This is a genomic window from Pseudomonas sp. R3-41, from assembly GCF_054161485.1.
Window position 1 is genome coordinate 4940373 of the sequence record NZ_CP096421.1, and the last position, 57671, is coordinate 4998043.

The 57671-nt window shown below is 61.3% G+C and carries 53 protein-coding genes (1 of these 53 only partly in view); 24 read left to right on the forward strand and 29 right to left on the reverse strand.

The features are described 5' to 3' along the window. Positions 1-167: 167 nt before the first annotated feature. The 4 genes from M1D99_RS21165 (at position 168) to M1D99_RS21180 (ending at position 9275) form a co-directional block, all read left to right on the forward strand. Positions 168-1496: a deoxyguanosinetriphosphate triphosphohydrolase gene (locus M1D99_RS21165; RefSeq protein WP_186705338.1), complete on the forward strand. Its 1329-nt coding sequence runs from the start codon at positions 168-170 to the stop codon at positions 1494-1496. Positions 1497-1954: 458 nt separating this feature from the next. After that, positions 1955-2581 (forward strand): response regulator transcription factor, encoded by a 627-nt coding sequence (locus M1D99_RS21170; protein WP_186705339.1) that lies wholly within the window; start codon positions 1955-1957, stop codon positions 2579-2581. A gap of 8 nt (positions 2582-2589) precedes the next feature. Further along, positions 2590-6210: a transporter substrate-binding domain-containing protein gene (locus M1D99_RS21175; RefSeq protein ID WP_458130731.1), complete on the forward strand. Its 3621-nt coding sequence runs from the start codon at positions 2590-2592 to the stop codon at positions 6208-6210. Between the two features lie 116 nt (positions 6211-6326). Then, on the forward strand, positions 6327-9275 hold the full coding sequence (locus tag M1D99_RS21180; protein WP_458130732.1) for an HD domain-containing phosphohydrolase: 2949 nt from the start codon (positions 6327-6329) through the stop codon (positions 9273-9275). Here the strand turns inward: M1D99_RS21180 and M1D99_RS21185 are convergent, their stop codons facing one another. Continuing rightward, a complete protein-coding gene (locus tag M1D99_RS21185) occupies positions 9276-9758 on the reverse strand; it encodes a GAF domain-containing protein (RefSeq protein WP_186728133.1) in 483 nt (160 codons plus the stop codon). Continuing rightward, on the reverse strand, positions 9755-10645 hold the full coding sequence (locus M1D99_RS21190) for an ATP-binding protein (RefSeq protein WP_434571528.1): 891 nt from the start codon (positions 10643-10645) through the stop codon (positions 9755-9757). Before M1D99_RS21190 ends, M1D99_RS21185 begins: the two co-directional genes overlap by 4 nt. 163 nt (positions 10646-10808) lie before the next feature. On the opposite strand from M1D99_RS21190, the gene M1D99_RS21195 reads away from it, so the two are divergent. Then, on the forward strand, positions 10809-13130 hold the full coding sequence (locus M1D99_RS21195) for a response regulator (RefSeq protein ID WP_458130733.1): 2322 nt from the start codon (positions 10809-10811) through the stop codon (positions 13128-13130). Here the strand turns inward: M1D99_RS21195 and M1D99_RS21200 are convergent. The 3 genes from M1D99_RS21200 to msrB form a co-directional block, all read right to left on the reverse strand. Continuing rightward, positions 13114-13575, reverse strand: coding sequence for a MarR family winged helix-turn-helix transcriptional regulator (locus tag M1D99_RS21200; protein ID WP_072408019.1), 462 nt, complete (start codon positions 13573-13575; stop codon positions 13114-13116). The genes M1D99_RS21195 and M1D99_RS21200 overlap by 17 nt on opposite strands. Then, positions 13572-14057 (reverse strand): glutathione peroxidase, encoded by a 486-nt coding sequence (locus M1D99_RS21205; RefSeq protein WP_072408021.1) that lies wholly within the window; start codon positions 14055-14057, stop codon positions 13572-13574. The genes M1D99_RS21200 and M1D99_RS21205 overlap by 4 nt, the downstream gene beginning before the upstream one ends. A 253-nt stretch (positions 14058-14310) precedes the next feature. Further along, complete coding sequence (gene msrB, locus M1D99_RS21210; protein ID WP_434571533.1) at positions 14311-14703, reverse strand: peptide-methionine (R)-S-oxide reductase MsrB; 393 nt, start codon at positions 14701-14703, stop codon at positions 14311-14313. A 220-nt stretch (positions 14704-14923) separates the two neighbouring features. Here msrB and M1D99_RS21215 point away from each other — a divergent pair, with 220 nt between their 5' ends. Then, positions 14924-16135 carry a pyridoxal phosphate-dependent aminotransferase gene (locus M1D99_RS21215; RefSeq protein ID WP_018603142.1) on the forward strand — a complete coding sequence of 404 codons (1212 nt, stop codon included), beginning with the start codon at positions 14924-14926 and terminating at the stop codon, positions 16133-16135. 303 nt (positions 16136-16438) lie between these two features. Next, positions 16439-17326 (forward strand): protease HtpX, encoded by an 888-nt coding sequence (gene htpX / locus M1D99_RS21220; protein WP_186705346.1) that lies wholly within the window; start codon positions 16439-16441, stop codon positions 17324-17326. Positions 17327-17418: 92 nt separating this feature from the next. Here htpX and M1D99_RS21225 read toward each other — a convergent pair whose 3' ends face one another. After that, complete coding sequence (locus M1D99_RS21225) at positions 17419-18072, reverse strand: thiopurine S-methyltransferase (protein WP_458130734.1); 654 nt, start codon at positions 18070-18072, stop codon at positions 17419-17421. A 102-nt stretch (positions 18073-18174) separates the two neighbouring features. Between M1D99_RS21225 and M1D99_RS21230 the strand changes: the two genes are divergently transcribed. Continuing rightward, entirely contained in the window at positions 18175-18942 is a 768-nt protein-coding gene (locus tag M1D99_RS21230) for a DODA-type extradiol aromatic ring-opening family dioxygenase (protein ID WP_434571536.1), read from the forward strand. A gap of 195 nt (positions 18943-19137) precedes the next feature. Here M1D99_RS21230 and M1D99_RS21235 read toward each other — a convergent pair whose 3' ends face one another. Beyond that, the gene (locus tag M1D99_RS21235) at positions 19138-20811 is read right to left on the reverse strand and encodes a DEAD/DEAH box helicase (protein WP_014337279.1); all 1674 of its coding nucleotides are present in this window, start codon (positions 20809-20811) and stop codon (positions 19138-19140) included. A 489-nt stretch (positions 20812-21300) separates the two neighbouring features. Continuing rightward, positions 21301-22056 (reverse strand): spermidine synthase, encoded by a 756-nt coding sequence (locus tag M1D99_RS21240; RefSeq protein WP_434571539.1) that lies wholly within the window; start codon positions 22054-22056, stop codon positions 21301-21303. 143 nt (positions 22057-22199) lie between these two features. Between M1D99_RS21240 and M1D99_RS21245 the strand changes: the two genes are divergently transcribed. Next, positions 22200-23546 carry a class II 3-deoxy-7-phosphoheptulonate synthase gene (locus M1D99_RS21245; protein ID WP_053183144.1) on the forward strand — a complete coding sequence of 449 codons (1347 nt, stop codon included), beginning with the start codon at positions 22200-22202 and terminating at the stop codon, positions 23544-23546. 134 nt (positions 23547-23680) lie between these two features. Here M1D99_RS21245 and M1D99_RS21250 read toward each other — a convergent pair whose 3' ends face one another. Beyond that, positions 23681-24910, reverse strand: a complete 1230-nt coding sequence (locus M1D99_RS21250) for a winged helix-turn-helix domain-containing protein (RefSeq protein WP_434571541.1) — start codon at positions 24908-24910, stop codon at positions 23681-23683. Positions 24911-24974: 64 nt separating this feature from the next. After that, complete coding sequence (locus tag M1D99_RS21255; RefSeq protein ID WP_039588913.1) at positions 24975-25193, reverse strand: DUF1127 domain-containing protein; 219 nt, start codon at positions 25191-25193, stop codon at positions 24975-24977. Between the two features lie 97 nt (positions 25194-25290). On the opposite strand from M1D99_RS21255, the gene M1D99_RS21260 reads away from it, so the two are divergent. Further along, positions 25291-26145 carry a LysR substrate-binding domain-containing protein gene (locus tag M1D99_RS21260; RefSeq protein ID WP_027912697.1) on the forward strand — a complete coding sequence of 285 codons (855 nt, stop codon included), beginning with the start codon at positions 25291-25293 and terminating at the stop codon, positions 26143-26145. Here the strand turns inward: M1D99_RS21260 and M1D99_RS21265 are convergent. Beyond that, the gene (locus M1D99_RS21265) at positions 26135-26884 is read right to left on the reverse strand and encodes a sulfite exporter TauE/SafE family protein (protein WP_186705351.1); all 750 of its coding nucleotides are present in this window, start codon (positions 26882-26884) and stop codon (positions 26135-26137) included. The genes M1D99_RS21260 and M1D99_RS21265 overlap by 11 nt on opposite strands. Before the next feature lie 146 nt (positions 26885-27030). Between M1D99_RS21265 and M1D99_RS21270 the strand changes: the two genes are divergently transcribed. The 3 genes from M1D99_RS21270 (at position 27031) to M1D99_RS21280 (ending at position 29338) form a co-directional block, all read left to right on the forward strand. Beyond that, complete coding sequence (locus M1D99_RS21270; RefSeq protein ID WP_186728125.1) at positions 27031-27492, forward strand: MarR family winged helix-turn-helix transcriptional regulator; 462 nt, start codon at positions 27031-27033, stop codon at positions 27490-27492. A 377-nt stretch (positions 27493-27869) separates the two neighbouring features. Then, on the forward strand, positions 27870-28289 hold the full coding sequence (locus M1D99_RS21275) for an organic hydroperoxide resistance protein (RefSeq protein WP_186728124.1): 420 nt from the start codon (positions 27870-27872) through the stop codon (positions 28287-28289). A gap of 35 nt (positions 28290-28324) precedes the next feature. After that, entirely contained in the window at positions 28325-29338 is a 1014-nt protein-coding gene (locus tag M1D99_RS21280) for an alpha/beta hydrolase (protein ID WP_458130735.1), read from the forward strand. A gap of 236 nt (positions 29339-29574) precedes the next feature. On the opposite strand, the gene M1D99_RS21285 is transcribed toward M1D99_RS21280, so the two are convergent. Then, complete coding sequence (locus M1D99_RS21285) at positions 29575-30144, reverse strand: elongation factor P (protein WP_003199385.1); 570 nt, start codon at positions 30142-30144, stop codon at positions 29575-29577. Positions 30145-30192: 48 nt separating this feature from the next. Beyond that, entirely contained in the window at positions 30193-31326 is a 1134-nt protein-coding gene (gene earP, locus M1D99_RS21290; protein ID WP_458130736.1) for an elongation factor P maturation arginine rhamnosyltransferase EarP, read from the reverse strand. A 121-nt stretch (positions 31327-31447) separates the two neighbouring features. Between earP and M1D99_RS21295 the strand changes: the two genes are divergently transcribed. Both M1D99_RS21295 and M1D99_RS21300 read left to right on the forward strand, forming a co-directional pair. Then, positions 31448-31834 (forward strand): hypothetical protein, encoded by a 387-nt coding sequence (locus M1D99_RS21295; RefSeq protein ID WP_434571549.1) that lies wholly within the window; start codon positions 31448-31450, stop codon positions 31832-31834. A 1-nt stretch (position 31835) separates the two neighbouring features. Beyond that, the gene (locus tag M1D99_RS21300; protein ID WP_186705357.1) at positions 31836-32318 is read left to right on the forward strand and encodes a GreA/GreB family elongation factor; all 483 of its coding nucleotides are present in this window, start codon (positions 31836-31838) and stop codon (positions 32316-32318) included. 7 nt (positions 32319-32325) lie between these two features. On the opposite strand, the gene cysB is transcribed toward M1D99_RS21300, so the two are convergent. The 4 genes from cysB to M1D99_RS21320 all read right to left on the reverse strand — a co-directional run bounded on the left by cysB (position 32326) and on the right by M1D99_RS21320 (position 35890). Continuing rightward, complete coding sequence (cysB, locus tag M1D99_RS21305; protein WP_003199376.1) at positions 32326-33300, reverse strand: HTH-type transcriptional regulator CysB; 975 nt, start codon at positions 33298-33300, stop codon at positions 32326-32328. 110 nt (positions 33301-33410) lie between these two features. Next, a complete protein-coding gene (locus tag M1D99_RS21310; protein WP_186705358.1) occupies positions 33411-33911 on the reverse strand; it encodes a universal stress protein in 501 nt (166 codons plus the stop codon). A 96-nt stretch (positions 33912-34007) separates the two neighbouring features. After that, entirely contained in the window at positions 34008-34913 is a 906-nt protein-coding gene (locus M1D99_RS21315; protein WP_186705359.1) for a 5'-nucleotidase, read from the reverse strand. Between the two features lie 23 nt (positions 34914-34936). After that, positions 34937-35890 (reverse strand): putative 2-dehydropantoate 2-reductase, encoded by a 954-nt coding sequence (locus tag M1D99_RS21320; RefSeq protein ID WP_458130737.1) that lies wholly within the window; start codon positions 35888-35890, stop codon positions 34937-34939. A 267-nt stretch (positions 35891-36157) separates the two neighbouring features. Between M1D99_RS21320 and M1D99_RS21325 the strand changes: the two genes are divergently transcribed. Further along, positions 36158-37234: a 3-deoxy-7-phosphoheptulonate synthase gene (locus M1D99_RS21325; RefSeq protein ID WP_003199364.1), complete on the forward strand. Its 1077-nt coding sequence runs from the start codon at positions 36158-36160 to the stop codon at positions 37232-37234. Positions 37235-37318: 84 nt separating this feature from the next. On the opposite strand, the gene M1D99_RS21330 is transcribed toward M1D99_RS21325, so the two are convergent. Further along, positions 37319-37600 (reverse strand): GNAT family N-acetyltransferase, encoded by a 282-nt coding sequence (locus tag M1D99_RS21330; protein ID WP_186705362.1) that lies wholly within the window; start codon positions 37598-37600, stop codon positions 37319-37321. A 634-nt stretch (positions 37601-38234) separates the two neighbouring features. Between M1D99_RS21330 and oprI the strand changes: the two genes are divergently transcribed. Continuing rightward, positions 38235-38486 carry an outer membrane lipoprotei OprI gene (oprI, locus tag M1D99_RS21335; RefSeq protein WP_003183784.1) on the forward strand — a complete coding sequence of 84 codons (252 nt, stop codon included), beginning with the start codon at positions 38235-38237 and terminating at the stop codon, positions 38484-38486. Between the two features lie 139 nt (positions 38487-38625). Here the strand turns inward: oprI and M1D99_RS21340 are convergent, their stop codons facing one another. From M1D99_RS21340 to M1D99_RS21350, 3 genes are all read right to left on the reverse strand, one after another. Beyond that, complete coding sequence (locus tag M1D99_RS21340) at positions 38626-39597, reverse strand: L,D-transpeptidase family protein (RefSeq protein ID WP_186705363.1); 972 nt, start codon at positions 39595-39597, stop codon at positions 38626-38628. A 238-nt stretch (positions 39598-39835) separates the two neighbouring features. Then, positions 39836-40129 (reverse strand): hypothetical protein, encoded by a 294-nt coding sequence (locus tag M1D99_RS21345; protein WP_003199347.1) that lies wholly within the window; start codon positions 40127-40129, stop codon positions 39836-39838. 56 nt (positions 40130-40185) lie between these two features. Continuing rightward, positions 40186-40791 carry an arylesterase gene (locus M1D99_RS21350; RefSeq protein ID WP_186705364.1) on the reverse strand — a complete coding sequence of 202 codons (606 nt, stop codon included), beginning with the start codon at positions 40789-40791 and terminating at the stop codon, positions 40186-40188. Between the two features lie 10 nt (positions 40792-40801). Between M1D99_RS21350 and M1D99_RS21355 the strand changes: the two genes are divergently transcribed. The 3 genes from M1D99_RS21355 to greB are packed head-to-tail and all read left to right on the forward strand — an operon-like array spanning position 40802 to position 44521. Further along, a complete protein-coding gene (locus tag M1D99_RS21355) occupies positions 40802-41485 on the forward strand; it encodes an ABC transporter ATP-binding protein (protein WP_060738553.1) in 684 nt (227 codons plus the stop codon). After that, positions 41485-43989: an ABC transporter permease gene (locus M1D99_RS21360; RefSeq protein ID WP_186730962.1), complete on the forward strand. Its 2505-nt coding sequence runs from the start codon at positions 41485-41487 to the stop codon at positions 43987-43989. The genes M1D99_RS21355 and M1D99_RS21360 overlap by 1 nt, the downstream gene beginning before the upstream one ends. A gap of 34 nt (positions 43990-44023) precedes the next feature. Next, positions 44024-44521, forward strand: coding sequence for a transcription elongation factor GreB (gene greB, locus M1D99_RS21365; protein WP_003199337.1), 498 nt, complete (start codon positions 44024-44026; stop codon positions 44519-44521). Positions 44522-44538: 17 nt separating this feature from the next. Here greB and M1D99_RS21370 read toward each other — a convergent pair whose 3' ends face one another. The 3 genes from M1D99_RS21370 to M1D99_RS21380 all read right to left on the reverse strand — a co-directional run bounded on the left by M1D99_RS21370 (position 44539) and on the right by M1D99_RS21380 (position 47692). Continuing rightward, positions 44539-44847 (reverse strand): class I SAM-dependent methyltransferase, encoded by a 309-nt coding sequence (locus M1D99_RS21370; protein WP_458130738.1) that lies wholly within the window; start codon positions 44845-44847, stop codon positions 44539-44541. 890 nt (positions 44848-45737) lie between these two features. Then, a complete protein-coding gene (locus tag M1D99_RS21375; protein ID WP_186710836.1) occupies positions 45738-46172 on the reverse strand; it encodes a DoxX family protein in 435 nt (144 codons plus the stop codon). A 98-nt stretch (positions 46173-46270) separates the two neighbouring features. Then, complete coding sequence (locus M1D99_RS21380; RefSeq protein WP_458130739.1) at positions 46271-47692, reverse strand: transglycosylase SLT domain-containing protein; 1422 nt, start codon at positions 47690-47692, stop codon at positions 46271-46273. A gap of 236 nt (positions 47693-47928) precedes the next feature. On the opposite strand from M1D99_RS21380, the gene M1D99_RS21385 reads away from it, so the two are divergent. From M1D99_RS21385 to M1D99_RS21395, 3 genes are all read left to right on the forward strand, one after another. Next, a complete protein-coding gene (locus M1D99_RS21385) occupies positions 47929-48738 on the forward strand; it encodes a TatD family hydrolase (RefSeq protein WP_186710820.1) in 810 nt (269 codons plus the stop codon). A gap of 245 nt (positions 48739-48983) precedes the next feature. Further along, positions 48984-50465 carry a methyl-accepting chemotaxis protein gene (locus tag M1D99_RS21390; RefSeq protein ID WP_434571562.1) on the forward strand — a complete coding sequence of 494 codons (1482 nt, stop codon included), beginning with the start codon at positions 48984-48986 and terminating at the stop codon, positions 50463-50465. Positions 50466-50735: 270 nt separating this feature from the next. Beyond that, a complete protein-coding gene (locus tag M1D99_RS21395) occupies positions 50736-51110 on the forward strand; it encodes a terminase (protein WP_434571564.1) in 375 nt (124 codons plus the stop codon). A gap of 12 nt (positions 51111-51122) precedes the next feature. Here M1D99_RS21395 and M1D99_RS21400 read toward each other — a convergent pair whose 3' ends face one another. The 3 genes from M1D99_RS21400 to M1D99_RS21410 all read right to left on the reverse strand — a co-directional run bounded on the left by M1D99_RS21400 (position 51123) and on the right by M1D99_RS21410 (position 53312). Further along, a complete protein-coding gene (locus tag M1D99_RS21400) occupies positions 51123-51920 on the reverse strand; it encodes an acyl-CoA thioesterase (protein WP_434571566.1) in 798 nt (265 codons plus the stop codon). Between the two features lie 237 nt (positions 51921-52157). Beyond that, entirely contained in the window at positions 52158-52913 is a 756-nt protein-coding gene (locus tag M1D99_RS21405) for a CHAD domain-containing protein (protein ID WP_458130740.1), read from the reverse strand. A gap of 108 nt (positions 52914-53021) precedes the next feature. Next, entirely contained in the window at positions 53022-53312 is a 291-nt protein-coding gene (locus M1D99_RS21410) for a hypothetical protein (RefSeq protein WP_014337256.1), read from the reverse strand. A 208-nt stretch (positions 53313-53520) separates the two neighbouring features. Between M1D99_RS21410 and M1D99_RS21415 the strand changes: the two genes are divergently transcribed. Then, a complete protein-coding gene (locus tag M1D99_RS21415) occupies positions 53521-54567 on the forward strand; it encodes a patatin-like phospholipase family protein (protein WP_458130741.1) in 1047 nt (348 codons plus the stop codon). 52 nt (positions 54568-54619) lie between these two features. Here M1D99_RS21415 and M1D99_RS21420 read toward each other — a convergent pair whose 3' ends face one another. Next, complete coding sequence (locus tag M1D99_RS21420) at positions 54620-55318, reverse strand: response regulator (protein ID WP_458130742.1); 699 nt, start codon at positions 55316-55318, stop codon at positions 54620-54622. Positions 55319-55396: 78 nt separating this feature from the next. After that, on the reverse strand, positions 55397-57671 hold the 3' portion of the coding sequence (locus M1D99_RS21425; protein ID WP_458130743.1) for a DUF4118 domain-containing protein. It continues 377 nt past the right edge of the window; the window shows 2275 of its 2652 coding nt (coding positions 378-2652); its start codon lies off the right edge, out of view; its stop codon occupies positions 55397-55399.

Consider the following 57671-nt stretch of genomic DNA (forward strand, 5'->3'; position numbering starts at 1 on the left):
TTGAGTGCGAAGCACTCACAAAATTTGGCCTGCTTCGCAGTCCAGCGGGAGCAAGCTCCCTCGTCACAAAGGGTATGTATCCAGCCTGCGCAGGCCTATAGGCCTTGCACGCCACCCCACGAACCGGGAAGCTAGGGCATCGACCTCATCGAACGGAGCAACCGGCCTTGGATTGGCATACCCTGCTGACTCGCGAACGTCTCGGAAAACCGCTGCACAGCCCACAAGAGCTGGGCCGTAGTCCCTTCCACAAGGACCACGACCGCATCATCTTTTCCGGTGCCTTCCGCCGCCTCGGACGCAAGACGCAAGTGCATCCGGTATCCAGCAACGACCACATCCATACGCGCCTGACCCATTCCCTGGAAGTCAGTTGCGTCGGGCGCTCCCTGGGCATGCGTGTGGGCGAAACCATCCGCAACGCCCTGCCCGACTGGTGCGAGCCCAGCGACCTGGGCATGGTGGTGCAATCGGCTTGCCTGGCCCACGACATTGGCAACCCGCCGTTCGGTCATTCCGGCGAGGACGCCATTCGCTATTGGTTCCAGCAGGCCGCCGGGCGTGGCTGGCTCGATGCCATGAGCGAAGCCGAGCGCAACGACTTTCTCAACTTCGAAGGCAACGCCCAGGGCTTCCGCGTCCTTACCCAGCTTGAATACCATCAGTTCGACGGCGGAACCCGGCTGACCTATGCCACCCTCGGCACCTACCTGAAATACCCCTGGACCGCCCGTCACGCCGACTCCCTGGGCTACAAGAAGCATAAGTTCGGTTGCTACCAGAGCGAACTGCCACTGTTGGAACAGATTGCCCACAAGCTCGGTTTGCCACAGATCGAGGATCAACGCTGGGCACGGCATCCCTTGGTGTATCTGATGGAGGCCGCCGATGACATCTGCTACGCGCTGATCGACCTGGAAGACGGCGTGGAGATGGATCTTCTGGAATACCCCCAGGTGGAATCGCTGCTCCTGGACCTGGTAGGCGACGATCTTCCGGACACCTACCGGCAGCTCGGGCCGCAGGACTCTCGGCGGCGCAAGCTGGCGATCCTGCGGGGCAAGGCCATCGAACACTTGACCAACGCCGCCGCCCGGGCGTTTGTCGAGCAGCAGGAAGCGTTGCTGGCCGGCACGCTGCCAGGGGACCTGGTGGAACATATGCACGGCCCGGCAAAACGTTGCGTGTTGAATGCCAAGGACATGGCACGGCGGAAAATTTTCCAGGACAAGCGCAAGACCCTGCATGAAATCGGTGCCTACACCACGTTGGAAATCCTGCTCAACGGCTTTTGCGGCGCCGCCCTCGAACAGCACGGCGGGCGCACGCCTTCGTTCAAGAATCGCCGCATCCTCGACCTGCTGGGGAACAATGCGCCGGATCCCAACGGCCCTTTGCATGGTGCGTTCTTGCGCATGATCGATTTCATCGCCGGCATGACTGACAGCTACGCCAGCGAGATGGCCCAGGAGATGACGGGCCGTACGCGTCAATAAAAGGCGGGGAGTCGACGGTGTGCGGCACCTGGCACAAAACCTGTGTGCGAGCTTGCTCGCGATGGCGGTAGATCTGTGCTCATCGATGCAGGATGTGCCGCCGTCATCGCGAGCAAGCTCGCTCCCACAGGGAACGGCGGTGAATGTGAATTTTGTAGCGCTGCGCCACAGGAAGTTTGAACTAGATAAATAAATGTTTGGCTTACACGAACCCTGATTTAAACGCTTCCTTTGTTTGCGCAAAAAACACAATCAAAGAAATATTCCTTCACTCGTTGCCAAAAACTCCCCCTCTTTATTGTCATCCACCTACTAAAAAACCGTTTACGTCGTAATATCTTGCCTCTTTTTTTGTAGGAAACTTCTGAAATTGAAGTTGCATGCCTGTCTCTTCGTACGGCCCTGGCTGTAAGTGGGCTAAGGTGCGCGCTTTATTCAAGTTCGCAGGGTATTTATTCATGAACTCCGTTTTCATTGTCGACGATCATCCGGTCATTCGCCTCGCCGTTCGCATGCTCCTGGAACATGAGGGTTATAAGGTCGTAGGAGAAACTGACAACGGCGTCGACGCGATGCAAATGGTGCGCGAGTGCATGCCAGACCTGGTTATCCTGGACATCAGCATCCCCAAACTCGACGGGTTGGAAATCCTGTCACGCTTCAACGCCATGACCACGCCGCTCAAGACGTTGGTGCTCACGGCACAATCGCCGACGCTCTTCGGGATCCGATGCATGCAATCCGGTGCCTCTGGTTACGTTTGTAAGCAGGAAGACCTCAGCGAACTCGTCAGTGCGATCAAAGCGGTATTGTCCGGCTACAACTATTTTCCCAGCCAGGCGCTGAACCCGGTACGCCCGGATGATCCACGCAGTGTAGAGCTGGACCTTTTCAAAAGCGTCAACGATCGGGAACTGATGGTGCTGCAACTTTTTGCCCAGGGCCGTACCAACAAGGAAATAGCCAAGGGGATGTTTCTCAGCAATAAAACCGTCAGCACTTATAAAAAACGTCTGATGCAGAAACTCAAGGTCAAGTCCCTGGTCGAGCTGATTGAAATGGCGAAGCGCAACGCGCTGGTGTGAGAAACATCATGCTCAGACGCATAACCGAATGTCTCTTGCTGATCAGCGTAGCGTTGTACTCAGGAGCGCTCGCGGCGACGCCAGAGACGCCCGGGCAGTACACGCTGCTGGGTCGGTCGTCCACGGCTCAGGCCGAGATCAAACTCGATGACGCTCACCGCGCCTGGCTAAAAGACCGACCGGAACTGGTCCTGGGCACCTCCGCACCTGATTACCCGCCCTTCGATCTCTCCGCCAGTGGACGCGACTACGAAGGCCTGACCGCCGACTATGCCAACATTGTCGCCAAGGCCACCGGCCGGCCCATCAGCGTCCTGCGCTTCGCTTCCCGTGAGGCCGCCATGGCGGCTCTCAAGAACGGGCACATCGATATGCTTGGCACCGCCAACGGTTTCGAAGCCCGCGATCCCGACATTGTGCTATCGACGCCATACGCGGTGGATCAACCCGTGCTCGTCACCCGAACGGATGAAAGCCGATCCCTGAATGAAGACCTCAAGGGGTTGCGGCTGAGCATGGTCTATCACTACCTGCCGCTGCGGGAAATCGAAAAACTCTACCCCAAGGCGATCATCACCACCTACCCGTCCTACCAGAACGCCATCAATGCCGTCGCCTTTGGCCAGGCCGATGTATTTCTCGGCGATACCCTGTCCACCCACTACATGATCAGCAAGGGCTACCTGAGCAATATCCGCATGGCCAGCTTCGGCAAGCATGAAACCTATGGATTCGGTTTCGCCGTTCGCCGCGGCGATACCCGCTTGCTGGAAATCATCAACACCATACTGAACCAGGTCCCCATTGCCGAGCAGGCGGCCATCTCCAAACGCTGGAGTGCGGGCAGCGACTTGTACCTCACCGATCACCGGGTACAACTGACCGACCGCGAGCAACGTTGGCTGGACAGGCATCCGGTGGTCCGGGTGGTGGTGAACGAAACCTCCGCCCCCTTCACCTTCTTCGATCCGGACGGCGATTTTCGCGGCATCAGTGCCGACCTGCTTGAACTGATCCGGTTGCGCACCGGCTTGCGCCTGGACATCCAGCGCCACCAGAACGACAGTGAGATGATCGCTGCCGTCCTGAACGATCAAGCCGACATGATCGCCGCACTGTTGCCCAGCAGTGAACGGCAACGCCAGTTGAAATTCAGCCGCCCCTACATCGACAGCGCGTTCGTCCTGCTGACTCGCAAACAGTCCGACACCCCCACGACACTCGATCAGTTCGGCCAAGCCAGCCTGGCGATCGCCAAAGGCAACCCCGTCATTGACTGGCTACGCAGCCAGTACCCGAATATCCGGATCATCGAAACGGACGGCTCCGTGCGCGCCGTGGAAATGCTCGCCCATGGCCAGGTCGACGGCAGCGTGCACTCGCAGGTGATGGCCAACTACTTCATCTCCTCCCACGCCTGGCGGGACAGATTGCAAATCAGCAGCACGGTGGGCACCCAGCAAGCCCTGTTCGCGCTGGCCACCGCCAGACACGCCAGCGAGTTGAACGCCATCCTCGACAAGGCCCTGACCAGCATCGACCCTGACGAACTGGGCGTCATCAACAACCGCTGGCGCGGTTACGTCTCGCCCTCGGAACACACCTGGCGCACCTATAATCGCCTGTTCTTCCAGGTCGTCGCGGGGGTTGGCCTGTTGCTGCTGCTGTCCCTGGCCTGGAACGCCTACATGCGGCGCCAGATCAGGCAACGTCAACGGGCGGAACTGGCGCTCAACGATCAACTGGAATTCATGCACGCACTGCTCAACGGCACCCCGCACCCCATCTACGTGAGGGATCGCAACGGTATCCTGCAAAGCTGCAACGACAGTTACCTGGAAGCGTTCAACGCCAGGCGTGAAGACGTCATCGGCAAGGACTCGATGCCAGGCTCCATGAGCAACGCCTTCGAAGCGCAGGAGTACCAGGCGGACTACCAACGCGTCATGGCCGAAGGCAGCGCCCTGATCGTCGACCGCCCGCTGCACATCGGCGACCGGAAGCTGACGATCTATCACTGGATCCTCCCCTACCGAAACTCCGCCGCCGAAGTGCAAGGCATCATTGGCGGCTGGATCGACATCAGTGAACGACGGCAGTTATTCGAGGAATTGCGCGCCTCCAAGCAACGGGCCGATGACGCGAACCGCGCCAAAAGCACGTTCCTCGCCACCATGAGCCATGAAATCCGCACCCCCATGAACGCGGTGATCGGCATGCTCGAGCTGGCCCTGAAACACGCCGACAAGGGCCACCTGGACCGCTCGACCATCGAAGTCGCGTACGAGTCGGCGTCCGGCATGCTCGAGCTGATCGGCGATATCCTCGACATCGCCCGTATCGAATCCGGCCATCTGAGCCTGGCCCCCGAACGCGTCAATCTCAGGGCCCTGCTGCAATCGGTCATACGGGTCTTCGAGGGCGTGGCCCGGCAAAAAAACCTGGTGTTGTCGTTGCAGTTCGACGCCGGCGAGGGAAACCCTGACGTGTCGATAGACCCCTTGCGATTCAAGCAGGTGCTGTCGAACCTGATCAGCAATGCCCTTAAATTTACCGAGCAGGGCCAGGTCGTGGTCAAGGTCCGGCTATCCCCAACCGAGCGGGACGATGTCCTGGACATGCATCTGGAAGTCAACGACAGCGGCATCGGCATCGGCCCGGCCGATCTGCATCGATTGTTCGAGCCTTTTGCCCAGGTCGATAACAGCAGCCGGATGGCCCGCAAAGGCGCGGGACTGGGGCTGGTGATCAGTCGCAACCTGTGTCAGATGATGGGCGGCAACCTCCATATGAGCAGCCAACCCGGCGTCGGCACCCAAGTCCAGGTCCGCCTGCACCTCACCGTCCTGTCAACGGCGCCGGTCAGCGCCCCACTGGAACCGGTCATCGAAACGGCACAGGCCATCTTGAACGTCCTGATCGTGGACGATCACCCGGCCAACCGCTTGCTGATGTCCCAGCAATTGGAATACCTCGGCCATCACTACCAGATCGCCCACGATGGCGCCCATGGGCTCGAAGTTTGGCAAAAAGGCGATTTCGATCTGGTCATTGCCGATTGCAACATGCCCATCATGAGCGGCTACGAACTGGCCCGGTCGATTCGTCGCGAGGAGTCCGAACAGCGACGGGCGCCCTGCACGGTCCTGGGGTTCACCGCCAATGCCCAGCCGGAGGAAAAACAACGCTGCCTGGACGCCGGAATGGATGATTGCCTGTTCAAACCGATCAGCCTGAGCGCCCTGAGCCAGTGGATCAAGACCGTCAAACCGGTCGGCCATCCAGCGGTTTTCTCCCTCCACAGCCTCCAGGCGTTGACCGGCGGCGACCCTTCGTCGAACCGGCGCCTGCTGGCGGAGTTACTCAGCAGCAGCCGCGCGGATCGCCAGGAGTTGCTCGACGTCGCCCGGGGAGCGAACCGGCAAGCGCTGACCGAAACGGCGCACAAGATCAAAGGCGTCGCCCGCATCGTCCAGGCGACCTCTTTGATCCAGCGGTGCGAGGCGCTGGAACAGGCGTGTCATCAGGCACAGGCACCTGAACGCATCAGCGACTGCATCGATGCCCTCGACCGCGCCATGACCGAACTGGAGCGGGCCCTGGAAACGGAAATCGCCAAGGCAAAATAACCCAGTGTTTACTATGCTATTCGCTCAGCAGTGCGTACCTGGGGGGTTCTCGATCGGTTTCCCTTGCACGCGGAAACACCATCGAGAACGCCCCCTGCCCCCATGGAGTGACTGCAATGCCCAGCGCACCGCGTCCGGACAAACGCCGGTTCCCCCTGCACGTCCATATCAGCGTGATGTTTACCCTGCTTTTGTTGTTGACCGGGGTGGTGCTGGGCATTTTCAACTACCGGCAAACCACGCAAATCATCCTTTCCAGCAGTGAAAAACTGTTCAACCGCATTGAGCAGGACGTGCGCCTGGACCTGTATGACACCTACGAACCCATCCGCCACCTGTTGAGCCTGTTGGCCGATTACCCGGCGACACGTACGCCGCAGATGGCGCAACGCCTGGCCCTGCTCGCGCCCTTCAGCCAGGCACTACGGGACAACCCGAACCTGGCGTCGTTGTACCTGGGCGATCAGCGTGGCAACTTCCTGATGGTTCGGCCATTGCGCACCCCAGCCCTGAGAACCGCCTTGCAGGCACCCGCCGAGGCGGCCTATCAGGTCTGGACCGTTGAGCGAGCCTCCGAGCAAGGCCCGGTCCATTCCCAGTCGCTGTTCTACGACGAGACCCTGACGCTCATCAATCGCCGGGACATCGCCGACGAAACCTACGATCCGCGCAACCGTGGCTGGTTTCGCAGCGCCGCCGACAGCGCCGAGCAGATCACCACCGAACCCTACGTTTTTTTCTCCACCCACAATGTCGGCACCACCCTGGCCCGGCGTAGCGGCGAGCAAGCGGTCATCGGCGCCGACCTGACCCTGGCGGCCCTGTCCCAGACCCTGGCCAAGCACAAGGTCACTAACGGCACCGAGATCGTCCTGCTCGACCCCAAGGGCAACGCCGTGGGTTATCCCGACAGCGACCGGCTGCTCGCCGACGCCAAGTCGGCGCGCCTGATCAAGGCCCGCGACCTCAGCCCGGCCATCGCCGCCGTCCTCGATGACAACGCTGACACGACCCGCCTGGAAGCGGCTGGACGCCAGTGGATCGTTTCCCGCAGCCACATGCAGGAAGGCGGGCCCCAAGGCCTGGAACTGGCGTTGCTGGTGCCTGAAGACGAGCTGCTGGACAACGCCTATCGCATGCGCTGGCAAGGCGCGCTCATCACCCTCGCCACCCTGCTGCTGTGCCTGCCCCTGGGCTGGTTGACGTCGAGGATCCTGGTCAAGCCGTTGCGCGAACTGGTGCAGGAAGCCGACGCCATTCGCAGCTTCGATTTCAACTACCCGGTGTCACGCCGCTCCCCGGTGCTGGAGGTCGACCAGTTGAGCGTCTCGATGGCGCGCATGAAAGACACCCTGGCGAGTTTCTTTGAAATCACCGCCAGCCTGCGCGCCGAAACACGCTTCATCCCACTGCTGGAGCGGGTGTTGTTCGAAACCGTAAAAATCGGCCAGGCCCAGGCCGGCCTGATCTACCTGCGCGAGAACGACGACAATCGGTTCAAGCCCTACGGGCTGGTGATCGATGGCACGCCCAGGGACCTCGAAACCTTCAAGCTGCGCAATCTTGAATTGCTGGCTGGCGACAGCCCGCAATGGCTCCAGCAACTGGCCGTCTCGGACAATCTGGTGACCTCCCTGGGCTTCGAGCAGGCGGCCGACCTGCAGGGCATCCTGCGGGCACTGGACTCGCCTCGAGCCCATCTGATTGGCATCCGCCTGCGCAATCGTCACCAGGAAACCGTCGGCGTGTTGGTGTTGCTGATCACCGACAGCGGCACCGAAGCCGACCTGGAAAAACTCCAGCCCGACCGCATCGCCTTCCTCCAGGCCGTGTCCGGCGCCGCCACCGTGAGCATCGAAGGCCAGCGCCTGCAAGCCAAGCAAAAACAACTGCTGGACGCCTTCATCCAATTGCTGGCTGGCGCGATCGATGCCAAGAGCCCCTACACCGGTGGCCATTGCCAGCGGGTGCCGGTCCTGACCCTGATGCTCGCCCAGGCCGCCGCCGCCAGCCAGGCGCCGGCATTCGACGCCTATCAGCCCACAGAGGATGAATGGGAAGCCCTGCACATCGCTGCCTGGCTGCACGACTGCGGCAAGGTCACCACCCCTGAATACGTCGTCGACAAAGCCACCAAACTGGAAACCCTGAACGACCGGATCCACGAAGTACGCACCCGCTTCGAAGTGCTCAAGCGCGACGCCTGGATCGATTACTGGCGGGCCGTGGCAAACGGCGGCGAGTCGTCATCCCTGGCGCAGCAGCGTGACGCGACGTTGACGGCCCTGGATGACGACTTCGCTTTTGTCGCGCGCTGCAACCTGGGCTCCGAAGCCATGGCCGAGGCCGACCTGCAACGCTTGCAACACATCGCGCAACGCCCATGGACCCGGACCCTCGACGATCGCCTGGGGGTTTCCTGGGAAGAGAATCGGCGCCAGGCCCGCACGCCCAAGCCGACGCTACCGGTCACCGAGCCGCTGTTGGCGGACAAGCCCGAGCACCTGTTCGAGCGCCACGCGGCTGAACTGATCCCGGCGGACAACCCGTGGGGCTTCCAGCTCGATGTGCCGGCCTGGAAATACAACCGCGGCGAGCTCTACAACCTGAGCATCACGCGCGGCACGCTGACCCGCGAGGAGCGCTACGTCATCAATAATCACATGGTGCAGACGATCCTGATGCTCAGCCAGTTGCCCTTCCCCAGCCACCTGAACAATGTGGCGGAGATCGCCGGCGGTCATCACGAGAAGATGGACGGCAGCGGTTATCCCAAGCGCCTCAAACGCGAGGAAATGAGCCTGCCGGCACGCATGATGGCGATTGCCGACATCTTCGAAGCACTGACAGCGGCCGACCGCCCCTACAAGAAAGCGAAGAAGCTGAGCGAGGCCCTGGGCATCATGGCCACCATGTGCCGTGACGCCCATATCGATCCCGAACTGTTCGGGCTGTTCATCGAGGAAAAGATCTACCTGAGCTACGCCGAGCAGTTCCTCGACCCGCACCAGATCGATGAAGTCGACCCCGACAGCCTGCTGGCCAAGGCCGGGCTGAGGGCATGATCAGCAATCCGTCAGGCGCAGGAAGATCGCAGCCAACGCTTCAATGCCGGCCTGGTCATGGTCGCTGAAACGCGCCAATTTCGGGCTATCCAGATCGAGCACGCCGATCAGGCGCCCGTCCTTGACCAGCGGCACCACCAGCTCGCTGTTCGACGCACTGTCGCAGGCGATGTGCCCAGGGAACGCATGGACATCTTCGACGCGCTGGGTCTGCCGGGTCGCTGCCGCCGTGCCGCAGACGCCGCGGCCAAAGGGAATCCGCACGCAGGCGATCTGGCCCTGGAACGGCCCCAGGACCAGTTCTTCATTGCGATTGAGGTAAAAACCAGCCCAGTTCAGGTCTTCCAGTTGCGTGAACAGAAAGGCCGAGAACTGCGCGGCATTGGCGATGAAATCACGCTCATCGGCCAGCAAGGATTCCAGCTGTGCCGATAACAAGCCGTAGCCATCGAGGCCTTCGCCGGCAGCGTTCAAATCGATCATGCCTTGTGCTCCAACAATTTCAGGCCGACCCAGTAACGGGCAAACTGATAAGCGCAACGTCCGTTGCGGTTGCCGCGACCGGTTGCCCAGCGCACGGCCTGTATCTCCAGGGCTTCATCGCGCTCCCAGGCCAGCCCGGCCTTGGCCGCCAGTTCGCCGATCCAGTGCTCCACGACGTCGAGGAAATGCTCCTGGGTAAACGGATAAAACGACAGCCACAAACCAAAGCGGTCGGACAAGGCGATCTTGTCCTCCACGGCTTCGCTGGGGTGAAGTTCGCCGTCGACCCGCTTCCAGTTTTCGTTGTCGCTTTCCTTTTCCGGCACCAGGTGGCGACGGTTGGACGTGGCATACAGCAGCACGTTGTCCGGCGCCTGTTCCAGCGAACCATCCAACACGCTCTTGAGCACGCGGTAATCGCCTTCGCCGGACTCGAACGACAAGTCATCGCAGAACAACACGAAGCGCTGTGGCAGTTTCGCCACCTGCTCGACCACCCGGGGCAAGTCTGCCAGGTGATCGCGTTCGATCTCGATCAACCGCAGGCCATGCTGGGCATGTTCGGCCAACAGGGCGCGCACCAGGGACGATTTGCCGGTGCCACGCGAGCCCCAGAGCAAGGCATGGTTGGCGGGCATGCCATCAATGAACTGCCGCGTGTTGCGCCCCAGTTGTTCGACCTGGCGATCCACGCCGATCAGGTCCGACAGGCGCATGTCGAGGCTGACTTGCAGCGGCAGCAGGTAGCCGCTGCGCCCGTCCCGCTGCCAGCGGGCGGCCAGGGTCTGGGTCCAGTCGATGGCGGGCCGGGGCGCCGGCAGCAACGGCTCGATCCGGGCCAGCACGGCATCGGCGCGCTCAAGAAAAGCATTCAATCGCGAGTCCACATCTTCTCCTCGGACAGGTTCACAGTAATGATGGCGCTCCAGCAACGAAACGCCGTATCCAATGGCGGGTCTACTTCACACAAAACCAACCGGTTGCACCGGTATTCAGAGATGATCAGCTATGCTTGACCGGCGAAGGGAAACGTAAGTGGTTCATCACTCCATGGACATCCGATTCACTCAACGGCTTTCCTATAAGCAGGCCCGCCTGACCGTCCTGGTGGGCTTCGTGCTGGGCACCTTGCTCAGCCTGATGCAGATCGGCATCGATTATGCCAGCGAAGACGCGTCGATCAACCGTGAAATCCTGTCGTTGCTGGAAATCAGCCACAACCCGGCCTCGCGCATCGCCTACAACATCGACGCCGAACTCGCCCAGGAGCTGTCCATGGGCCTGTTGCGCTCACCGGCCATCATCGGGGCCGAGCTGATCGACAACAACAATACCGTGCTGGCCAGCGTCAAGCGGCCCGAACTGCAAAGCAGCTACCGGTTCATCAGCGACTTCCTGTTCGGCGCCCAGCGTCAGTTCGAGGACCGACTCTACCTGGATCATTTGCCCGGCGAATCCCTGGGCATACTGCGACTGGACGTCGACACCTATGCGTTCGGCAGCCGCTTCCTGCGCCGCGCCGAGGTCACCTTGCTCAACGGCTTCGCCCGCAGCCTGATCCTGACCGGACTGCTGCTGGCGCTGTTCTACGTGATGCTGACCAAGCCCCTGGTGCGGGTCATTCGCGAGTTGAGCAGCCGCGATCCAAGCAGCAACGAACAGAACCGCCTGGAATGCCCTTCCGGCCACCAGTCCGATGAAATCGGCGTGCTGGTGTCCGTCGCCAACCAGCAGTTCGAAAATATCTCCACGGAAATTCAACAACGGCGCACGGCCGAAAATCGCCTCACTGAATACCTGGCGCAGCTGGAGAACATCGTCTCGGCACGCACCGCCGAACTCAAGGCCATCAACGCCCGCCTCAGCCAGTCCAACGAGGAGCTGGAGGTAGCCCGGCGCACGGCCCTGGACATGGCCGAAGCCCGCTCCGTGTTCCTCGCCAACATGAGCCATGAGATCCGCACGCCGCTCAACGGCCTGCTGGGAATGATCGCCCTGTCCCTGGACGGTCCCCTGACGGCCGAGCAACAGCAGCAGCTCTCGATTGCCCATGACTCGGGCAAGGTATTGGTCGAACTGCTCAACGACATCCTTGACCTGTCGAAATTCGACGCCGGTCAACTGGAACTCGAACGCATCCCGTTCGACCTCGGCGCCCTGGTGGAGGACACCGCCAATCTGCTTTCCCAGAACGCGGCCCCCAGTGTCGAACTGGCTTGCCTGATCGAGCCGCAGTTCCCGGCACAAGTCATCGGCGACCCGACCCGAGTGCGGCAGATCGTCAGCAACCTGCTGTCCAACGCATTGAAGTTCACGCGCTTTGGCCGGGTCGACGTGAAGTTGAGCCATTACGAAGGCGGCGTGCGAATCGAAGTCTGCGACACCGGTATCGGTATTCCCCAGGAGGCCCAAGCGCGGATCCTGCAACCGTTCACCCAGGCCGGGGCCGGGATTACCCGTCAGTTTGGCGGCACCGGGCTGGGCCTGGCATTGACCTACAACCTCTGCGAAGCCATGCAGGGCCGATTGACGATCAGTTCCGAAGCCGGCTTCGGCAGTCAGTTCTGTGCAGAGCTGCCGCTTCCCTGCCATCTTCCGGCAACGCCGGTCGAACCGCTGCACGGCAATGTCGTCGCCATCACCGCCAGCAGCAGCGGCCTGGCCGAGTTGCTAGGCATGCTACTGCCAGGATGGGGCCTGGATTATGTGCGGCGCTCCATCGATGACGGGCTGCTGGGGCTCAAGCCTGACGTGCTGATCACTGACTGCCCGGAATGCCTGTTCAACCTGCGACCGACCTTTGATGCGCCGATCCTGCTGGTGACCGCCTATGGCAGCTTCATGCCCAGCGAAGAAGCGGCTGCCCTCGCACCGCTGATACAACAGGCCCGACCATTGGCACGCCATGCGCTGTACCAGATCCTGCGACGCGCCATGCAAAACGAGGCGACCACCATCAACGACGCACAGATCGAAACCCTGGTGCCGTCCAGGCGCGGACAGGTATTGCTGGTGGAGGACAATCCGGTTAACCAACTGGTGGCCAAGGGCATGTTGGTCAAGTTGGGCTGTGAAGTCACCGTCGCGGCCCACGGCGTCGAAGCCCTGGATCAACTGGAACAGCGGGTGTTCGATCTGGTGTTGATGGACTGCAACATGCCAGTGATGGACGGTTACGAAGCCAGCCGGCAGATTCGCCGCAGCGGGCGCTGGTCGGACCTGCCGATCGTTGCACTGACGGCCAACGCGATGCCCGAGGAACGTGAGCGCTGCCGGGCGGCCGGCATGAATGATTACCTGTCCAAGCCGTTCCGCCGCGAAGAACTGGCGGCCGTGCTGGACCAATGGGTGCCCACTACGTCAGCGCTTTGATCTGGCCCAGCAGATGATCGAGACCGTCTCGCAACGCGCCCAGGCGGTCCAGATCGACACCGCTGTCGCACAACAGGCGGGCCTTGAGCGGGCCGACCTGCTCGCGCAAGGCGCGCCCCGCAGCCGACAGGCTCAAGTGCACCTCCCGCTCGTCCCGGGCTGAACGCTGGCGCTGGACCAGGTCCAACTGCTCCAGGCGCTTGAGCAGCGGCGTCAGCGTGCCGGAATCCAGCAGCAAACGCTCACCCAGGGCCTTGACCGTCGGCTGTGGCGGGGCCGTGTCCTGCCACTCCCACAACACCAGCATTGCGAGGTATTGCGGATAGGTCAGGCCAAGTTGATCGAGCATCGGCTTGTAGCCACGGATCACCGCACGGGAAGCGGCGTACAGCTTGAAGCACAACTGGCTGTCGAGCTTCAACGAATCGGCTGACAGATCATTCATTTGAGCAGTGCTTCGATCTCGCCGGTCAGATCCTGGGGTTTGGTGGTCGGGGCAAAACGCTTGACCACCTGGCCGTCCTTGCCGATCAGGAACTTGGTGAAATTCCACTTGATGCCTTTGGACCCCAGCACGCCAGGGGCCCGCTGTTTAAGCTGGACGAACAGTGGATGGGCGTTGGCGCCGTTGACTTCGACTTTCTTGAACAGGGGAAAACTCACGCCGAAATTCAGTTCGCAGAACTCGGTGATCGCCCCTTCATTGCCCGGCTCTTGCTTGCCGAACTGGTTGCAGGGAAAGCCCAGTACCACCAGGCCCTGGTCCTTGTAGGTCTGCCACAACGCCTCCAGCCCTTTGTACTGCGGGGTAAATCCGCACTGGCTGGCCGTGTTGACCACCAGCACAGCCTTGCCGGCAAAATCAGCGAGGGTCTTTTGCTCACCCTTGATGGTGGTGCACGGGATGCTCAGCAGGTTGTCGCTCATGGCAAGACTCCGGATTGGAAGAAGAGGACGAAGAAGATAGCGAGCAATTAAATTGTATGCAATCTAATTGTTCGCCCCACGGCCTTGAGAACCTACGGGACTCTGTGGCGAGGGAGCTTGCTCCCGCTCGGCGGCGCAGCCGTCGTAAACCGGCCGACACGGTCTTCTTGAAAAACCGCGCCAAGCCGTTTTGGGGCGGCTGCGCCGCCAGCGGGAGCAAGCTCCCTCGCCACAGGGGTCGTGGTGAACAGTCCTACCGGGGGACCAGGTCCAGGCACACCGAATTGATGCAGTACCGCAACCCCGTAGGCGGCGGGCCGTCGGGGAAGACATGGCCCAGGTGGGCATCGCATTGGGCGCAGACCACCTCGGTGCGGATCATGCCGTGGCTGACGTCCCTTACCTCTACCACCGCGCTGCCTTCGATCGGCGCGTAGAAACTCGGCCAGCCACAGCCCGAATCGAATTTGGTCTGCGAATCGAACAACGGCTCGTTGCAGCAGATGCAGTGATACACACCGTCAGTCTTGGTTTCGTTGTATTTACCGGAGAATGGCCGCTCGGTGCCCTTCAACCGACAGACGTTGTACTGCTCCGGGTCGAGCATGGCGCGCCATTCTTCAAGGGTTTTCTGCAACTTTTCCATCGTCCTACCTCGGCAATTGAAAAAGCCCGATCCGACGCTTTTCCGCAGATCGGGCGGCACGTATGATTGCGCCTCGTCAGACGCCAGTCTGGCAGTCACGTCATGCGCATTCAAACGGATTGTGGCGCCTATACCGCGTCAGGCCTGGGCACAGACGCAGGATCCCCAGTACGGTAGTTCACACGCCGCCTGGATCGTTCATTTTCGGGAACACATCGCCATGCAGGTCAGCAAATCGAACAAGCTCGCCAACGTCTGCTACGACATTCGCGGCCCGGTGCTCAAGCACGCCAAACGCCTGGAAGAGGAAGGCCATCGCATCCTCAAGCTGAACATCGGCAACCCGGCCCCCTTTGGTTTCGAAGCGCCCGATGAAATCCTCCAGGACGTCATCCGCAACCTGCCGACCGCCCAGGGCTACAGCGACTCCAAGGGCCTGTTCAGCGCGCGCAAGGCCGTAATGCAGTATTACCAGCAAAAGCAGGTCGAAGGGATCGGCATCGAGGACATCTACCTGGGCAACGGCGTGTCCGAGCTGATCGTGATGTCCATGCAGGCCCTGCTCAACAACGGCGACGAAGTACTGGTGCCGGCACCGGATTATCCGCTGTGGACCGCTGCCGTAAGCCTTTCCGGCGGCAACCCGGTGCATTACCTGTGCGACGAACAGGCCAACTGGTTCCCCGACCTGGCGGACATCAAGGCCAAGATCACCCCGAACACCAAGGCCCTGGTGATCATCAACCCGAACAACCCGACCGGCGCCGTGTACTCCCGGGAAGTGTTGCTGGGCATGCTGGAACTGGCCCGCCAGCACAACCTGGTGGTGTTCTCCGACGAGATCTACGACAAGATCCTCTACGACGACGCCGTGCACGTGTGCACCGCATCCCTGGCGCCGGACCTGCTGTGCCTGACCTTCAACGGCCTGTCCAAATCCTATCGGGTTGCCGGTTTCCGCTCCGGCTGGATCGCCATCTCCGGGCCCAAGCACCATGCCCAGAGCTACATCGAAGGCATCGACATGCTGGCCAACATGCGCCTGTGTGCCAACGTGCCGAGCCAGCACGCGATCCAGACGGCACTGGGCGGCTACCAAAGCATCAACGACCTGGTCCTGCCCCAGGGCCGGCTGCTGGAACAACGCAATCGCACCTGGGAATTGCTCAACGACATTCCCGGCGTCAGTTGTGTCAAGCCCATGGGCGCGCTGTACGCCTTCCCACGGATCGACCCGAAGGTCTGCCCGATCCACAACGATGAAAAATTCGTCCTCGACCTGCTGCTGTCCGAAAAGCTGCTGGTGGTCCAGGGTACGGCGTTCAACTGGCCATGGCCGGACCACTTCCGCGTCGTGACCCTGCCACGGGTCGATGACCTCGACCAGGCCATTGGCCGGATCGGCAACTTCCTAAAGTCCTACCGTCAATAAGCCGGACTGCGTGCGAGGCGTCCTCACCTCGCACGCTGTTTGATTCAGCAACATATCCGTTCGGGCCGGTTTCGTCGGGCCTTCTACACTCGGTGCAGGACGGCCAACGTGCAGCGGGGCTCAACGTTCATGGGGCGCAGGCAGCGCATTTCTTTTCCCTTGTCACTTTCAGAAAAGTCTTTCAAACATTTAGGACGGCTGTAGGACACAGTTTGAAATAGTCGGCGAGTTGAATAGCCTGCGGCAGCACCTTATATACCCCGCATAACGCTACATCTTTAGCATGAGGAGATTTTCACAACCATGATGCGCATCCTGCTGTTCTTGGCCACTAACCTGGCGGTCGTGCTGATTGCCAGCATCACCCTGAGCCTCTTCGGCTTCAACGGGTTCATGGCGGCCAATGGGGTTGACCTCAACCTCACTCAGCTGCTGATCTTCTGTGCGGTGTTCGGTTTCGCCGGTTCCCTGTTCTCGCTGTTCATCTCCAAGTGGATGGCGAAGATGAGCACCGGTACCCAGATCATCAGCCAGCCGCGCACGCGTCACGAACAATGGCTGTTGCAGACAGTCGAGCAGTTGTCCCGCGAAGCCGGTATCAAGATGCCGGAAGTCGGTATCTTCCCGGCCTACGAGGCCAACGCCTTCGCCACTGGCTGGAACAAGAACGACGCCCTGGTTGCCGTCAGCCAGGGCTTGCTCGAGCGGTTCTCGCCCGATGAAGTCAAGGCCGTGCTGGCCCACGAGATCGGCCACGTCGCCAACGGCGACATGGTGACCCTGGCGTTGATCCAGGGCGTGGTGAACACCTTCGTGATGTTCTTCGCCCGGATCATCGGTAACTTCGTCGACAAGGTGATCTTCAAGAACGAAGAAGGCCAGGGCATCGCCTACTACGTGGCGACCATCTTCGCCGAGCTGGTACTGGGCATCCTCGCCAGCGCCATCGTCATGTGGTTCTCGCGCAAACGCGAGTTCCGCGCCGACGACGCCGGTGCACGCCTGGCCGGCACCAGCGCCATGATCGGCGCCCTGCAGCGCCTGCGCGCCGAGCAAGGCCTGCCGGTGCACATGCCCGACACCCTGAATGCCTTTGGCATCAACGGTGGCATCAAGCAGGGCCTGGCTCGCATGTTCATGAGCCACCCGCCGCTGGAAGAGCGCATTGACGCACTGCGTCGTCGGGGCTGATAGGTAACTCAAAAGAAAGCCCGCAGTAATGCGGGCTTTTTCTTGTCTGCTCATTTGTGTACTGCCGACCTGACGCCATCCCAGCCAACACATCAGCGGCCGAAAATCCGATACACCCGCTCATCCAGCCTCTTCACACCCGCCTGCAAGAACTTCCAGCTCTCCCCAAGCACATCCTGCTCCTGCAAGACTTCCAGCCGCCAGCCATTCCCCAGCAGCCGCTGCACCTCATCATTTCCCACGGAGAAAGGTGGACCCGGCATTTCATCCTGGTTGTAATCCAGGGTAATCAACAATTCGACGCCGTTTGGCAAGATCTTCTGCAGATGAGTCGCGTACCGTTCCCGCATCGGCACTGGCAAGGCGATCAACGCCGCACGGTCATACAGCGCCGTGCAATCGGCCACATCCTCCGGCTCCAGGGCAAAAAAATCACCGCAGCGAATTTCGATATCACCGGACCGAAAGACTTTGAACGCGCCCTCTTCACTGATGCTCGGCTCAAGCTGATGTTCAAGGAAAAAATCAGCCGCAGCTTTTTCCGACAACTCCACCCCCAACACCGAATACCCCTGATCGGCAAGCCACAACAGATCCAGGCTTTTCCCACACAGCGGCACCAGCACCCGACTGCCCTGGGCCAATCCCAGCTGCGGCCAGAACCGTTGCAGGTAGGGGTTCACCTCCGGCAAGTGAAAACCGATCTGGTTCGATGACCAGCGCTTGTGCCAAAACTCGGGCTCCATGATTCACTCCAAAAAATCGATCAAAACGGGCTAAAACTTATATTAGATTTAGATCATAGACCTGACGGAAGATGACCCATCTTAACGCTCAGGAGTCCGTCCATGCTGCCCAGCCTGTTTATCTCCCATGGCTCACCGATGCTCGCCCTGGAGCCCGGCGCCAGCGGCCCGGCGCTGGCCAGCCTTGCCGCTCAATTCCCCAAGCCCAAGGCCATCGTCATTGTCTCCGCCCACTGGGAAAGCAATGACTTGCTGGTCAGCGCAAACCCGCAACCACGCACCTGGCACGACTTCGGCGGTTTTCCACCGGCGCTATATGAAGTGCAATACCCCGCGCCAGGCAATCCACAACTGGCGATGCAAGTCGCAGACATGCTCAACGCCGCGCACCTGCCGACACGCCTCGACCCTCAACGGCCGTCCGACCATGGCGTCTGGGTGCCATTGTCGTTGATGTACCCCGACGCCGACATCCCGGTGGTACAGGTTTCCCTGCCTAGTCGCCAGGGGCCGGTGTTACAGACCCAGGTGGGCCAGGCCTTGGCGAGCCTGCGCCACGAAGGCGTCTTGCTGATCGGCTCCGGCAGCATCACCCACAACCTGCGCGACCTGGACTGGAATGCCGGCCCTGACAGCATCGAGCCCTGGGCCAAGGCCTTTCGCGATTGGATGGTCGAGCAACTGACAGCCAACGACGAAACCGCGTTGCACGACTACCGCCGCCAGGCGCCCAATGCCGTGCGCAGCCACCCCAGCGACGAGCACTTGCTGCCGCTGTATTTTGCCCGGGGTGCGGGTGGGAAATTCAGTGTTGCCCATGGGGGGTTCACCATGGGGACGCTGGGGATGGACATTTATCGGTTCGACTGATTGACCGAGTCGCTTCCATCGCGAGCAAGCTCGCTCCCACAGGGGATTTGTGAGCACCGAAAATTCATTGTGGGAGCAAGCTTGCTCGCGATGGCGCCCACGCTACCTTCCTGAAGGAACACCAAACGACAGGCGAAAAAAATCCCCGAACCAGTCGGGGATTTTTCATGTTCGATCAATCAGCCCGAGAGCCGATCAATCTTCGCGGTAGCGACGCAGCTTGAGCTGCTTGCCAGCCACGCGGGTGTCTTTCAACTTGGTCAGCAACTTCTCCAGACCATCTTCCGGCAGCTCTACCAGGCTGAAGCTGTCACGCACCTGGATGCGACCGATCGCTTCGCGGGCCAGGCCACCTTCGTTGAGGATGGCACCCAGCAGGTTCTTGGCGGCGATGCCGTCACGGGCACCCAGCGCAGTACGGCAGCGCGCACGACCTTCGGCCAGCGGGATCGGTGCACGACGCTCGCGATCACCACGATCCGGACGATCACCGGTGCGCTCAGGACGATCGCCACGCGGTGCGTTGTTCGGCACCAGCGGACGTTCCTTCTCGATTGCAGCCAGGTTCAGCGCTTGGCCATTGGTGGCCTTGCGCAGTAGTGCTGCGGCCAGGGCGCGTGGGGTGCAACCGATGTCGGCGGTCAGGCGATCAAGCAGATCACCGTGGGTCGATTCGGCGTCAGCCACCAGTGGCGACAGGCTGTTGGTCAGTTTCTTGATGCGGGCATCGAGAACGGCCTGGGCGTCCGGCAGGCGAACTTCAGCCACCTTCTGGCCAGTCACACGCTCGATCACTTGCAGCATGCGGCGCTCACGCGGGGTGACCAGCAGCAGCGCACGGCCTTCGCGACCGGCACGGCCGGTACGGCCGATACGGTGAACGTAGGACTCAGGATCGTACGGCATGTCCACGTTGAATACGTGGGTGATGCGCGGAACGTCCAGGCCACGGGCCGCGACGTCGGTCGCCACAACGATGTCCAGGCGGCCATCCTTGAGGGAGTCGATCACGCGCTCACGCTGGTTTTGGGCAATGTCACCGTTCAGCGCGGCGGCTTTGTAGCCTTTGGCTTCCAGGGCGCTGGCCAGGTCCAGGGTCGCTTGCTTGGTGCGCACGAACATGATCAGGGCGTCGAAGTCTTCCACTTCCAGCAAGCTGAGAACGGCGGAAGTCTTCTGGTCAGCGTGAACCAGCAGGTGAGCCTGTTCGATCGCGGTGACGGTCTGGGTCTTGGTCTGGATCTTCACGTGTTGCGGATCGCGCAGGTGGCGCTCGGCAATGGCACGGATCGATTGCGGCAAGGTGGCCGAGAACAATACAGTCTGGCGAGTCGCTGGCAGGGCCTTGAAGATGACTTCCAGGTCATCCATGAAGCCCAGCTTGAGCATTTCGTCGGCTTCGTCGAGAACCAGGTGGTTCACGGTAGCCAGGACTTTTTCGTCACGACGCAGGTGGTCGCACAGACGACCCGGGGTGGCGACAACGATTTGCGCGCCGTTACGGATGGCTTTCAGTTGTGGGCCCATCGGGGCGCCGCCGTAAACGGCCACAACGGTAACGCCAGGCATTTGCTTGGAGTAGGTTTCGAAAGCGGTTGCTACTTGCAGCGCCAACTCACGGGTTGGCGCCAGGATCAGGGCTTGCGGTTCGCGCTTGGCAGGATCGATGCGATGCAGGATCGGCAGGGCGAACGCAGCGGTTTTACCCGTACCGGTTTGCGCCTGGCCAATCATGTCGTGGCCGGCCATGATGATCGGGATCGATTGCTGCTGAATCGCCGAAGGTTCTTCGTAGCCGGTCGCAGTGACGGCAGCAAGAATGTTCGGGTTGAGATTAAAAGCGGCGAAGCCGCCGGTTTCCTGGGTCATGGGTCTGCCTCTAAGTGCATCCGCAAAGACCCATGCTCCAAAGCTGCGCATGCCGTGTTGAGACTCAAGAGTCGCCCTGGCTGCTTTGTCGGCGGGGATTTGCGAAAACGAATGAATGGAAAAAGAACGTCGTGGAAGCATCCGTTGTGCGGACATGCAACCGAAGCTGACTTCGGAGAATTGCGCTACCTTGACGCGGCCCGGCTAAAGGCCGGCGCGCACTATACCGGAATTCGCCCAAAAAGGGAGCTTTTTTTATTGCCAAACCCCGTTATGGGGCTCGCTGTCCCAGGCCCGGGGACAGCCGGCTAAAACGGTTCACCTCCACACGCCTCCGCCCTTGTGGCGAGGGAGCTTGCTCCCGCCGGGTCGCGAAGCGGCCCCCTTCAATTTCAGAGATCAACCCAGGCGTCTGCTTCGCAGCCGAGCGGGAGCAAGCTCCCTCGCCACAGGGGAACTCACCGGCCACAAAATTCCTGGCGTCCCTGATCAGGTCGCCGGGCGAATGGCCTTGATCAACGACTGCAACGAATAGCCCAATCGCGGTGCCAACCCTTCGGCCCTGGCCACCAGCCCTTGCATATCCAGTTCCTGATCCAGGTCCGCCGGCACGATCAGGATCACGTTGCCCTCCTTCACCGGCAGCTCCCAATAATGCCGGTGGTACAAACCACGCAACAGCGCCGCGCCCAACGGCTTGCCATCGTCGGTAGCCCATTGGTTGATCACCAGCCAGCCGCCGGGGTTGAGGCGTTTCTGGCAGTTTTCCAGGAACCGCCAGGCCAAATGCCCGACGCCTGGGCCGACATCGGTGTAGAGGTCGACGAAGATCAAGTCCGCCGGCTCCGCCGTTTCGAGCAATTCCAAGGCATCGCCAACGCGAATATACAGTCGCGGATCGTCGTCCAGCCCCAGGTATTCGATGGCCAGGCGCGGCACGTCGGGGCGCAGTTCGATGGCTTCGACATCTTCCAGCGGCAGGAACTTGAGGCAGGCCTGGGTCAGCGTACCGGCGCCGAGCCCCAGGAACAGCGCACTTTCCGGCTGCTCGTGACACAACGCACCGATGAGCATGGCGCGGGTGTAGTCATATTCGAGCCAGCTGGGATCGGCCGTGAACACGCAGCTCTGCTCGATGGCATCGCCAAACTCGAGAAATCGGTAATCGGCCACTTCGAATACGCGGATCATGCCGAACTCGTCGTGCACCTCGGCGAGCAACTGCTCGACGCGCTCCTCAGTCATTTCATCTCCTGATGTTGCCGGGCGGGCATGAGCCTGCGCATACGGGGGGCAAAGGCGCGATTGTCCGCGAAGCAAGCGGAACAGGTCACGCACTAATTTGCTGATAACATGAGCGCCCGAGCGTAAATCACCTAGAGATCATGATGAGCCAACCCTGGAGCCCTGACAGCTGGCGCGCCCTGCCGATCCAGCAGCAACCCCGCTACCCCGACGCCGCGCACCTGTTGCAGGTGGAGCAGACCCTGGCCAGTTATCCGCCACTGGTGTTTGCCGGTGAAGCCCGGGAGTTGCGCCGTCAGTTCGCCGAGGTGACCCAGGGCCGGGCGTTCCTGCTGCAAGGCGGCGACTGCGCCGAAAGCTTCGCCGAATTCTCGGCGGCCAAGATCCGCGACACCTTCAAGGTGCTGCTGCAGATGGCGATCGTCATGACATTTGCCGCCGGTTGCCCGGTGGTCAAGGTCGGGCGGATGGCCGGGCAGTTCGCCAAGCCGCGCTCGGCCAACGACGAAACCATCGACGGCGTGACCCTGCCGGCCTATCGCGGCGACATCGTCAACGGCATCGGTTTCGACGAAAAAAGCCGCGTCCCGGACCCGGAGCGGTTGTTGCAGTCCTATCACCAGTCCACCGCCACCTTGAACCTGCTGCGCGCCTTCGCCCAAGGCGGCTTTGCCGATTTGCACCAAGTACACAAGTGGAACCTGGATTTCATCGCCAATTCAGCCCTGGCGGAAAAATACAGCCACTTGGCCGACCGCATCGACGAAACCCTGGCATTCATGCGTGCCTGCGGCATGGACAGCTCGCCGCAACTGCGCGAAACCAGTTTCTTCACCGCCCACGAAGCACTGCTGCTCAACTACGAAGAAGCCTTCGTGCGCCGTGACAGCCTGACCAACGACTATTACGACTGCTCGGCCCACATGCTGTGGATCGGCGACCGTACCCGTCAGTTGGACGGCGCCCATGTCGAATTCCTGCGTGGGGTGAACAACCCGATCGGCGTCAAGGTCGGCCCGAGCATGGACCCGGACGACCTGATCCGCCTGATCGACGTGCTCAACCCGGACAACGATCCCGGCCGGCTGAACCTGATCGCCCGGATGGGCGCCAACAAGGTCGGCGAACACCTGCCGCCACTGTTGCGCGCCGTGCAGCGTGAAGGCAAGCAGGTGCTGTGGAGCTCCGACCCGATGCACGGCAATACCATCAAGGCCAGCAGTGGTTACAAGACCCGGGACTTCGCGCAGATCCTCGGTGAAGTGAAGCAGTTCTTCCAGGTTCACGAAGCCGAAGGCACCTACGCCGGCGGGATTCACATCGAAATGACCGGGCAGAACGTCACCGAATGCATCGGCGGCGCACGACCGATTACCGAAGACGGGCTGTCGGACCGCTACCACACCCACTGCGACCCACGGATGAATGCCGATCAGTCGCTGGAACTGGCGTTTTTGATTGCCGAGACGTTGAAACAGGTTCGGCGGTAATTCAGACAGCTTTGTAGCGTTTGATTTATCGCTTTCGCGAGCAAGCCCGCTCCCACAAAGGAACTGTTGAGTTCACAAAATCAGTGACCGACTCGGCCCAATGTGGGAGCGGGCTTGCTCGCGAAAGGGCCCGCTCAGTCACCATCAATCTGTGCCAATGCCACCGCCAACCGCACCCCACCCTCCCGCCGGCAATTGAGCTGAACCCGCTCCAGCCCCAACCACCGAGCCATGCGCCACAGGTTCAGTGCAAGAGCCTGCATCCCCTCCTCGTCCAGCCCCGGCGCCTCCTCGTGCACGGCATGCACCGCCAACTGTCCCAAGGCCCGCTCCGCCCGCAGATCGACCCGGGCGGCAATTCGTTCGTTGTGCAGAAATGGCAGGACGTAATAGCCATACACCCGCTTTTGAACCGGTGTGTAGATCTCCAACCGATAGCGAAAGTCGAACAACCGCTCGGTACGACCGCGCTCCCAGACCAGCGAATCGAACGGCGACAGCAAGGCACTGGCGGCAACTTTGCGAGGGATTTTCACCGCGGGTCGGCACCAGGCCGGTTGCTTCCAGCCTTGCACCTGACAGCGCAGCAGTTCGCCAGCCTCCTCCAACTCGGCCAAGCGCCCGCGACTGTCGGCCGGGTCGAGGCGAAAGTAGTCGCGCAAGTCTTTCTCGGTCGCGATGCCCAGGGCTTCGGCGGCATGTACCAGCAAGGCGCGCTGGGCCTGGGCTTCGTCCGGCAGCGGTTGCTGCAGGATCGAAGCCGGCAGTACCCGCTCGGGCAAGTCATAGAGCCGCTCGAACCCACGCCGCCCGGCTACCGTGACTTCGCCTGCCGCGAACAACCATTCCAACGCATGCTTCTCAGCGCTCCAGTCCCACCACGGCCCGGCCTTTTCCTGGCGCGTGGACAAACTGCCTGCGCCAAGAGCGCCCTGCTCCTGGACCGCCGCCAGGACGCGGCGGATGACATCCTGGCGTTCCTGGCCGAAACGCGCCAATTGCTGGTAGATCCCTTCGCCACCCGACGCCCGATTCATGCGCCAGCGCATCAGCGGATACATCGACATCGGCAATAGCGACGCCTCATGACCCCAGTATTCGAACAGCGTGCGACGTTGGCCCTGGCTCCAGGCAGCTTGATCGAGCAAATCGCGATTGTAGTGACCGAGGCGGGAGAACAGCGGGAGGTAATGCGAGCGCACCAACGCATTGACGGAGTCGATCTGCAGGACGCCGAGGCGTTCGATCAGGCGGTTGAGGCGCGAGGGTTGCACCGAAGCTGGCGGCGACCGCCCATCGAATCCTTGGGCGGCCAACGCCAGACGCCGGGCCTGTTTGAGGGTAAAGGACACAGTCGCGGGCATGGAGATCTCCTTGTCTGCTCGCAACCTACCTCACCAATAAAGGGTTTGTGTAGGAAAGGATGGCTCATTTGTGCATTGGGTCATCCCAGAATGGCCGAACCACTTCCTGCTCTACGTCGGCACGACTCACGCCAATGTCCTTGAGCGCTTCGTCGCTCATGCCGGCCAGCAATTCACGTTCGTGGTGCAATTCGTACCAGCGACTAACCTTATGCAGCAGAGCACTGACCGAGAAGCCGTGGGAGAGTTTGTCTATCAGTAGATAACCTTTTTGACCTTTCATCGTGATGTCCTCCGTTGGGGATGGCTCAAGTCTCGCGCTAACGCTAAGATCAATCCAACGAATGTTTCTTATGCAATACATCTCGGAGATTGATCAATTGTCGAGTTACCCGAGCATCGATACGGAAGTGCTGCGCACCTTTGTCGCCATCGCCGACCAGGGCGGTTTCACCCGGGCCGGGGAATTGGTCAATCGCACCCAGTCTGCCGTGAGCATGCAGATGAAGCGGCTGGAAGAAGACGTGTTGCAGCGACGACTGTTCGAGCGTGACGGGCGCCAGGTCAAGCTCACCGCCGAAGGCCAGGTGCTGCTGGGTTATGCCCGGCGGATCCTCAAGCTGCACAGCGAGGTGTTCAATACCCTGCGCGAACCGCACATGGTCGGCACGGTGCGCATCGGCACGCCGGACGATTACGTGATGCGCTTCCTGCCGGGCATCCTGCAACGCTTCGCCCAGTTCTACCCTTTGATCGAAATCGAAGTGCACTGCGAATCGTCCAAGCAGTTGCTGCTGCGCCAGGACCTGGACCTGTCCATCGTCACCCGTAAACCGGGGGACGAGATCGGCCAGTTGCTACGCAAGGAACGTTTTGTCTGGGCCGAAGCCGCCTGCTTTAACGTCCACGAACAAACACCGCTGCCGCTGGCTATGTTCAACAGCGATTGTTTCTGCCGGCAATGGGCGTGCAACGCACTGGATGCCATGGGCCGCGATTATCGCGTGGCGTACAACAGCTCGAGCCTGTCGGCACTCATGGCGGTGGTGGGGGCCGGCCTGGCAATCACGGCGCAACTGGAAAGCCTGCTGACCCCGGACATGCGCGTACTCGGCGAGGCCGAAGACCTGCCGGAACTGCCCGAGGCCAGCATCATGCTGATCCGCAACCTGCACAACCCGTCGCCGATCACCGAGTGCCTGGCCGAACACATCGTCGAAGGTTTCAAACTTTAAAGGCGAGCAGCACCGCGCACAGCACCAGGAAACCGCAGAACAGCCCGCGCAACAGCCGCTCCGGCAGCGCGTGGGCGACTTTCACTCCCCAACTGATGCTCAGCAGGCCACCGATGGCCAGCGGCAGGCCGATGCTCCAGTCCACTTCGTGGTGAAACGCATACGTGGCGAGGGTCACGCCAGTACTGGGCAAGGCCAGCGCCAGGGACAAGCCTTGGGCAACCACCTGGGTGGTGCCAAAGATGCTGGTCAGGATCGGCGTGGCGACCACGGCCCCACCGACACCGAACAGACCGCCCATGGTGCCGGATGCGGCCCCCAACACGGCAAGCCATGGCCAGCCATGACGCATCTGCGCCGATGCCGGTGCAGTGGCGGCGAACATGCGGACCAGATTGTAGAGTGTCAGCGCGATCAGGAACGCTACGAAGCCGATCCGCATGCGGTCCGCGTCAATCCCCACCGCCCAGATCGAGCCAAGCCAGGCAAAGCAGAAACCCATGGAAGCCAACGGCAGGACATGGCGCAACTCAATGCGATTGCGCTGGTGGTAGCGCCACAACGCAAGCATGACGTTGGGCACCACCATGACCAGCGCCGTACCTTGGGCCAGTTGCTGGTCGAGGCCGAACCAGACGCCCAGTACCGGAATGGCAATCAGGCCGCCACCGATCCCGAACAATCCTCCCAAGGTGCCCAAAACGGCACCAAACAGCAAAAACTGCACAAATTCGAACAAGACGATTCCCCTTTCCTTAGGGCGCATATCCTACGCAGTCGGCGGCAGCGGGGAAACGGGCCATCTGATCAGGTCGTCAGAATTATCTGGCGCATTAAAGATTTGCCCGCTAGATTCATAACGATCATTGATTTGAAGGTTTTGCCATGAACACCCTGCGCGACACCCCCGAAGCCTGCGAAGCCCTGCTGCTCGACAACCAGGTCTGCTTCGCCCTGCACTCCACGTCACTGCTGATGACCAAAGTCTATAAACCGCTGCTACAGGCCTTGGGCCTGACCTACCCGCAATACTTGGCGATGATGGTGCTGTGGGAAAAGGACGGATTGACCGTCGGTGAAATCAGCACACGCTTGCTGACCGACCCCGGCTCGTTGACGCCATTGCTCAAGCGCCTGGAGGCCGAAGGCCTGTTGAGCCGCACCCGCAGCCGTGAGGACGAACGCGTGGTGATTGTCGAACTCACCGAACAGGGCCGTGCCCTGCGGGAAAAAGCCCTCGACATCCCCCAATGCATCCTCGCCGCCAGCGGCCAGACCCTGGAGCAGTTGAAGAAGCTGCAACTCGACCTGCAAGAGCTGCGCGGGCATTTGCAAGACAGCCTCTGACTCCCATCTGTGGGAGCGGGCTTGCTCGCGAAGGCGCCGGTACATCCAAGACCCCTACCAACTGATCCACCGCTATCGCGAGCAGGCTCCCACACTGGATCTGCGGTGAACACAAAATTCATGTCCGACACAGAACCACTGTGGGAGCGAGCCTGCTCGCGATAGCGCCAACCCTGTCTACCCTGCCCTCCTAAAAAATTTTATACGCTTAATAACCGCTCTAGCTAAAGGCTTTCAGGCTTTTTCAGATCGCCGATTCCATCTCGCCTCGAAAAATTATCTTGCGCACAAAATATTAGCGCTATACATTCTATCCACACCTACTTAGCGCGCAAACATTTAGCGCAAATATCCTACCCAGAAACGAGGCGATCATCATGCAAACTCTCTACACCGCAATCGCAACTTCCACTGGCGGCCGTGACGGTCGTGCGATCTCCAGCGACAACATCCTCGATGTCAAACTCGCTACACCCAAGGAACTCGGCGGTGCAGGCGGTGCGGCTACCAACCCTGAGCAGCTGTTCGCCGCCGGCTATTCGGCCTGCTTCATCGGCGCCTTGAAATTCGTGGCTGGCCAAAGCAAACGCAAGATCCCGGACGACGCCTCGATCACCGCCCATGTCGGCATTGGCCAGATCCCCGGCGGTTTCGGCCTCGACATCGACCTGCACATCAGCCTGCCGGGCCTGGACCAAGCCGACGCACAAAGCCTGGTGGACGCGGCTCACCAAGTCTGCCCGTACTCCAACGCCACCCGCGGCAACGTCGATGTGCGCCTGCATGTCGCCGTCTGACCACAGCCCTTGGACCCGAACTTAAGGAGATACACATGAACACGCTCAGCAAAGTCTTGACCGGTACTCTTCTCGCCCTCAGCGTCAGCAGCGCCTTCGCCGACGGCATCGTCGAACACAACACCCAGGCGTTCCTCGACGCTCTCAATGCCGGCACCGGCAAACCCTTGGAGCAGCTGTCGCCCAAGGATGCACGTGCCGTACTGGTCGGCGCCCAGGCAGGTGTGAAGTTGACGCTGCCCAAAGCCGATGTCAGCGAGAAGATCATCAAGGTCGACGGCCAATCGATCAGCCTGACCATCGTTCGCCCAGCCGGGGTCAAGGGTGAGTTGCCCGTGTTCATGTTCTTCCATGGTGGTGGCTGGGTATTGGGCGATTTCCCGACCCATGAACGACTGGTTCGGGATCTGGTGGCGGGTTCGGGTGCTGTCGCGATATTCGTCAACTACACGCCTTCACCCGAGGCGCATTATCCGGTGGCGATCAACCAGGCCTATGCGGCGACGAAGTGGGTCGCCGAGCATGGCAAAGAGATCAATGTCGATGGCAAGCGCCTAGCGGTAGCGGGCAATAGCGTAGGTGGCAACATGGCCGCGGTCGTGGCGCTGATGGCCAAGGACAAGGGCACCCCGGCGATCCGCTTCCAGGCGTTGCTGTGGCCGGTGACCGATGCCAGCTTCGAGACGGCGTCCTACAACCAGTTCGCCGAAGGGCACTTCCTCAGCAAAAACATGATGAAGTGGTTCTGGGACAACTACACCACCGATGCCGGGCAACGCGGCGAGATCTATGCCTCGCCATTGCGGGCAACCACCGCGCAACTCAAGGGCCTGCCGCCCGCGCTGGTACAGACTGCCGAAGCGGATGTCTTGCGCGATGAAGGCGAAGCCTATGCCCGCAAACTGGACGCGGCGGGGGTCCCGGTCACAGCTGTACGTTACAACGGCATCATCCACGACTATGGCTTGCTCAACGTCGTCAGCCAGGTGCCTGCGGTGCGTTCGGCGATGTTGCAGGTGTCGCAAGAGCTCAAGCAACACTTGAAGTGATTGCACGCCGAAGCTGAAGTGACTGCACGCCGAAGCTTTTGTGGCGAGGGAGCTTGCTCCCGCTCGGCTGCGTAGCAGTCGTCATCGGGTCAATGCGGTATGACTGAATGACCGGGTTGCCTGGGTTGGGGCTGCTGCGCAGCCCAGCGGGAGCAAGCTCCCTCGCCACGGGAATCTGGTCCTGAAATGAAAAAGCCCGACTCAATGGTCGGGCTTTTTTATACAGAAGGCTTCGCTTATTTAGCGCGGCCTTTGTAGGAACCGCCTTCGCGGGTATCGATCTCGATCATGTCGCCGATTTCGATGAAGTCAGCAACCGACAGCTCGGTGCCGTTCTTCAGTTTGGCAGGCTTCATCACCTTGCCGGACGTGTCACCGCGAGCGGAGCCTTCGGTGTAGTCAACCTGACGCACGATGGTGGTCGGCAGCTCTACGGAAACCAGGCGCTCTTCGAAGAACACGGCTTCGCAGACGTCGGTCATGCCTTCTTCGATGAACGGCAGAACGCTTTCGATGTCTTCGGCGTTCAGCTCGTACATGGTGTAGTCAGTGGTGTCCATGAACGTGTAGGTGTCGCCGCTGATGAAGGACAGGGTCGCTTCTTTGCGGTCGAGGATCACATCGTCCAGTTTGTCGTCGGCGCTGTAGACGATCTCGGTCTTGTAACCGGTCAGCAGGTTCTTCAGCTTGGTCTTCATGATCGCGCTGTTACGACCCGACTTGGTGAACTCAGCTTTCTGAACCAGCCAAGGATCGTTTTCGAGACGGATCACGGTCCCGGGTTTCAGTTCTTTACCAGTTTTCATTGCGAATATCCGAATTTGGATGGGATTTACAAAAATCTAGGCCGCGTATCATATCCAATTTACATAAAACTTCACCAGCGCTGCGGCAAGATCCGGTCGCGAGGCCTGTTCCAGACACCACGCCTGGGCGTGTTCGAGCAGTTCCGGCTGCTGTTCGCGGCTGGCTTTCCAATGTTCGGCCATGTCCTGGCCGGCATTCCAGGCCCGCCACAGACCACCGGTCGCTTTTTGCGCGGCTGGCGAAAGCCCCTGATTGTAGAGGGTGAGAAACGCCTCGAGCTTTTCCAGGTGGACGTCCTCTTCCTGCTGGTAGATATGCCACAGCAGCGGCCGGCCGGCCCATTGGGCGCGCACGAAAGAATCCTCGCCGCGCACGGCATTGAAATCACAGCACCACAGCAAGTGGTCGTATTGGTCCTGGCGGACGAACGGCAGCACCTGCACCGTCAGCGCGCCGCGTCGATGCAGCGCACCGGCCTTCAGGCCTTCGACAGCGAGCCAACGCTCGACATCGCCCAACACCCGCCCTTCGGGAACCAGCACATGGAACGCCTGGGCATCGGTTGCCATTGCGTCAAACCAGCTCGCCAAACCTGCGTTTTCATAGGCAAACAGCGAGATCAGGCAAGTCTCCGGCGCCCGCTCGACACCCAATCCCTGGAGGAAAATACGTTGTGCCTTGGCATCCTGCTGGAATTGCCGACGACGCTCCAGCAAACCGGCCTCACGCAGCAAGCCACCTGTTCCCTCCCGAAAGCCCGGAAAAAAGAAGTATTTCTGCACGTGTTTGTACTTGACCGACGGCAAGCCGTGGCATCCGATCACCCAGTCCTCGGCGCTCAGATAATCGAGGTTCATCCACAAGGGCGCGGTCGGGCGCTCGGCCATCGCCTCCATGTAGGCACTCGGCAGCTGGCAGGCAAACGCGGCGATCACCACCTCGGCGGCCTCGGTAGCCGGCCAGTCCGCAGGCCAGTGGCGCACTTGTACGCCCTGCTGCCATTGCTCGGACAGGGTGATATCGATTTCCGGACACAGCCGTTCGAAGGCGCGTAGATCGTCAACCCAGAGCCGCACCGCGCATTGGTGCTCGGCCACCAGTTGCCGAGCCAGGCGCCAAGTGACACCGATGTCGCCATAGTTATCGACGACGGTGCAAAAAATATCCCAGCGCACAGCCATTCTCGACTCCCTGTGACAAAGGCCTGATTGTCCCGAATAAACCGATCGCGCAGAAGAGCCGACGGCGATTAATCTTCATGCGACAATCACCGCCTGCCCATGCCCCTGCCAGGAAGCAGCCATGCCCGATCACTCCCCAGCCCCACGTCTCAGCGCTTTGAAATTGACGGTCAGTATTGCCCTGGGCCTATGGTTGGGGTTTCTCGCCATCGTCCTGACCGGCTGGCTGCTGTCAAAGTTCCTGTTCGACGAACAACTGGCGCCCGTGGCCGCCGCCGTCCATCAATTGGCGCAACCGCCGGCGGTGCAACCGGCCCCGGAACCGCCCGCCCCCATGTTCGAGCAGTACCAGCAGAACCTGCAAAGGAACGAGCAGCGCCAGGCGCTCGATCAGGCCAGGAGCAATCCGCGCAACCTGTCCAACCCCAAGTGCCAGTTCTGGTTGCAGCAGGACCAGAATGCGCCCAGTGAAAAAAGCCGCGCCAACGTCCTGCAATTCTGCGAATGATATGAACAAACAGACCGTCCACCAGTTGATTCTCGACAAGCTCAAGATTGATCTCGACATCGCCGAACGCGCCGCGCAGACCGCCTACGAAACCGCGACCCACGAAGAAAACATCGCCGAGAACAAATACGACACCCTGGGCCTGGAGGCGTCCTATCTCGCCGCCGGACAAGCCAGGCGCGTGGAAGAAATCCGCCAGGCCCTCGCCCTCTGCCAGAACCTGGCCTTAAGGCCCTATGACGAGGAGCGCGGCATTCAGGTCGGCACGTTGATCGGCCTGGAAGATGAGGACGGCCGCCAGCAATGGCTCTTTTTGGGGCCGGATGCGGCGGGTTTGAAGGTTTCGCTGGTGGGCCAGCCGATCACCGTCATCACCCCTCGCTCACCGCTGGGCCGCGGCCTTTTGGGCAAGTTCGAAGGGGATGAGGTGGAAATCGTCGTAGCGGGCGCCCGGCAACAGTTCGCAGTCACCGAGGCGATCTAGAAGGGCCTTAGTGCACCGGCAGCTCGACACCGTCGAACAACTCTTCGAGTTCCTGCTTGTTGTGGCACTGGATGGCCTTGGCCATGACTTCACGGGTCAGGTGCGGCGCGAATTTCTCGATGAAATCACACATGAAACCGCGCAGGAACGTGCCACGACGGAAACCGATCTTGGTCACGCTGGATTCGAACAATTCGCTGGCATCCAACACCACCAGGTCACTGTCGAGCTTGGTATCGACGGCCATCTTCGCGACGATGCCCACGCCCAGGCCCAGGCGAACGTAAGTCTTGATCACGTCGGCGTCGGCGGCGGTGAACACCACTTTCGGCGTCAGGCCACGGTGGCTGAAGGCTTCGTCGAGTTTGGAACGACCGGTGAAACCGAATACATAGGTCACGATCGGGTATTCGGCCAGGGCTTCGAGGGTGAGCTTGGGCAGCTTGGTCAACGGATGGCCCTGGGGCACGACCACGCAGCGGTTCCAGCGGTAGCACGGCATCATCACCAGGTCACCGAACAGCTCCAGGGCCTCGGTGGCAATGGCGAAATCCACCGTGCCGTCGGCCGCCATCTCGGCGATCTGCATCGGCGATCCCTGGTGCATGTGCAGCGCCACGTCGGGGTATTGCTTGATGAAATTGCTGATCACCGGCGGCAGCGCATAACGAGCCTGGGTGTGGGTGGTGGCGATCGAGAGGGTGCCTTTTTTCTCGTTGGAGAATTCCTGGGCGATCTGCTTGATGCTCTCGACCTTGCGCAGGATCTCGCCGGCCGTGGTGATGATGCGCTCACCCGCCGGGGTCACGCGGGTCAAGTGCTTGCCGCTGCGGGCGAAGACTTCGACGCCCAGTTCATCTTCCAACAGGCGGATCTGCTTGCTGATGCCGGGTTGCGACGTGTAGAGGCTTTGGGCAGTAGCGGAAACGTTGAGGTCGTGGTGCGCCACTTCCCAGATGTAGCGCAATTGTTGAAGCTTCATATGTATCCCTCAAAGCAGTTGGACGCCACGGGCATCAGCGACGGTATATAACTATATGGAAGGTCACGACAATAAATCTAGAACTTTTTATAAAACGCCATCATTTAGCCTCAGGCCTCGCCCTGGCGTCGGCGCTGCACCAGCGGGACCAGGTAGACCGGCACCCGGGATAACTGCAATACCCGTGCAGCGGTCCTGCCCAAGGGGGTTTCACCGCTCGCTCCTTGGCAATGACTGCCCACGATCAACAAATCCACAGAGAGTTTCGCAGCCTGCTCCAGGATGACCTGGGAAGGATCGCCCTGGTACACCCTGACCGATTTGATCAGTTTCAAGTCCTGTTGCCCGTCCCCCAATTCCTCGCGGAAATTGTCGAGCACCCGCTGTTCGATATTGGCCATCACCGTACTCAGACCTTGGCGATGGAATTCGTTCAGCGCTTGCTCGTCGAGATAGCTTTGCAACACCGATTCGGCGAACAGCCCCATCGGTTCTACCGCATGCACCACATACAACTCGGCTTCAAACGTCCGTGCCAACGCCAAGGCATGCTGCATCACATAAGGGGCGTAGAGACCCAAGTCTGTGGCGTACAGCATCGAACGAATCATGTGACCTCCTCGAGTGCCAGAATGGCGGAGATTGATTCAGCTTAGCAGCGCCTTGGAGACTGCGACGTGCGGCCTGACGTCCCGGCCCCGAGGTCGTCAGGGCTTTATTTCGTTACTGATGCCATGGGGCACGTGACCGGTGGCGACCACCTCCCGAGCCAGTTCGCAATGGCCCGTCTGGTCATCGAAAAACACATCGGCGGCGAAGGCCTCCAGAAAGGCCGATTTGGTCAGGCCGCCGAGAAACAACGACTCATCCAGACGGATGTCCCATTCACGCAACGTCCGGATGACCCGCTCGTGGGCCGGTGCCGAACGGGCCGTCACCAGCGCCGTGCGGATGGGGCAGGCATCCTCGGGAAACTCACGTTGCAGCGCATTGAGCGCCGCCAGGAAGCCCTTGAACGGCCCGCCCCGCAGCGGCTCGCGGGCGGCCTGTCGCTCGCTGGCCTGGAATGCCTCCAGACCACCGGTCTGATAGACACGCTCCGACTCATCGGAAAACAGCACGGCATCGCCGTCGAAGGCGATGCGCAATTCCCCGCTAGCGGCGCGACTGGCACCACCCGAGAGGATGGTCGCCGCGGCAAAGCCAGCGTCCAGGGCGCTGCGCACGTCTTCAGCGTGAGTGGACAGAAAGAGATCGCAGCCGAAAGCCTTGAGGTACGGGTAAGGGCTACGGCCGCCAACGAAGGCCGCGCGTGAAATGGCCAGCCCATAGTGATGAATGGAGTTGAACACCCGAAGGCCGGTGTCGGCACTGTTGCGTGAGACCAGGATCACCTCGACCCGGGCACGCCCCAGGTGCTCGTTGAGGTCCAGCAGTTTCTGCACGAGGGCGAACGCGTCACCGGGCGCCAGGACTTCGTCTTCATGCTCGATCTGATATTGCCGATAGGCCTCGACGCCACTCGACAGGTACACCTTGTGGCTTTCCCTCAGGTCGAACAGCGCCCGCGACGAAATCGCCAGCACCAATTTGTCGTCGATGTTGTTTGCCATGCCGATCCCCCCCTTTCGCCCGCTCAGCGGTTGTTTCGATCCATGAACGCCAACGCCTGATACAAGGCTTCGATTTTCGGCAGCTCACACCCTGCCGCTTTCGCCGCCGCCAATGGCCGACCATAGATCGCGTCCAGTTCCAGCGCACGCTTGTGGGAATAATCGTGGTACATGCTCGGCCAGTAGTCGGGCATCTTCTCGGTCATCGCGAACAGGTACTCGGCATAACCCGGCGCGATCTGATGCCCGCAGGCTTGGGCACCGCGAACCACCTCCCCCATCAGCGCCTGGATCAATTCGCGGCTATGGTCGTTGGCCATCAACGGCGTAGTACTGGCGCCCAGCAGAACCGAAAGGCCGTTGTACGGCACATTCCACACCAGCTTCTGCCAGCGGGCCTGTTGCAGGCCGGGCATGGCCTGGGCGTCGATACCGGCGCGGCGGAACATCGTCGTCACTTCTTCGACGATCGCCATGCGTTGCGCCTGATCGGCGCAAGGACCGCTGTGATAACCGACGTTGACCGCGCCAAGTGCCTGATGGGCGACGACGCCAGGGCCGACGCGATGCACGCAGATCAGGCACAGGCCACCCAGCAGGTGCAACGAGTCGGGCAGCAACGGTCGAAGGTCGTCCTCGACATCGAGGCCGTTCTGCAGCAGCAGGACTTTGGCCCCATCAGCGGCCGCCTGGGCAATGGCCGGGGCCAGGTCGGCATTGCTGGTGGTCTTGGCGCCGACCAGCAGCCAGTCGCAGGGCGGCATGTCGGCTGCCGAGGGATAGGCCTGGACCGGGTGGAGGGCCAGCGCACCGTGGACCGCGCTGTCGATCCGCAAACCGGCTTCGGTCACGGCGGCAAATTCGCTGCGCAACAGGAAGTGCACGTCAAAACCGGCACGCGCCAGCATCACCCCGTAGAACCCGCCAATCGCCCCGGTGCCGATCATCCCGATCCGTGGTTTAGCGCCTGCCTGCATCGTCGCAACTCCCCTGGTAAAAGTTCCTGCACACTATCAGCGCGAGCGGCACGGCATGCAATCTTCATTACATCTGCTCACGAATCTGTTGCAGAGCCATCTCCAAGGCCTTTTCCCCAGCCTGTAGGGCATTAAACCCGTCTCAGCCCATTGTCGAGCCACCTCGTAACGCGATAAGGTTCGGCTCCCCGACGCGCTTAAAATCCGCTGTGCACCGCCGCGCGGGGATCGCTGGCGGCCGGCACCCGTGACCTGACGAGTAACACGATGGCTGATTTACCGATCAACGACCTTAACGTCGCCTCCAACGAGACCCTCATCACGCCTGACCAGCTCAAGCGCGATATTCCCTTGAGCGACGCTGCCCTGCGCACCGTGACCAAGGGCCGGGAAGTCATTCGCAACATCCTGGACGGCACCGACCATCGCCTGTTCGTGGTCATCGGCCCCTGCTCGATCCACGACATCAAGGCCGCCCACGAATACGCCGAGCGCTTGAAAGTGCTGGCCGCGGAAGTATCGGACACCTTGTACCTGGTCATGCGCGTGTATTTCGAGAAACCTCGGACCACCGTCGGCTGGAAAGGCCTGATCAACGACCCGTACCTGGACGACTCGTTCAAGATCCAGGACGGCCTGCACATCGGTCGTCAATTGCTGCTGGACCTGGCCGAAATGGGCCTGCCCACCGCCACCGAAGCCCTCGACCCGATCTCGCCGCAGTACCTGCAGGACCTGATCAGTTGGTCGGCCATCGGCGCGCGTACCACCGAATCCCAGACCCACCGCGAAATGGCCTCCGGCCTGTCGTCGGCGGTAGGCTTCAAGAATGGCACCGACGGTGGCCTCACCGTGGCGATCAACGCCTTGCAATCGGTTTCCAGCCCGCACCGTTTCCTGGGCATCAACCAGGAAGGTGGCGTGTCGATCGTCACCACCAAGGGCAACGCCTACGGTCACGTGGTGCTGCGCGGTGGCAACGGCAAGCCGAACTACGATTCGGTCAGCGTTGCCCTGTGCGAGCAGGCACTGAACAAAGCCAAGATCAAACCGAACATCATGGTCGATTGCAGCCACGCCAACTCCAACAAGGACCCTGCCTTGCAACCGCTGGTCATGGAAAACGTGGCCAACCAGATCCTGGAAGGCAACCAGTCGATTATCGGCCTGATGGTCGAAAGCCACCTGAACTGGGGCTGCCAGGCCATTCCGAAAGACCTCGCCGACTTGCAATACGGCGTCTCCATCACCGATGCCTGCATCGACTGGAGCGCGACCGAGAACACCCTGCGCAGCATGCATGCCAAGCTCAAGGATGTACTGCCGAAGCGGCAACGCGGCTGATCGACCTGCTTCAACGCATAAAAAGCTGCGCAAAAAAAAACGCCGGACATTTCAGTCCGGCGTTTTTATTGGAATCCGTTTTTCTCAGAGCTTCGCCGCGTGCCGCTGGTGACGCTCCATGTAGCGCTCCACGTAGGAGCAGGACGGGATCACCGTGTAGCCCATTTCTTCAGCGTACTTCAGCGCCTCTTCGGTCAACTTCGCTGCAATCCCCCTGCCACGCAGGGCGTTGGGCACGAAGGTACGATAGATGTCCAGGGTCTGCTTGCCCAGGTCCATGTAGGTCAGATAGGCACGATGACCGTCCACATTGGTCTCGAACTGATGACCAGCCTGGTCATGGTGGATGGTAACCGCCTCGCTCATCACTACTCCTCGCGGGTCTGAATGCCGACCCCTACCTTACCGATGTTTTTCCGGCGAAGGAACCTCTACGCCACCCCGTGCCTTCCTGGTCACCGAGCGCCAAAACCGATCCGCCCAAACCCGAGCACGTCGTGAATAGTAGGCACCAATGACGCAAATGCTCAAGGCACGCCTGTCATCGAAGGGGTGAACCTGGTCGGGTTTATCGATTGAGCGCCATCGTCGCGCTGTAGTCGGTCACGGTGCAATAGCTGAACATCGCCAGTTGTTGAGTCTTGAGACGAGCGCGCGTAGTTAAAGTCACCGCCAATACCAATAAAGATGCCCGGAGCGCTGCACAAAAAATGTACAAAAGTGTAGGTGAATCAATAAACAACGACGTTAGCGAGGTCTGCGAGAGTTCACCCGGCCACGGAACTTTTTTTCGTCGACGCGCTCCAGGCAAGGGCTTTGGCCTGTATATTTTTTAAACAACCCTCAGAAAAGTTGCTCGAAAAAGAATCACCGCCTACAATTTTTTTGCTTCTTGCGCTACGTCAGTTTACTTACTACAAGTAATGGGTAGTATGTACGCCGGCTAACTCCTCAGTCTGGGGAGACAGTCACTAATAGAAAGTCCTTGAAGGGGAAACCGATGAACAACGTTCTGAAATTCTCTGCTCTGGCCCTGGCCGCAGTTCTGGCTACCGGTTGCAGCAGCGCATCGAAAGAAACCGAAGCACGTCTGACTGCTACCGAAGACGCAGCAGCTCGCTCCCAGGCTCGTGCAGACGAAGCTTACCGTAAAGCTGATGAAGCTCTGGCTGCTGCTCAAAAAGCACAACAGACTGCTGACGAAGCTAACGAGCGTGCTCTGCGCATGCTGGAAAAAGCTAGCCGCAAGTAATAGTCCTTCGGGATTGTTATCGAGCCGACCCATTCTTGGGTCGGCTTTTTTTTGGATTCAAGAGCTATTGACTGGTGTTTTACCAGGCGATAAAAAACCCGCCGACATCGCGAAACGTCGGCGGGTTGCTTTCAAGCTTTTACTGCTGCAGGTCGATCGGCGCGCTCGAAACCATCGGTGCCGAGGTATTTGGAACTGCGATTTCCACTGGCAGGCCATCTTCGGCCGCGACCACGTCCCGCACCACGTCCCAGTTCATGCGCAGGTTGCTGGTGATGTCTTCGCGCTTGAGCATCGCGTTGATGACGGCGGTGTGCTTGTCCACCACCGACGGGTTGCCCTTGTCGTCCAGCGGCGTATGCGCTTCCAGATACACCTTGCCGCCGCTCAAGCCCAGCTTGTAGGGGTCGTTGATGATCCGCACCGACGTGCCCACCGGCACCATGCCGGCCATTTCCAGTACGTTGTTGTTGAACATCCGGAAGCAACCGTGACTGGTGCGCATGCCGATGCCGAACTTCTTGTTCGAACCGTGGATCAGGTAGCCCGGGGTGCCCAGGGTGAACTTGAAAGGACCCAGCGGGTTATCAGGGCCGGCAGGCACGACATTCGGCAACGGGTCGCCGTCGGCGGCGTGTTCGGCCTTGATCGACGCGGGCGGAGTCCAGGTCGGGTTCGGGGTCTTGGCGATGATGCTGGTGTGGGCGATTGGCGAGCCCCAGCCCTCACGGCCAATCCCCAGCGGGAAGGTGTAGACCACGTTCCGCCCCTTGGGGAAATAGTAGAGACGGTACTCGGCCAGGTTGATCACGATGCCCTCGCGCGGGCCCGGCGGCAGGATGAAGCGCGTGGGCAACACGATCTCGGTACCAGTGCCCGGCAACCAGGGATCAACCCCCGGGTTGGCAGCGACCATCTCGCTGTAGCCCAGGTCATAGGCGGTGCCTAGGTCGGCGAAGGTGTCTTCGTATTTGGCCTTGATGACCTGCACCTGGCCGATAATGTCTTCACCCGGCGGTGGCAGGGGCAGCTCCAGGGCGGCAACGGGGCCCGCCATACACAGGGCGGCAAGAGACAGGCAGCGGGCGACGGCAGGCAAGCGCGGCAACATCCGGGAAATCCTTCGCAGATCGAACTGGGGTATGAAAACGGCGATTGTACACTGCCACCTGTTATTTCGGGGAGAGCGCTACAGAGGCGTCCGATGCGCAGCATGTCTGGAAATTGAAATGGAACCCTGTGGGAGCGGGCTTGCTCGCGAAAGCGGTGGGTCTGCTTGCGTTGATGTCGAATGTGCCGCCTTCGCGAGCAAGCCCGCTCCCACAAAGGCAATACCTAGAATTCGGGGATTAAAGTTCGAACCGCAGCTCCGGCCAGATCGGCGAGGTGCCGCGCTTCTGGGATTCCAGGATCGCCCGGCACAGCGAGCACAGGCGATGATCCTGGAAAATTTTGCGATCGACGCTCGACCAGCGCGGCTGGGCCGGTAGCAGGCTGCCGCAGAGGGTCCGGTCGGCCGAGCCACCGAGTTCCAACTGCCGGGTCACCAGGTGCACCCGTACTTCCTGGCAGGCGAACAGGTCCAACTGCTCGTCAGGCTCGATCAGTTGGTAGGCAAACAGGGACCAGGCGGGACGCGGCATCGGGGGCTCCAAATCGGGGGCGCCACATTAGCCGAAAGCCCGCCGGTAGAAAAGCGTCAAAGCAGCGGTTTCAGCGTCGGCCAGACATTTTCCAGCAACTTGCCCTGGGCCGCGACGGACGGGTGCAATCCGTCACTCTGCATCATGGTCGGAACGCCACCGACGTCCTTGAGGAAAAACGGCACCAGCGGGACTTTCTTCTCCTCGGCCAGGGTGCTGTAGACCCGAGCGAAGGCATCGGTGTAGCGCCGTCCGTAGTTGGGCGGCAATTGCATACCCAGCAAAAGTACCTTCGCACCGCTGGCGCGGGCGCTGTCGATCATCGCTGCAAGGTTTTGTTGCAATTGTGTTGGCGGTTGTCCACGCAAGCCATCGTTGCCGCCCAGCTCCAGGATCACCAGGTCCGGTTTATGGGCTGCAAGCAGCGCCGGCAGCCGCGCCTGGCCTCCGGCGCTGGTGTCGCCGCTGATGGAGGCATTGACCACTTTATCGTCAAAACCCTCGGCCTTGAGCCGTTGTTCGAGCAACGACACCCACCCCTGCCGGGTATCCAGGCCGAAAGCCGCGCTGATACTATCGCCAACGATCAGGACTGTACCCGCCGCTGCGTTCTGGACCATGCACATCAAGGCCAGGCCGGCACTCAAAAACCACACACGCATCGGATTCTCCATGGGCTCAAGCATTCTCACCGCGACGGACCTTAGCAAAGTGGTCGCCAGCGCGGAAGGTGAACTGACCATCCTGCATGAACTCAGCCTGGAACTGAACAAGGGCGACAGCCTGGCCATCGTCGGCGCGTCCGGTTCCGGCAAATCCACCCTCCTGGGCCTGCTGGCCGGCCTCGACCTGCCCAGCAGCGGCGAGGTCACGCTCGCCGGGCAGGCCCTCAGCGCGCTGGATGAAGACCAGCGGGCGCGGATCCGCGCCGAGCATGTCGGTTTCGTCTTCCAGTCATTCCAGTTGCTCGACAGCCTCAATGCACTGGAAAACGTCATGTTGCCGCTGGAGCTGGACGGCCGCAAGGATGCCCGCGAACGCGCCACGCAACTGTTGCAGCGCGTCGGCCTGGGCCAGCGCCTGACCCATTCGCCGCGCCAGCTCTCCGGTGGTGAACAGCAACGGGTGGCGATTGCCCGCGCCTTTGCCGCCGAGCCCGACGTGCTGTTTGCCGACGAACCCACCGGCAACCTCGACAGCCACACTGGCGAGCGCATCAGCGACCTGCTGTTCGAACTGAACAAGGAACGCGGTACGACCCTGGTGCTGGTCACCCATGATGAACGCCTGGCCCATCGCTGCCGGCGCCTGATCCGACTTGAAGCCGGCGAGATGGTCGCCCCTCTGGAGCCTTGATGGCACGTCTGCCGCTGTTGCGCCTGTTCAGCCTCGCTGTCCGTCAATTGCTTCGCGATGCCCGCGCCGGTGAGTTGCGGGTGTTGTTCTTCGCCCTGTTGGTGGCGGTGGCGGCGAGCACCGCCATCGGCTACTTCGGTGCCCGCCTCAACGGCGCGATGATGATGCGCGCTACCGAATTCCTCGGCGCCGACCTGCTGCTCGAAGGCAGCTCGCCGGCCCGCCCGGAGCAAATCCGCAGCGGCACCGAATTGGGCCTGGAACATGCCCGGGTGGTGGAGTTCTCCAGTGTCGTGGCCACCGACAATGGCATCCAGCTGTCCAGCGTCAAGGCGGCCGATGACCGCTACCCCTTGCGCGGCGAGCTGAAAAGCACCCCTGCCCCGTTCGCCCCGGAAGAAACCGGCGGACGTCCGAACCCTGGCGAGGCCTGGGTCGAGGCACGGCTGCTGACGGCACTGGACCTGAAGATCGGCGACAGCATCGACGTCGGCAACCAGACCCTGCGCCTGGCCCGGGTGCTGACCTATGAACCGGATCGCGCCGGCAACTTCTACAGCCTCACCCCGCGGGTACTGATCAACCTCAAGGACCTGGAGGCCACCGGCGTGGTGCAACCGGGCAGCCGTGTCAGCTATCGCGACCTGTGGCGCGGCCCGGCACCGGCCCTGCAAACCTACCGCGACCTGGTCAAGCCTGGCCTTGAACCCAACCAGCGCCTGCAGGATGCCCGCGACGGCAACCGCCAGATCGGCGGCGCCCTGGGCAAGGCCGAGCGCTACCTGAACATGGCCAGCCTGGTGGCGGTGCTGCTGTCCGGTGTGGCCGTCGCGCTTTCGGCCAACCGCTTCGCCACCCGACGCTTCGACGCCAGCGCGCTGCTGCGCTGCCTGGGCCTGTCCCGCCGGGAAACCATGGTGCTGTTCAGCCTGCAATTGACGGTGCTGGGCCTGCTCGCCAGCATCAGCGGCGCACTGCTCGGCTGGGTCGCCCAATTGGGCCTGTTCGCCCTGCTGCATGACCTGCTGCCTACCACCGTTCCGCCCGGCGGCCTGCTGCCGGCGATCGCCGGAATCGGCACCGGGCTGGTGGCGTTGGCGGGGTTCGCCTTGCCGCCACTGGCTGCGCTGGGGCGAGTGCCGCCGTTGCGTGTGCTGCGCCGGGACATGCTGCCAATCCCCTCCAGCTCCTGGGTGATCTACGGTGCCGCACTGGGCGCCCTGGGCCTGATCATGTGGCGCCTGAGCCTGGACCTGGTGCTGACTTTCGCCCTGTTGGGCGGTGGTGTCGTTGCCGCGCTGGTGCTCGGCGGCCTCTTGTTGCTGTTGCTCCAGAGCCTGCGTCGCCTGCTGGCCCGCGCCGCCCTGCCCTGGCGGCTGGGCCTCGGCCAATTGCTGCGTCATCCCCTGGCGGCGGCCGGCCAGGCCCTGGCGTTCGGCCTGATCCTGTTGTCCATGGCGTTGATCGCGCTGCTGCGCGGCGAGTTGCTGGACACCTGGCAAAACCAGTTGCCCAAGAATGCGCCGAACTATTTCGCCCTCAACATCCTGCCCAACGACAAGCAGGCCTTCACCGACAAGCTGCTGGAATTGTCCGCGCAATCAGCCCCGCTCTACCCCGTGGTACCCGGGCGCCTGATCAGCATCAATGGCGAACCGGCCACGGAGTTCGTCACCAAGGATTCGGCGGGTGACCGGGCACTGCAACGCGACCTGAGCCTGACCTGGGCCGCGGACCTGCCGGCGGGCAACGTCGTCACCGCCGGGACCTGGTGGCCGCAGCAGCCACCGGACGATGTCCCGGGGGTTTCGGTGGAAGGCAAAGTCGCCGAAAACCTCAAGATCAAGCTGGGCGATCGCCTGGTCTTCAGCGTGGGCGGCGTCAACCGTGAGGCGAAGGTCACCAGCTTGCGGGAAATCAACTGGGACAATTTCCAGCCCAACTTCTTCATGATCTTCCAGCCCGGCACATTGAAGGACCTGCCGGCGACCTACCTCACCAGCTTCTACCTGGCGGCGGGTCACGACCAACAAATCGTCGACCTGTCCCGGGCCTTCCCGGCGGTGACGATCCTGCAAGTCGAAGCCCTGCTCGAACAACTGCGCAGCATCCTGGCCCAGGTGACCCTGGCCGTGGAGTACGTGCTGTTGTTTGTACTGGCGGCGGGGATGGCGGTGCTGTTTTCCGGCCTGCAGGCCACCCTCGACGAGCGGATTCGCCAAGGCGCGCTGTTGCGCGCACTGGGCGCCGAACGCCCTCTGCTGGTCAAGGCCCGACGCATCGAATTCGGCCTGTTGGGGGCGGTCAGCGGCCTATTGGCGGCCCTGGGCTCGGAGCTGGTGAGCCTGGTGCTTTACCGGTACGCCTTCGACCTGCCCTGGCACCCGCATCCATGGCTATTGGTATTGCCGCTGTTGGGGGCCTTGTTGATCGGCGCGGCCGGGGTGTTTGGTACCCGTCGGGCGCTCAACGCCAGCCCGCTGACAGTATTGCGCGAGGGTTGATAGACTCCCGGCTTCGCTATCACAAGAAGTTGCCATGAGCCGTTATCGCCCACCCCGCACCGCCGGCACCGCGCTGATCACCCCCGAGGGTGAAGCGCGGATGCGCGCCGAATTCCATGAGCTGTGGCATGTGCGCCGTCCCCAGGTGACCCAGGCGGTCAGCGAGGCAGCGGCCCAGGGCGATCGCTCGGAAAATGCCGAATACACCTACGGCAAGAAAATGCTGCGGGAAATCGACAGTCGCGTGCGCTTCCTCACCAAGCGCCTCGAGGCGCTCAAGGTGGTCAGTGAAAAACCCAGCGATCCAAACAAGGTTTATTTCGGCGCCTGGGTCACGGTCGAAGATGAGGACGGCAAGGAATCACGCTATCGCATTGTTGGCCCGGACGAGCTGGATCTGAAACAGAACCTGATCAGCATTGACTCGCCGTTGGCCAGGGCACTGATCGGCAAGGCCTTGGACGCGGAGGTCAGCGTCCAGACGCCCACAGGTGAGAAGCGGGTCTACATCGTCGACATCGCGTATCCGTAATATCCGTAATCCTCGCCTCAGCGGCGAATGATCAGGCCCTGCCGTGCAACACGGGTCAGTTGCCGGATCATTTCGGGAGCGTCCGCCGTGCTGGGGGACTGGATGACAGCCAGGTCGAAGCTATCATTGGCAAAACGTGCCAGTGATTCACCGTCTTCGACGAATTGGATCAGGAAAGCAGCAGGCCCGTGGTTGCGACGTGGCCAGCCGTCAAGGTAACGCAAGAGTGTTGGCTGGTGGGTGCCGCCCAGGAGGATTTTCGGGTTGCGCTGCACTAGGTTCGCCGTGATCGGCGCAAGACGTACAAGGGGACTGGGTGCGTTCATCGTGTCGTGTCTCTGCCTCAAAAGTCTGCATGGCAGGTGAGAGGCAACACCGAACCAGCGCTTTAGCGGTATTTCGAAGCCGTGTTTTCCGGCTTCTGTCGGCGACTGGATGAGTCACCTGGCGCCCCGCAAGTAGCTGTTTAAATCGGCGCATGAGCGGCATCCTAGAGAAGCTGACTGGTCAGTGTCAAGAATCACTTCCCATAAAAAAGACCCGTGCAAGACGGTAATGCTGTGTTCTGATTATCTGTTCAGAGGGGCGTGGTTTGGTGTGTATATCCGTTTCTGCGGCAACGGCTACTTATGGTTCCGCTCTTACAGCGGGTCACTTTTGGAAAAGCGCCAAAAGTAACCAAAAACGCTTTGCCCCACCACTCGGTGCCTCGCTTAGGCTCGGCATGCCCTCACTCCGGCATTGCTCCGTGGGCCGCCGCGAAGGGCCATCCATGGCCCAGCGCGGCTACCTCGGCATCCATGCCGAGGTGCCCACTGCGCAATGCCTGCGTTCGGCCAGCGTGGTTTAACGGGGCGTCCAGATCAAGATCAAGATCAAGATCCAAAGCAAGAGCAAGAGCAAGAGCAAGAGCAAGAGCAAGAGCAAGAACGGGGCACATGCCGGCATCTATGTGGCTGAGCCACCGCCTTCGCGAGCAGGCTCGCTCCCACAGGAAAAACGCTACACGCTTCTCAACAGTGACCCGCCGTAAGGGCGAAACCCTAAGCCGTCGTTACCGCAGCAACGGATATACACACGATCCATCCAGGAAAAGACGAGTAGATTTTTCCAAAAAGCCGCAAAAAAACGGCGCTTCCCATTTCTGGAAGGAGCGCCGTTTTTCCTAAGTGAACAGCATTACGTACAAGACGGGCCTCGAATTCAAATCGAGCAATCAACCCGCAACGGCACGATCGACCGACAACTTGCCCGCCCCTTCGATCAACACGGCGATACTGCCCCCCAGCAACGCCAGGGCAAACTCATAACCGTTGTTGGCCATGAACAAGCCGTTACCAATGTGCACCGAGAAAATCGCCACCAGCGACACAAACGCCAGGCCCAACGCCGCAGGACGGGCCAGCAGACCGATGATCAACGCCAGGCCGGCAAAAAACTCCGTGCCGCCCGCCAGTGTCGCCATCACATAGCCCGGGGTCAGGCCGATGCTTTCCATCCACTGCGCCGTGCCTGCCAGGCCGTAGCCACCGAACAGACCGAAGAGTTTCTGCGAACCGTGGGCAGCAAAGATGACGCCGACGACGATGCGCAGCACAGTCAAGCCGTAGCCGGCGCGGGTGAACAGGACTTTGTTGATGAACGTGCTCATAAGGTCATTCCTTGGGTAGTGGGGAGTTGGTCGCTATATTAATCAATAAAACTCATGTTAAAGGCGGAAAAATCCGTGATACCAATCAATTTATTCGATCATTTGCGCAATGCAACCTTTTGCTCCTTCGGCTCCAAAGACTCCCGTTCACGATCAAACGCCAGGTAGTACTTATTCACACTATTAACATAGCTGACGGCGCCCATTCCCACCTGCTCCATGGCAATGCGCTCGACTTGGAAAAACCATTGGTTGGGGTTCAGTCCCCGTCGCCGAGCCTCGGCGCGCATACCTTGGACACGCTCGGGGCCCATGTTGTAGGCCGCCAGGACAAAGGCCATGCGTTCGCGCTCGTTGAGCTTGGGGCTGGCGAAGAACTTGCGGCGGATGAGGGCCAGGTACTTGGCGCCGGCTTGCACATTGGCGTCCAGGTTCTGGATGTTATCGACCCCGACGCGCTGGGCCGCCGCCGGGGTGATCTGCATCAGGCCGGTGGGGCCTGAGCCGCTGCGGGCGTTGGGTTGCAGGGCGGATTCCTTGAAGGCCAGGGCCGCCAGGTTGAGCCAGTCCATGCCCTGGGCATCGGCATGTTTTTGCAGCACCGGGCGCAGCTTTTCCAGACGCTGGCGATTGGCCCGGGCCAGCGGATAATGGACTTGGTACAAACGCCGATAGATACGCAGGAATGCCGCGTCTTGATTAGAGGGCACCTTGTAGGTCACCAGGAATCGGTCGATGCTCGCCCGCAGCATGGCGGCGTCACGGCGAACGAACCAGTATTCGTCACCCGGCTCGCCAATCAGCACCTGACGGTCGAAGCGCAGCTTGGGCAGGATCCTGCCCCAGCGCTCGGCGATGGGCTGCTCTACGATGGTCAAATGGAAAATCCCACCCTGAACCATCTCCAGGACATCCTCCACTGCCAGGGAGGGATCGACCCATTCGATCTTCACCGGCGGCAGCTTGAGCAGCGCCAGCTTCTGGTTGATCTGGCTCACGGCGTCCCCCGCCGCGCTGCCGTTGGGCAGGGCCAGGGTCTTGCCGGACAGTTGCTCCACGCGCGTGTAGCGCTTCTCACCCTTGATGCCCACCAGCAGCAAAGGCACGTCGGTACGGATCGGATTGCTGGCACTGACGGCATGGCCGGCCTGGGGCTCAAGCAACTCACCCGGCGCGACGAGGTCGCCCTCCCCACGCTGCAAGGCACCGAGCAGTTGGTCCTTGGCCTTGGGGATGATCTTGAGAGTGATTTCCTGGCCATCCAGGGCGTGGCCATTGAGGTATTGCTCGAAAGCGCGCAGCCGGTGGTATTCGACGCCAATGGGTTGGCCCTGGACTTCACCGGAGCTGTTGCGACTCTGATTGACCAGCACCTTCAACACTCGGCTGCTACGGATTTGCGCCAAGTCGCGCACCGTGCCTGGCGCCACCGCCTGCACTGGGCCAGGCAGCCGCGCTTCGGCCGGCATCGGCAACAGCAGCGAACAACACAACAGTAGCAACGCCTGGGGACGTGTCATCCACTCTCCGGAAGGAATACCGCCGACCGCCTCCCTTGAAAAACGAGGCTGAGTCGACGGAAACAGAGCGTCTGAGACGCCGAAAAAGTGCGGAAGACTGGCACAGCGATGGCCTTTATACCAACCCAATGTGTCTCGCGGCCTTAACAGACAGCCTCAACTCGTTGTAGTTCTTGGTTTTTCTTATAAATCTACAGCTCTGATATGCTTTCCGGCCTTTGGGCCGAGGTAGCACCATGCAACTCATCGATATCGGCGTCAACCTGACCAACCCCAGTTTCGCCGACAAACACCAGGCGGTACTTGAGCGCGCCTATGAATCCGGGGTCTGCCAATTGGTTCTGACCGGCACCAGCCTCGAGGGCAGCGAACAGGCCCTGGAACTGTGCCAACAGCTCGACGACACCGGGCAGCGGCTGTTTTCCACCGCTGGCATTCACCCCCACAGCGCCAGCGAGTGGACCGCCGACAGCGCCCGGCACCTCAAGGACCTGCTGATGCACAGCCGCGTGCGTGCGGTGGGCGAATGCGGACTGGATTTCAACCGGGACTTCTCTCCTCGGCCCCAGCAGGAAAAAGTCTTGGAGGAGCACCTCGCCCTGGCAGTCCAGTTGCAACTGCCGGTCTTCCTCCATGAGCGCGACGCCGACCAGCGCTTGCTGGACATCCTCCGGGATTTTCGCGATCAGTTGCCGGCGGCCGTGGTGCATTGCTTCACCGGTGAAAAAAAGGCGCTGTTCAGCTACCTCGACCTGGACCTGCACATCGGCATCACGGGCTGGATTTGCGACGAACGCCGGGGCACGCACCTGCACCCATTAGTGCGTGAAATACCCCGCGGTCGGATGATGCTTGAAAGCGACGCGCCCTACTTGCTGCCCCGTACGCTGCGGCCCAAACCCAAGAACGGGCGCAACGAGCCGGCCTACCTGACGGAGGTCCTGCGCGAAGTGGCCTTGCACAGGGGTGAAACCCAGGAAGACCTGGCCGACCACAGCACCGCCTGCGCCCGGGCGTTTTTTGGTTTGCCCACTCTTTCCGAATGAACCCGCATTCCCCTGTGGGAGCGGGCTTGCTCGCGAATGCGTTGGATCAGTCACTACTGTATTTGCTGATCTACCGCATTCGCGAGCAAGCCCGCTCCCACAAGAGATCCGGTTGTCTGTTAGTCCATATCAAAATCCCCGGCACCTCAGCTGTCCGTTGACCCACATCAAAACCCAGCCTCCTGAGTAGCGGCACAATAATGGCACCTTGCCAATGCTGTTTCCGCTATCAGAGAAAACCTTCCATGGGTGCCTGGCTTAGCAATATCTCGTTGAAATACAAATTCTGGGCGGTCAATGCAGTCGCCTTTATCACCACGTTGCTGCTGGTGCTCTACGCCGTGCACCTCGAACAGCAAGCCCGCAACCACGCGGCCCAGGCGAACGCCCGGGTCCAGGCACAGGTGCTCGACGCCTGGCCTACTGGACAACCCGTGCCCAAAGCCAACAACCTTTTGGCATTCCAGCGCGGGCAGATCCCGGTGTTCAATGAGCAACCGTTGCCTTCGCTGGTGCAGGCCGAGGGCTGGGTCGAATTCGATGCCGGGCCGCTGTTGGGCGACAATCCGCTGCTGGGTGCCCAGGTGATCCGTCGAGGTGACGGCCAGCAACTCGCGGTATTGGCCCATGGTGCAAGCCTGAGCCAAGTGTTCGGTGAACGCTTCAGCCAATACGCCGTGGCGGTGTTCGTGTTGATGCTGGCGATGTTGGGCGCGTCGCAACTGTTGATCCGCTTTTTGCTCAGCCAGCTCAATACGCTCAAGGATGTGATGCTGCACGTGGAAAAAACCGGCGACTTGTCCGCCCGCGTGCCCCTGGCCTGCAAGGATGAAGTGGGCCAGATGGCGGCGGCATTCAATGCCATGCAAGCCGGCTATCAACGGGTGGTCGACACCGTTGCCAGCACCGCCCGGCAGTTGGACAGTGGTGCGGCGCGCCTGGCGTCGAGCATGAACGAGGTACGCCACGGCATGCTCGGCCAGCAAAGCGAAACCGATCAGGCGGCTACGGCGATCAACGAAATGTCCGCCACGGTTTATCACATCGCCCAGCACGCCGGCGCCACCCGCGACCTGTCGAAAACCGCCGACACCCTGGCCGGCAATGGCCACGAAGTGGTCGGCCGGGTGCAGCAGTCGATCACCGGGTTGTCTTCGGGCGTGCAGCAGACCGCCGAGATGATCCAACGCCTGGCCGAAGACAGCCAGAAGATCAACGGCGTGGTCAATGTGATCCACAGCATCGCCGAACAAACCAATCTGCTGGCCCTGAACGCGGCCATCGAAGCAGCGCGGGCTGGGGAAATGGGCAGGGGGTTTGCCGTAGTGGCCGACGAGGTGCGCAATCTGGCCAAGCGAGTCCAGACGTCCACGGACGAAATCACCACCATGGTCTCGGCCCTGCAAGCCGGAACCCGGGACGCGGTGGACTTCATGCAGGAGAGTTCGCTCAAGGCCGACGACTGCGTACAACAGGCCCGCGAGGCCGGCGATGCGTTGGCGCAGATCACCGCAGCGGTGGCGCAGATGCGCGAGAGCAATACCCAGATTGCCGTTGCGGCCGAGCAGCAAAGCCACGTCGCCGAAGAAATGAACCGGGCGGTGGTGAGCATTCGCGACGTGACCGAAAATACCGTGCGCCAGACCGTGGATTCAGCCACCACCAGTGACGAACTGGCAACGTTGGCGGGGGAGTTGAGCAAGGCGATCGGGCAGCTGAAACTGTAGAAACTGGCTTGCCCAACTCCCCTGTATTGAGGGAATGCCCTCTGTGGGAGCAAGGCTTGCCCGCGATGGGGGCACCTCGGTTCACCAAAGACCGTATCGCGCCCATCGCGGGCAAACCTTGCTCCCACAGCCCTTACAAAACAAATAAGTCCCTTGCCACAACAGCAAAACTGTATGGCCACCTATCGCTTCGATAGCCAACCGCCATTCGCCGCACCGCCCGCCCGGACCTATCCTTGGGTTATTCGGTTTCGTTCAAGGAATAGCATCATGGGCAAACGTCACCCCAACCTTCCGGCCTGGCAATGGCGCGCCTACCCCGGCAATCATCGCCACCCCACCAACCTGGTGTTGCACCTGATTGCCGTGCCGCTGTTCATCATCGCGTTTCTGCTGATTGTGTCGGGGGTGTTCAGCTTGAGCCTGGGCGATGTCGCCATCGGTGTCATCGGCCTCCTCGCGGCGTTGGGCTTGCAGCGCCACGGCCACAGCCTGGAGACCCAGACCTCCGAACCGTTCAGCGACCGCAAGGATGCAGTCTCACGCCTATTGGTGGAGCAGTTCCTGACGTTTCCGCGGTTCTTCCTCAGCGGTGGCTGGTGGCGCGCCTGGCGCGATCGCCACCGTCACAACCGCAAGCCTTAACCGAAGAAACCTTTAACCAAAGATCGTTACGGTCTGCCGGCTCAGGGCGATCAAGCGACCATCGGCGCTCCAGAACTTCGCGGCGACATGGCCGTAGCCGTCCTGGGCATGCTCGATCTCGGCCAGGTATTTGCACCAGTCCAGCGTCGTGAGCTCCAGCAACGGCTGGACGAACTCGATGGTCCAGGTGAGCGTACTGCCGGGGGCCATTTGCGAGAGGTGCGGCAACAACGCCGGCGGCCAGGCGTCCACCAAGGCCAGGATATGGCTTTCGTTAAGCGGCTCCTCCTGCACATCACCGCGCAAGCGCACCCAGCCGCCCATGCTCCGGGATTTATTGCCGCTGAACGGCAAGCCGCCGACGCTCCAACGCATCGCCAGGTGCCGCATGAATTCCGGGGTCATGCCCTTGACGTAAGGCAGTTCCTGGCATTGCTCCACGCTTTTGAAATCCGGCGCGGGGTCGGCCTGCACCGCCACCACGGACGAGCGCGAGGCGCCAAAGCTGCCTTGCACCACGGTCACCACCTGGCCGTTCTGCACCGCCCGCCCCAACACCTGGCTCACCGCCTTGCCTTCACGCAACACATCGACTTCAAAACTCACCGGCACGTCGGGCTCGACCGGGCCGACGAAGGTGATCGCCAGCGAACGCACCGGGCGATCGGCCGGCACTCGGGCACGCATCGCCTCATATTGCAGCGCCGCCACCAACCCGCCAAAACTGGCCCGACCCTGGCCCCATTCTGGCGCGATGGTCACCGCGCCTGGCTGCCGGCGCACGGCATCGATCAACTCGGAAAAGCGCATGACGACCTCGAAAACAGGGGAAAAGGATGAAGGCATCTTAACCAGCCCGGACGGGCGGCACAGGGCTCATTCCGGCCAAAGAGACTGACAGAAAAGCCGCCATTTTTGAATTCACCCCCAATCAACTGTGGGAGCGGGCTTGCTCGCGAAGGCGGTGGGTCAGTCACAACTGTATGAACTGATCTATCGCCTTCGCGAGCAAGCCCGCTCCCACAGAGGCATGTACAGGGTTCAGGATTATTCGAAGCAACTGGCAATCAACTTGTCGAGCACCTTGTCGGACTTGGCCTCGGCCTTTTCCATCGTGGCGTGCCAGGTCGGCACGCAAGCGTGCAGATCGGTTTCTTCCTTGGCCCTGGCCAGCCATTGCCAGCAATCGTGCCAGTCGCCCAGCGCGCCTTGGGCGGACTTGAGCCGGGGCATGGCGGCTTCGGGCAGGCGGTCGAGTTCAGGATAAGCTTCGATGGCGTAGCGCACGCGCTTGATCAACAGGCGCAACCGGTGACGGTCATGGGCCGGATCGCGCAGGGCTTCGTCGAGTTTCTTCCATTGCTTGTCCAGGCGCTTTTCGATGCGTTTGCGCAAGCCCTTCAGCAACCCCTCACGCTGGGCGGCGCGAATGAAGCGCGGGAAGGCATCGAGGATCATCAACAACTGGGCCAGTTCGACACTGGCGGCCACGGCGGGATAGGCATCGGCCATTTGCACCTGGCGTTGCCGCGCCGCCTCGGCCTGGCCATGTTGCTCAAGGTACGCAGCCAATACTTCGCGGTCGCGCAGGGGGGTGGTCAGGGTGCCGACCGCCGAAGCCGCCGTCTCCAGTTGTTCGACGCCGGGCAATCCACGCAGCGGACGCAATAAGCTGCGCAAACGGCGTACCGTGGTGCGCAGGTCATGCAGGGCTTCGCTGTCGGTGTGGGCATTCAAGCGGGCCTGACAGGCCAGCAGCCGGACTTCCAGGCCCAATATGCGGGCCACCAGCCGATCGATCATGGGGCGTACTCCGTACGCAGCTTCAAGTAGCAAGCTTCAAGCTGCAAGTGAGGAGCGACGTGTAGCGCCCTCTTGCAGCTTGAAGCTTAAAGCTTGCAGCTGCCTTTATCACCTTCCCGCGCGGGATTCGCGGATGTAGAAACGCGCCTTCTCGGCTTTCTTGGCGCAGCCTTCGAACGCTTCGAATTGCTGCTGGGTCTTGGCGCCGGTCAGCAAAGACAAGGCCTTGGAGTAGCTGACGGTGCCGGCAAAACCTTCGGCCTTGGCCAGATCCAGTTCACGCCAGGCGCTGTCGAGTTGGCTGCCACAGCTGTCACGGTAAGCGGTTTTGCCTGCGCAACCAGCCAGGGCCAGAACCATCAGGGATGCCACCAGGGGCAAGCAGATCCGGGCTTTCATCGATTACACCTCAAGTCAGAAAAACAGTCGTGCTGGTAAGACGGTCGCACCGGCAAAAAGTGCCAAGGCCCGACCGGGTAAATTCCAGTGTGGGGAAGAATACGCAAATGCCGCGCTGGCGTATCAAATAACGACGCGTGCGCCACAATGATTGAGCCGAGCCGTCGATGAGTGCATTGTTGAAGTCTGTTCGACAAGAGGCCGGGTCATGACAAAACGTGTCGCATTGGTATTGGGTTCGGGTGGGGCCCGGGGCTATGCCCATATCGGGGTGATCGAAGAAATCGAACGGCGTGGCTACGACATTGCCTGCATCGCCGGTTGTTCCATGGGCGCTGTCGTCGGCGGGATCTATGCCGCGGGCAAGCTCAAGGATTACCGCGACTGGATCGAAAGCCTCGACTACCTGGATGTCCTGCGGCTGGTGGACGTCAGCTTTCGCCTGGGGGCGATTCGCGGTGAAAAAGTGTTCGGGCAGATCCACAAGATCGTCGGCGACATCAATATCGAGGACCTGCGCATTCCCTACACCGCCGTGGCCACCGACCTGACCAACCAGCAGGAAATCTGGTTCCAGGAAGGTTGCCTGCACCAGGCAATGCGCGCCTCGGCGGCGATTCCCAGCCTGTTCACGCCCGTGATGCAAGGCAACCGCATGTTGGTGGACGGTGGTCTGCTCAATCCGTTGCCGATCGTGCCGGTGGTGTCGAGCCACTGCGACCTGATCATCGCCGTCAACCTCAACGCCACCAACCAGAAACAGTATCGATTACCGGTGATTCCGCGCCCCGCCGCGTTCCGGCGCCGCTTCGATACCCTGGTCAGCTCACTGGGTTCGCGCCTGCCGTTTCGCCGCAAGCAGGCCGAACAACTGTTGCTGCTGGAGCAGGAAGCCTTGAAGGCCGAGGCGGCCGAGGCGGCCGACATCAACCCATGGATCGACTCGGCCGAGCCCGAAGGCCAACAACCGGCTGCCGCGCCGGAGAATGAAGGCGCGCCGAAATCCGCCACCGGTTCATTCATCATCGATAACGTCGGCCCAGCCTCGTTGCTGGACTTGATCAACCAGAGTTTCGAAGTGATGCAGACCTCCCTGGCCCAGTACAAGATCGCCGGTTACCCGCCAGATGTGCTGATCAACGTGCCTAAGCGGGTGTGCCGGTTTTTCGAGTTCTACAAGGCGCCGGAATTGATCGCCCTGGGGCGGGAGATTGCCAGCGATACCCTGGATCGGTATGAGCGTGAGCAGAACTGAATGTGATCACAGGCCTCCTGTGGCCACAACAGCGCTTGGCTTGACCTTGTTGTTAAACAGCACCCTCCCCCAACAACCGATACCCCACCCCCGCCTCGGTCACGATGAACCGCGGCCGGGTCGGGTCGTCGGCCAACTTCTGGCGCAAGTGACCGACCACGATCCGCAGGTAGTGACTGTCTTCGGTGTGGGTCGGGCCCCAGATGTCCTTGAGCAATTGTTGCTGGGTGATGACCCGCCCCGGATGCCGCGCCAGTTGCGCCAGGACGGCGTACTCCTTGCGGGTCAAGGCCACTTCGGCGTCGTCCAGCAGCACCCGTCGATAGGCCAGGTCCACCGTCAGCGGTCCGAACTTCAGCGCCGCTTCCTGCGGCTCGCCAGCCGGGGCCTGGCGCAACAGGGCGCGAATACGGGCGAGGAACTCCTGGATGCCGAACGGCTTGGTCACGTAATCGTTGGCGCCGTTGTCCAGCGCCTCGACTTTTTGCGCTTCGCTGGCCCGCACCGAGAGCACCAGCACCGGCACCGTCGACCATTGGCGAAACTCGCGCAACACCTCCTGGCCGTCCATGTCCGGCAGGCCCAGGTCGAGCACCAGTAAGTCGGGTTTGTTCAGCGCAGCTTGGGCCAGCCCTTCGGCGCCGGTGCCGGCTTCCAGCACCTTGTAGCCTTGGGAGCTCAGGCTGATGCGCAGGAATTTGCGGATCTGCGGTTCGTCATCGATGACCAAAAGGGTCGCGGTCTGGCTCATGGGGCTCGTTCATTGCAATCAAATGGAAAGGCTAGCAGGTCGCAAGCTGCTGGTAGCAAAAGAGTATCTCAGCCGGGCTCAAGCTTCATCGTCCATGCCTGGTTGCGCCTGCAACGGCAGGTGCAGCGTGATGCAGGTGCCGCGTCCGTCGAGACCTTCGGCCACACTGATCCGCCCGCCGTGGGCGCCGACCATACCCTGACAGATCGCCAACCCCAACCCCGTGCCCTGCCCGCCACGATCACCACGGGCGGCGGTATAGAACATGTCGAAGATTTTCTCCCGTTCCTCTTCAGGAATCCCGGGCCCTTCATCGGCCACGGCAAAAAACACCTCGCTGTCGGTCGCCCCGGCGCTCAGCAACAGGCGTCCGTGGGCCGGCGAGAAGCGCGCCGCGTTCTCCAGCACGTTCACCAGCGCCTGTTCGATCAATGCCGCATGGACATGCAACAAGGGCAATTCAACAGGCACCTCGACACTGAGCGCCAGGGGCGCCAGCACCGCCCGCAGGCGGTTCAGCGCGCTGCCGACGATATCGGCCGGCGCCACCCAGTCCCGCGCCAGCTTCAGGGCGCCGTGGCCGAGACGGGTCATGTCCAACAGGTTCTGGATGTAGCGATCCAGTCGCTCGGCTTCATCGCGGGTGCCTTCGAGCAAGTCGCGACGATCGGCCAGCGGGATCGCCTCCCCCAGCGCCAGCAAGCTGTCGATGCTGCCGCGCATGGCGGTCAGCGGCGTGCGCAGGTCGTGGGACACTGAAGCCAGCAAGGCGCTGCGCAGTTGTTCGGTTTCACCATGCAGACGCGCCGCCTCCAGGTCCTGGGCCAGTTGCGCCCGCGCCAGCGCCTGGGCCAAGGGTTGACTGAGGGCCGCCAGCAAACGGCGGCGCTGGCCACTCAACGGCTTGCCTTCTTTCGGGCATACGCCCAGCAACGCCAACGGCCCGCCTTCGGCCGACAACGGCCACCACCACCAACGTCCAGAAGGCAAGGTGCCGGTGCCGGCGCCCGCCGGTTGATCGTGCTGCCACGACCAGTCGGCCGCCGCGCGCTCGGCCTCGGTGAAGGTCAACGATTCACCGCTTTCGATTTTCCAACCGCCCTGGCCGTCGCGGTTGAGCAAGCACAGTTGCAAGTCATGCCAATCGTTGAAGTGCTGCACGGCGGCGCTGATCACCGCCTGGCGGTCGGTGGCGGCCGTGAGTTTGCGGGACAGGTCGAGCAGCTCGCCGGTTTCCTGTTGGGTATCGCGCAAGGCCTGCAACTGGCGACGCTGGCGCGCGGCAAGATTGCCGGTCAGGGCCGCCATGAGCAGGAAAAACACCAGCGTCAGCACGTCTTCTTCGCGCTGGATGGTCAGGGAAAAGTTCGGCGGGATGAACAGGAAGTCATAAGCCAGGAACGACAGCGCCGCGCAGGCCAGCGCCGGGCCGAGACTACTGCGCACCGCCACCAGCAACACCGCCATCAGGAACAACAGGGAAATATTGGGCAATGCCAACAACCCCGAGATACCCCAGGCCAATGCGCTGGCCGCCGCGGTCGCCAGCAACGCCAGCACATAATCGAACCCGGTCTGGACGGCACCGGAACGCACCCGGGCAGGACGCGGTTGCTCATCGCTGTCCAACACGTTGATCTCCAGCCCCCGGGCATCGCGCAGCAAACGGGAAGCGAGGCCGCCGCCAAACAAGCGTCGGCGCAGACGTGGCCGGGACTGGCCCACCAGCACCAGCGTGGCGCGCCGTTCGCTGGCATGCTGGATCAGCGTCCTGGCCACTTCGCCGGCCCGCAGCAGCACCACTTCGCCACCGAGGCGCTCGGCCAGTTGCTGGGCATTCTGCAAGCGTTGGCGCGAGGCTTCGTCACGGGCACTGCCGTTGTCCACATGCACCAGGCTCCACGGCAGATGCCGACGCTGGGCAACGCGGCTGGCGTGGCGCACCAGGCGTTCCGCCTGCACGTCACCGTCCACGCCCACCAGCAAGCGTCCGCGCACCGCTGGCGCGGCCTGGCCCAGTTGTCTGTAGCCCTGGGCCAAGTCATTGTCGACCTGGGCGGCGGCGGTCTGCATCGCCAGCTCACGCAAAGCGGTCAGGTTGGTCTGGGAAAAAAACGCATCGATCGCCGCCCTGGCCTGTTCCGGCACGTAGACCTTGCCATCGCGCAGGCGCTCCAGCAGCTCACGCGGCGGCAGGTCAATCAGCAGCAGTTCATCGGCTTCCTGCAGGACCCAGTCCGGCAAGGTTTCGCGCACCTGCACACCGGTGATGCCTCGCACTTGGTCGTTGAGGCTTTCCAGATGCTGGACATTGACCGTGGTGTAGACGTCGATGCCCGCCGCGAGCAGTTCC

Coding starts and splice junctions, on each gene's coding strand:
- M1D99_RS21170 (WP_186705339.1), top strand. CDS start 1,955: ATGAACTCCGTTTTCATTGTCGACGATCATCCGGTCATTCGCCTCGCC.
- M1D99_RS21175 (WP_458130731.1), top strand. CDS start 2,590: ATGCTCAGACGCATAACCGAATGTCTCTTGCTGATCAGCGTAGCGTTG.
- M1D99_RS21180 (WP_458130732.1), top strand. CDS start 6,327: ATGCCCAGCGCACCGCGTCCGGACAAACGCCGGTTCCCCCTGCACGTC.
- M1D99_RS21185 (WP_186728133.1), bottom strand. CDS start 9,758: ATGATCGATTTGAACGCTGCCGGCGAAGGCCTCGATGGCTACGGCTTG.
- M1D99_RS21195 (WP_458130733.1), top strand. CDS start 10,809: ATGGACATCCGATTCACTCAACGGCTTTCCTATAAGCAGGCCCGCCTG.
- M1D99_RS21200 (WP_072408019.1), bottom strand. CDS start 13,575: ATGAATGATCTGTCAGCCGATTCGTTGAAGCTCGACAGCCAGTTGTGC.
- M1D99_RS21205 (WP_072408021.1), bottom strand. CDS start 14,057: ATGAGCGACAACCTGCTGAGCATCCCGTGCACCACCATCAAGGGTGAG.
- msrB (WP_434571533.1), bottom strand. CDS start 14,703: ATGGAAAAGTTGCAGAAAACCCTTGAAGAATGGCGCGCCATGCTCGAC.
- M1D99_RS21215 (WP_018603142.1), top strand. CDS start 14,924: ATGCAGGTCAGCAAATCGAACAAGCTCGCCAACGTCTGCTACGACATT.
- htpX (WP_186705346.1), top strand. CDS start 16,439: ATGATGCGCATCCTGCTGTTCTTGGCCACTAACCTGGCGGTCGTGCTG.
- M1D99_RS21225 (WP_458130734.1), bottom strand. CDS start 18,072: ATGGAGCCCGAGTTTTGGCACAAGCGCTGGTCATCGAACCAGATCGGT.
- M1D99_RS21230 (WP_434571536.1), top strand. CDS start 18,175: ATGCTGCCCAGCCTGTTTATCTCCCATGGCTCACCGATGCTCGCCCTG.
- M1D99_RS21235 (WP_014337279.1), bottom strand. CDS start 20,811: ATGACCCAGGAAACCGGCGGCTTCGCCGCTTTTAATCTCAACCCGAAC.
- M1D99_RS21240 (WP_434571539.1), bottom strand. CDS start 22,056: ATGACTGAGGAGCGCGTCGAGCAGTTGCTCGCCGAGGTGCACGACGAG.
- M1D99_RS21245 (WP_053183144.1), top strand. CDS start 22,200: ATGAGCCAACCCTGGAGCCCTGACAGCTGGCGCGCCCTGCCGATCCAG.
- M1D99_RS21250 (WP_434571541.1), bottom strand. CDS start 24,910: ATGCCCGCGACTGTGTCCTTTACCCTCAAACAGGCCCGGCGTCTGGCG.
- M1D99_RS21255 (WP_039588913.1), bottom strand. CDS start 25,193: ATGAAAGGTCAAAAAGGTTATCTACTGATAGACAAACTCTCCCACGGC.
- M1D99_RS21270 (WP_186728125.1), top strand. CDS start 27,031: ATGAACACCCTGCGCGACACCCCCGAAGCCTGCGAAGCCCTGCTGCTC.
- M1D99_RS21275 (WP_186728124.1), top strand. CDS start 27,870: ATGCAAACTCTCTACACCGCAATCGCAACTTCCACTGGCGGCCGTGAC.
- M1D99_RS21280 (WP_458130735.1), top strand. CDS start 28,325: ATGAACACGCTCAGCAAAGTCTTGACCGGTACTCTTCTCGCCCTCAGC.
- M1D99_RS21285 (WP_003199385.1), bottom strand. CDS start 30,144: ATGAAAACTGGTAAAGAACTGAAACCCGGGACCGTGATCCGTCTCGAA.
- earP (WP_458130736.1), bottom strand. CDS start 31,326: ATGGCTGTGCGCTGGGATATTTTTTGCACCGTCGTCGATAACTATGGC.
- M1D99_RS21295 (WP_434571549.1), top strand. CDS start 31,448: ATGCCCGATCACTCCCCAGCCCCACGTCTCAGCGCTTTGAAATTGACG.
- M1D99_RS21300 (WP_186705357.1), top strand. CDS start 31,836: ATGAACAAACAGACCGTCCACCAGTTGATTCTCGACAAGCTCAAGATT.
- cysB (WP_003199376.1), bottom strand. CDS start 33,300: ATGAAGCTTCAACAATTGCGCTACATCTGGGAAGTGGCGCACCACGAC.
- M1D99_RS21310 (WP_186705358.1), bottom strand. CDS start 33,911: ATGATTCGTTCGATGCTGTACGCCACAGACTTGGGTCTCTACGCCCCT.
- M1D99_RS21315 (WP_186705359.1), bottom strand. CDS start 34,913: ATGGCAAACAACATCGACGACAAATTGGTGCTGGCGATTTCGTCGCGG.
- M1D99_RS21320 (WP_458130737.1), bottom strand. CDS start 35,890: ATGCAGGCAGGCGCTAAACCACGGATCGGGATGATCGGCACCGGGGCG.
- M1D99_RS21325 (WP_003199364.1), top strand. CDS start 36,158: ATGGCTGATTTACCGATCAACGACCTTAACGTCGCCTCCAACGAGACC.
- M1D99_RS21330 (WP_186705362.1), bottom strand. CDS start 37,600: ATGAGCGAGGCGGTTACCATCCACCATGACCAGGCTGGTCATCAGTTC.
- oprI (WP_003183784.1), top strand. CDS start 38,235: ATGAACAACGTTCTGAAATTCTCTGCTCTGGCCCTGGCCGCAGTTCTG.
- M1D99_RS21340 (WP_186705363.1), bottom strand. CDS start 39,597: ATGTTGCCGCGCTTGCCTGCCGTCGCCCGCTGCCTGTCTCTTGCCGCC.
- M1D99_RS21345 (WP_003199347.1), bottom strand. CDS start 40,129: ATGCCGCGTCCCGCCTGGTCCCTGTTTGCCTACCAACTGATCGAGCCT.
- M1D99_RS21350 (WP_186705364.1), bottom strand. CDS start 40,791: ATGCGTGTGTGGTTTTTGAGTGCCGGCCTGGCCTTGATGTGCATGGTC.
- M1D99_RS21355 (WP_060738553.1), top strand. CDS start 40,802: ATGGGCTCAAGCATTCTCACCGCGACGGACCTTAGCAAAGTGGTCGCC.
- M1D99_RS21360 (WP_186730962.1), top strand. CDS start 41,485: ATGGCACGTCTGCCGCTGTTGCGCCTGTTCAGCCTCGCTGTCCGTCAA.
- greB (WP_003199337.1), top strand. CDS start 44,024: ATGAGCCGTTATCGCCCACCCCGCACCGCCGGCACCGCGCTGATCACC.
- M1D99_RS21370 (WP_458130738.1), bottom strand. CDS start 44,847: ATGAACGCACCCAGTCCCCTTGTACGTCTTGCGCCGATCACGGCGAAC.
- M1D99_RS21375 (WP_186710836.1), bottom strand. CDS start 46,172: ATGAGCACGTTCATCAACAAAGTCCTGTTCACCCGCGCCGGCTACGGC.
- M1D99_RS21380 (WP_458130739.1), bottom strand. CDS start 47,692: ATGACACGTCCCCAGGCGTTGCTACTGTTGTGTTGTTCGCTGCTGTTG.
- M1D99_RS21385 (WP_186710820.1), top strand. CDS start 47,929: ATGCAACTCATCGATATCGGCGTCAACCTGACCAACCCCAGTTTCGCC.
- M1D99_RS21390 (WP_434571562.1), top strand. CDS start 48,984: ATGGGTGCCTGGCTTAGCAATATCTCGTTGAAATACAAATTCTGGGCG.
- M1D99_RS21395 (WP_434571564.1), top strand. CDS start 50,736: ATGGGCAAACGTCACCCCAACCTTCCGGCCTGGCAATGGCGCGCCTAC.
- M1D99_RS21400 (WP_434571566.1), bottom strand. CDS start 51,920: ATGCGCTTTTCCGAGTTGATCGATGCCGTGCGCCGGCAGCCAGGCGCG.
- M1D99_RS21405 (WP_458130740.1), bottom strand. CDS start 52,913: ATGATCGATCGGCTGGTGGCCCGCATATTGGGCCTGGAAGTCCGGCTG.
- M1D99_RS21410 (WP_014337256.1), bottom strand. CDS start 53,312: ATGAAAGCCCGGATCTGCTTGCCCCTGGTGGCATCCCTGATGGTTCTG.
- M1D99_RS21415 (WP_458130741.1), top strand. CDS start 53,521: ATGACAAAACGTGTCGCATTGGTATTGGGTTCGGGTGGGGCCCGGGGC.
- M1D99_RS21420 (WP_458130742.1), bottom strand. CDS start 55,318: ATGAGCCAGACCGCGACCCTTTTGGTCATCGATGACGAACCGCAGATC.